The sequence below is a fragment of the Candidatus Scalindua japonica genome (assembly GCF_002443295.1).
Lineage (GTDB): Bacteria > Planctomycetota > Brocadiia > Brocadiales > Scalinduaceae > Scalindua > Scalindua japonica.
The window spans coordinates 1-57,671 of sequence record NZ_BAOS01000022.1 but is presented as its reverse complement, the minus strand read 5'-3'; the positions used below and the strand labels follow the sequence as shown (position 1 = coordinate 57,671).

The window sequence follows — 57,671 nt, the reverse complement described above, 5'->3', positions numbered from 1 at the left end:
AGATACTGGAGGACATCACTAATGGGAATCTGCCTTTTGAGCGTACTTTATCAATTAATATTGAATTTGATAATCAGAAGGAAAAACTTATTAAGCAATTCCCGGTACGTGCAAAAACACTGAGAACTCTCTTAAAGAAAAACAGGGAGGATTACGGACAATTAAAACTCAAAAGAACATCTGCAAAAGACAGGTACAGGCTTCTTAAAAACGTTAGAAACCGTCAGAGAAAGGGTTCTGCAATTATTGAAGAACTTTGCATACGTACTAAAAAACTACAGCCAATAATGGAGCAGTTACAGGAAATTTCTTCCGGAATGAATAGCACAATGAAACAAATTTTATTGTGTGAAAAACGTGACAAGATGAATGATAAATTACGAAACTTGAAATCCAGGCTAAGTGAATATGAAGACTTGGTGCTTGAAACACCTGAGAGGCTAAGCCAACGAGTAGAATCCTTTGGAAATGTTTTTAAAGAGCATGAAGTTGCAAAGAGAGAACTTTCCAGTGCAAATCTGAGATTGGTAGTAAGCATTGCGAAAAAATACCGGAATCGTGGTCTAAGTTTTCTGGATCTCATACAGGAAGGAAATACTGGATTAATGAGAGCAGTTGATAAGTATGAATATAGAAGAGGTTTTAAATTCAGTACTTACGCTACTTGGTGGATAAGGCAGGCCATAACTCGCTCGATTGCTGATCAAGCAAGAACTATCCGAATACCGGTACATATGATTGATGCAATGAGTAGAATGAGAAATGGTTCAAAAAAATTACTTCAAGAGAACGGTAGAGAACCTAGTATTGAAGAGATGGCAAAGGAAATAAAAATTTCTGTGCCTGAGGCAAGAAGAGTGTTAAAAATTTCAAGACATCAAATTTCTCTTGATAGAACAGTGGGAGAAAGCGCTGATAGTGCTTTTGGCGATTTTATAGAAGATGATAAAGCAGAATCTCCTGTTCTTGCTGCCGCTCAAGAAATGCTTAAAGAGAAGATAGAAAGTGTACTGGAATCACTTACCTATCGTGAAAGGGAAATAATTAAGCTTCGCTATGGCATTGGAGATGGTTATACATATACGCTTGAAGAAGTTGGTAAAAGATTTCTGATAACACGAGAAAGAGTAAGGCAAATTGAAGCAAAGGCGGTGATGAAATTGCAACATCCTACCAGAAGTAGAAGGCTGGAAGGATTTTTAGATAATGTAGAAGACGGTAGGTAAATAGAAATATTTCTGTAATCAAAAAAACAAACAGAGCAATGTTCAGGTTATCAGAGGTTCTTATCCCTGGCGCAAATAGAGTTTGTGTCGTTGGTGATTTTAATAAATGGGATACTGATGCGAACCCTATGTAAAAGTTGAAGAATAGTGATTCCGCCATAGCATTTAACTTGGAATCTGGAAGGAAATTTCAGTTTCGTTGCCTTATTGATGAGCCATTATAAAGATTACTCTTATGTATTTAGTTTTTCTAAAGGAACGTTGGGCAGGAACGAGTGATGAGGCTGAACTTAAGGATTATGCATGGTATGAAGATAACTCAGAGAGAATGGCACACCCGGTCGGACAGAAAAACCCTAACGGGCTCGGCATACACGATATGTGTGGGAATGTATGGGAGTGGGTATTTGATAATTATGATGAGCAATATTATGAAAGTGGCCATAAGGATAATCCAAATGGACCTTTAACGGGGTTTTATCGTGTTCTCCGTGGTGGTTCCTGGATCAACACGCCGATGGATGTGCGTACTGCAGTCCGGGGTAGACGCATACCAATGGATTGGCTTCAGCATGAAGGTTTTCGTTTAGTCCTTTCACACAAGACAAAACATAATAAGGAGTAACATGTCAATAGAAGAAAGATTAAAAGAGATGGTTATTAAACAATTAAGTAAAGACGGGAAACCGGTTACACTTGAAACATCTTTTGTAAATGACTTAGAAGCAGACTCACTTGATATAGTAGAGCTTGTTATGGAATTAGAGGACGCATTTGGGGTAAATATTCCGGACGAAGATGCAGAGAGAATAAAAACCGTTGGTGATGCCGTAAAGTATATTAATGAATATACAAATAAAAATGGCAAGTAGAGAATAAAGAGGATCAAAAGGTAATGATACAGAATAATAGATATCCAGGTAATCCGAGAACTTTTAAAACATAACATGCTGTAACGAGAAGGGATGTATAATTATGATAAGTTTAAAGCAAGAAAATTTGACAGTGCTTCATGTGGCAACACTTAACCAGCCGATCAGACCGAACCTTGGTTATGGTCCCATAGAAACGGTGATTTATAACATAGACAAAGGGCTCGATGCTTCAGGTCACAGGTCGATCGTTGCCTGTTCAGGAGACTCAAGGGTTTTTGGGGAACATCACGTGACTGTTGATAGGAGCGCTGGTGATTATTGGAGCGACAACACCACTGAAAAGCATAAGGCCATGAATATACACCTTTCAAAGGCACTGTACAGGGCAAGGAGGGGTGACATTGACATTATACACGCCCATGATCCAAAGGCGGTTGAGTTCATGTATGATAGTGTATTCAAAATGAATGTACCGATTGTAATGACCCTTCACGTATCCGCAGAAGACAGCTCTCTTGGAGGCGCTTACCAGCGTTGGGCAAATCATCTTCTTGCATCCCCATTGGTGTATTGTGCTGCGATAAGCGAATATCAAAAAAAGCAGTATAGTGAACTGGTGAACGTGGACAATGTTGTTTACCACGGGATTGACGTTGAAGAATACCCGGTAAAGGATGAGTCGGATAAAGGAAGTTATTTATTTACTATTGGAAGGATAACCCATGACAAGGGACAGGACAAGGCCATCGAAATTGCGAAAAAAACAGGTTCCAAGCTTATCATTGCCGGCTGTGTTCAGAATAAACCCGCCGACAGGGAGTTTTTTGCAGGCCTGAATAATTCTATCGACCTTTCCACTGAAGTAGGAAAACATCCGGTTGATAATGACTATTATGCCAGGGTAATAAAGCCGTTATTGGATTGTGATAAACAGATTATCTATATTGGAGAGATCAGCAGCGAGCATAAAAAACATTGGTACCGGCATGCAAGGGCTACTTTATTCCCTATACAATGGGGAGAACCATTCGGGCTCGTTCTTGTCGAGTCGATGGCATGCGGCACACCAGTTATAGCCTTAAAGAGAGGAGCTGTTCCTGAAATAGTAGTAGACGGAAAAACCGGTATTGTGGTAGACTCAATTGATGCAATGATTGAAGCAATCAGTCGAGTAAATACTATTGATCCAGGTGACTGCAGGAATCATGTACATGATAATTTCTCCATAACAAGTATGGCCTATAAATATTCAGAATTATATCATCAGTTAATCGACAGCCACAAAATATCAGAAAACTGCAGCAGTTTGACAGACGACTATTTTACTGAACCTCTACTCCATGGTGCGATAGCCACCTTATAAACTTATGCCCAAAAACATTCCGGTAGGCAACGGCAATCTTCTTCTTAATTTTGACTCAGATTATCAGATCAGGGACGTGTATTTCCCCTATATAGGACAGGAGCATCACTCAAAAGGTGATCCTTTCCGGTTCGGAGTGTGGGTGGATGGACGTTGCTCCTGGACAGGGCCGGAATGGGATAAAAGCCTAAAATATTACAATAACACCCTTGTTACTGATGTGTTTCTGAGAAACGAGTCCCTGGGCCTGGAGCTGCGCTGCCATGACGTGGTAGATATGGAGTTGAATGTATATATTAAAGAAATCGAGGTGATAATCTACAAGGGTATAACGCCAGGTAAGGCTGTTTTTCAGTCAGGATTTTTATCATATGGCTACGAACTCGACGAAGTAATCGATGTCAGTTTATCTGCACTCGCTTTCCTGGGAGTATTGCCTCCCAGAGACTCACGGATGATCCAAACAATGGAGGCAATACATCAGCAATTATGGCTGAAGACCTCTGTTGAAGGTTGTGCCAGATATCAGGATGATGTCTACCATCGGCCGAATGACAGCCCGGAGGATATTCCCGGCAATCCCTGGTTTATCTCAACACTCTGGTTAGCAGAGTATTATATAGTGCGCGCCGAAAACCTTCATGAACTTCGAGAGGCCATTCCTTACCTTGAATGGTGTACAAAAAACGCTCTTCCTTCCGGTGTGCTTGCAGAGCAAATGCACCCGGTAAACGGTGCTCCACTCTCTGTTTCAACGCTTACGTGGAGTCATTCCTCTTTTGTGTGGACAGTTCAGCTATACACCGATAAATTCAACTCATTTGTGGCAGAGGTGAGCACGGTGTCAGCAAGGGCGAATACAGTGGCAGCAGGGGAGGACAGGGAAGGGGTAACAGATCATGATAAATAGCTGTATCACTTATCATTGCCACTCGTACAGACTCAAGAGCGTTAATCTTATTGACAATTCTATTTTTTTGCATTATATTTTTTACAAAGTACTTTAATATTAACATAAGGAAATATTAAGGACGGTACCTGAATATTGAGAATTCGTATCAACTTTATAAAAATTATTCAACTGTTAGTCTATTTGCCCTTTATGCTTTTTTATAGAATTCTCTTTGATTTCAAGGTAAGCGGTACTGACAAACTGAAAAAAGCAGGCGATTCATTTATTCTTGCAGTAAACCATATTTCATATCTTGACCCAATGGCTGTGTCCTTGAGCATGCCATTTCGCCTTAAATATTTACCACTGTTTTACATGGCTTATGATTATTTGTATGACATATTATTCTTTTATCGTTTTGTCGGAGCAGTTCGTTCCAACGAGGGGAAGGATTTGGACTTTTCCTGCAGACAGTTAATAGATATATTAGCCAATGGAGGAAGAGTTGTCATATACCCGGAAGGTTCCATAAACAGAGGCGTAAAGATGAGGCCGCGCAGGGGAATTTCATACGTAGCAGCTAAAAGTAATAAATTGATTGTACCTCTTAAAATAGGATCCAACCTTGACGGGTCTATAAATAATATAGGAGGAAAGGTAATTGACTTGCTGACACGAAAACACTGGATAAAGGTGGTTATTGGAGAACCTTTTAAAATTGAAGATACAATCGGTAAGATACCGGAAAATCTTAAAGAATTTCGATTAGCGTCTGAAGATATTCTCAGAAGAATAGAAACAGCATCATAAATAAAGATAGATCTGTGATATACAGCTACAGATCAATTAAACACTATTGGCCATAGAGTTTAATATCAAATCTGACAGTCACATTTTTTTTTCTCCAACACTACAAATATATTACTAGATCTGTCCCTCGCAAATATTCATCTCAACATCAGAAATCTTCACTTTTCGTTAAAGCGGGACAGACACTAATTTACTTGACATTTTACCTAACCATTATTAATATTCTATAATGCCACGCACAGCAAGGATTGTTGTCCCAAACTTACCATATCATATCACACAAAGGGGAAACTATCGACAAGACGTCTTTGAAGACGACGAAGATCGATTAAGTTATCTTTCCTGGATAGATTATTACAGTAAGAAATATAAGTTATCGATTTTCGCCTATTGTTTGATGGATAACCATGTTCATTTCATTGGCATCCCACGAGAAGAAGATTCACTGGCAAGGGTTTTCAGCATTTCCCATATGCGGTATTCGCAATATTTTAATAAAAAGAAGAATGCATCCGGCCACTTATGGCAAGGACGTTTTTATTCGTGCGTCATGGATGAAGACTATTTGGCGGCGGCGTTACGATATGTAGAGAGGAACCCGGTGCGTGCAGGTATAGTAAGAAAACCCTGGCGATGGAAATGGTCAAGTGCGGGAGTACATGTAGGACAGGAAGATGGAGTAATTAATTTAGAAAATATAACATCCTTAATAGATACAACTGCGGAAGAGTGGAAAGAGTACATTAATTCAGATGAAAACGATGAGAAAGTTGAAAAGATAAGAAAACATACGTTGTTGGGACGGCCATTGGGAACAAAAGATTTTGTTGCGAAGTTAGGCAGGAGAATAGGACGGGTATTAAATGTATTACCAAGAGGAAGACCGAAGAAACAAAGAGGCAATAAATAGTGTCTGTCCCTTGTTTTCCTTGTTTTCCTTGTTTTCCCTTGTTTTCTGGTAGGTGAAGCGGCAGAATTTCTTAATGCGTTTGGTGAGGGAATTTCCTGCGCATTGGCGTCCGGTCTGTTTGCTGCTGAAGCGATAAGCAAGGGTATAAAATCAGGCAGTAACGCACTTGACCTGTATACCGATTTAATAAAGCGGGAGAGAAAACAGACAACAACTTCATGGCGATTAGGCGCGAGACTGGCGGACAGAGATTTGATGCCGATATAGATAGTAATGGACGTATACCAGATAATGATATTAATTGTTTCTTTGCTGATCATGCTCAGTGGTCTTGCGGGAATAGTGTTTCCTATTCTTCCAAGTACACCTCTGATATGGGTGGGTGTTTTCATATATGCAGCTTGTGATAGATTTGAGAGCATAGGATGGTCTCTTCTCCTGATCTTTGCGCTCCTGACAATCATTTCTCTTGTCCTTGATTACCTTGGAGGTGTTATCGGGGCAAAAAAATATGGGGCGACAAGATGGGGATTGATTGGGTCCGTAATCGGTGGTATAGTCGGATTTTTTATGGGCGGAATAATTGGATTAATTTTCGGTCCTGTTTTTGGTGCAGTATTATTTGAATTAATCTTTGGTAAGGATCTAAAAGGGGCATTTAAATCCGGTGTGGGTACATTGGTCGGTTTTCTTGGTGGCGTAATAGTAAAGCTGGTTATAAGTGTTGTTATCATTGGCATATTCCTCATAAAGGTGTTTTAGATGGAAGAAAAGAAACTTGTTGAAAGAAATATTGAGATTTTAGACGATTTGATGGCTCAAGTATTAAAGAATAAGACGCCACAAGAAAGGATTATGATTACATTTAATATGTGGAGTTCTGCGAAGAAGCAGTTAACAAACTTTTTACATTCTCTACATTCGGAATGGAGTGAAAAAGAAATCCAACAAGAAGTAGCGAGAAGGTTATCTCATGGAATTGTATGATTTACTTAAATATTTAATAAATGCTTTTGAAAAACTCGGTATCCAATATTTTATAACAGGTTCTATGGGATCAATATATTATGGTGAACCAAGATTTACTAATGATATTGATGTAGTGGTAGATATTGATGAGAGCGATGTTCCAGGATTGGTAGGTTCTTTTCCTGAAGATGAATTTTATATAAGTGAAGATGCCATTGACGACGCAATCATACATAAGCGTCAGTTTAATATCATACACCCATCATCCGGATTAAAGATCGATGTAATTGTTTCCAAAAAAGATGAGTTTGATAATAGTCGATTTGCTCGGAAACACAGGATTTCGCCTATTGAAAATACAGAGGCAAATCTCTCTTCACCTGAGGACGTGATAATCATGAAGATGAAGTTTTACCAGGAAGGGGAATCAGAGAAACATATACGGGATATAACAGGCATGCTCAAAGTGTCTGGAGATATAATTGATAGGAAATATATTAACGATTGGGCAAATAGACTGGGACTACAGGAAATTTGGAAAGCGATCATCAATAAGTTATAAGAAACAAAAAGAATAAATTATGATTCTACATAGAGAACTGGATATAGGAGAGCTTTCTCTCTGTCCTTATATGCCGGACAGAAAAAAGCAGATCAAATATTTTCTTGCAAGTGAGCTTGATGAATCTGAGATTTCATTTTTGCTTGAAAAAGGATGGAGGAAATTTGGTGTATATTCTTTTCAACCGTCCTGTCCTGACTGCCAGGAGTGTATTCCCATTCGAGTTATATCTGATGAGTTTAAGCCGTCTAAAAGTCAGAGGCGCAATCTGAAAAAGAACAGTAACATCGATGTCACTTTCGGCCCACTTAAATTCAGTGAAAGGGCCTTTGGAATTTATCAAGACCATTCAAATCAACGTTTCTCACAGGAATGTACGATAGAAGAGTTCATTGAAGGCTTCTTCTCACCCTCCACCCCAAGCCTTCAATCAGAATACTATCTTAATGACGAACTGATCGCGGTAGGATTTCTGGACAAAGGAGATGATTGCCTAAGCAGTGTTTATTTAATCTATGACACAAAATTTTCACATCTTGGATTGGGAACTTTCAGCATTTCCCATATGCAGTATTCGCAATATTTTAATAAAAAGAAGAATACATCCGGCCACTTATGGCAAGGACGTTTTTATTCGTGCGTCATGGATGAAGACTATTTGGTGGCGGCGTTACGATATGTAGAGAGGAACCCGGTGCGTGCAGGTATAGTAAGAAAACCCTGGCGATGGAAATGGTCAAGTGCGGGAGTACATGTGGGACAGGAAGATGGAGTAATTAATTTAGAAAATATAACATCCTTAATAGATACAACTGCGGAAGAGTGGAAAGAGTACATTAATTCAGATGAAAACGATGAGAAAGTTGAAAAGATAAGAAAACATACGTTGTTGGGACGGCCATTGGGAACAAAAGATTTTGTTGCGAAGTTAGGCAGGAGAATAGGACGGGTATTAAATGTATTACCAAGAGGAAGACCGAAGAAACAAAGAGGCAATAAATAGTGTCTGTCCCTTGTTTCCCTTGTTTCCCCCTTGTTTTCAGAGACGCTAAAAGACCATTTTTAACAATTTACATAACTGCCTGATTTAGTGTCTGTTATGTCGCTATCGCCATATTTAACAACAGTTTATAATTTTGCTTTCTTCCTTCTGATTCCTGTGGTATCTGGCTGAATACTACCGGCTTCACTACGTTTTTAACTACAATTTGACTACAGTGACTACAGTAAAATTGGCTCACTTTTTTGATGCGGTTAGAACATATCTGCCAAAGGATACATAAGTTTTCCCTTCGTTTCTTTACGAAAATCAGATAGGATTTAAGGTGTATTTATTTTAGTGATTGACAAGACTGACTAGGAAGATAATACTAGTAACTCGGAATGAAGAGACTGAATATAACTATATAAGGAGGTTATTGAAATGAAGCTTAAGATTTATCTTCAACCAAGTGAAGAAGGGGGGTATACTGTAATCGTGCCTTCATTGCCTGGGTGTATTTCCGAGGGAGAGACAAAGGATGAGGCTATTAAAAACATAAGAGAAGCAATTGAACTTTATCTGGAACCTGTTGAGGACGATGTCTTGACTGTTTCTAATGCAGAAGAATTTGAATTAGCAATATGAGCAAAGTTCCCATCCTGAATTATAATAAGGTAATTAAGGCACTACAACGTGACGGATGGGTAATTGTTCGTCAACGAGGTTCTCACATAAGATTAAAAAAAGCGTTCAACGGATGAAGTGCTGAAAATAATAGTCCCAGCACACAAACCAATTAAGCGATCGACACTTTCTCATATACTTAAACAAGCCCGGATATCCTTAGATGAGTTTCTTAAAAAGTTGTAATTTTATTAACAAACTTACACCAGACTATTTATAAGGAAATTGTCATAAGTCTTTGGGGAATAAAGTGCGCCCTGAAGGAATCGAACCTTCGACCCACTGATTAAGAGTCAGTTGCTCTGCCTGGTTAAACTAACGGTGTTGCAAAGAACATCTAAACCAGGTCAACCAACGCCTGAATATACTTCCTCAAACCATCAACTCCTGCATAACGTATACCCAGTTTTTTCGATTCACTATTATCCATAGTATTGACAGGCTGCTTGGGTGTTCCTCTGATTTTGGACTTGGAGCCACATATCTTTTTTGCCGTTTCTGCTATGGTCATGTTGTCGACATAATAGTCTACTATGTTGTATATCTTTCCAAAAGCATGGTTGTTATCAATTGCCAAATCTATGGCATGGGCAACGTCTTCAGCGTGTACTATTTTACCTCCTCCCACAGCTTCTACATCAACTCCGTTTTTAATATTTTTGATTAAATCGTACCACTCAGAGTGGGTAAGCTTAGGGTCGATACCGTAGATGCCTACCGGTCTTAATATGGTTGTATTAATGCTCTTTGATAAAAAGTATGAATGACAGAATGTTTCCACCGCAGCCTTATAGGCTCCATAGTTAGAGTCAGGCATAAGGGGGTGCTGTTCGTCGAGTTTGATATCGGGAAATATATATCCATATACAGCACAGGAGCTGGTGAATATGAATTGTCTGGTTCCATGCCGTTTAGCAGCATCTAACAATTCCAGACTACCTGACAGGTTAACGTCCAGTAATCTCTTCATGTCCTTATTGGCGGAGGTTCGAAAACCTGCTCCGTTTCTCTCGTAAGCCATGTGGATTATTATGTCGGAGCCTTGTGCAAACTTCTTTAGGGTTTCTTTGTTGTTCAGATCTCCCTGCACAAAGGTAATCTTCTTTTCAAATTCGTTAAGATGTGAAGTGTTACTTGTGTTTCGCACCAGCGCCTGTATCTGAACGTCTCTCTCAAAGAGTCTCTTTGCTACATAGTGTCCCAGGAAGCCTGACAAACCGGTAATGGCAATTTTCATGGTTTAATTTATGAAATTTAAGTATTAAGGGATTTCAGGTATTTCTCATGCGTAATTCCAGTTTTTCATTCATTTCTGAAATTTAAATGTTGATGGCACTTCGACTCCGCTCAGTGTGACGCTGTTCTGTGTACTCAGTGTGACGTCATCCTCCACCCGACAGACTGGCGGCAGACGAGCGGAGGCGAAGGATAGTTTTGGTCGCGATAACAATTTGACATATTTAAAAAATCTCATCCAGTTTTTTAGAAATTACTGAAAGCTTTTTGTCCTTTGTCAGATATTCTACCTCACCCGGGTGTATTTGCAAATCGGTCAGCATTTTGTTGATCTTTTTCCATCCGGTCTCTATTTTCTTTTCACTGGTTTCCAGATATAAATTAGAGACTAATTCTCCCAATTTCTGTACCAGACGAAGGTCTTTGTTATCGTAAAAATTTTTAATGGCCTTTTGCTGATATTTTGTGTAGCCTTTTTCGTTCATTCTCGTCCCTTTATTTTTTCTCTTTTTTCCCAAAAGGTAAAAATTTCTTAACGGCGTCTGCTGCCTTTTCTTCTAAATTTTTTCCTGCCTTGTCAACGGCACCTTGTACTTCTCTGGCCTTTTTGTCTAATTCCTTTCCAACCTTTTCGGATGCTTCCTGTACTCCTCTATCCAGTTTTTTTCCTGCTTCGTTCAGTTTTTCTTCAAGCTCTGCCTGCTTTACTTTAATACTTTGCTGTAATTTTTTTATATCAAAATTGGTAAGGTTCGCAATAGAAGTATTTTTTAGGGCGCTAATTATAATGAGACGTACAAAAGATTGAGGGTCAGTTATATTCTCAAACTGTTCATCAATCTTTACGTTAAACTCTTTTACCTTAGGTGAAGTCCCTTTTGAGTAATCCTTGTAGGTGACTTTGTCTATCTTTAGCCCCAGCAAATCTATTTGAATGTCTGGCATTTTTGCCTTCTGTTTTTTGTCATTGCCTTTTTCCGCTTTCTCTTCTGTTTCGCCTTCAGCTGTCTTGACAACTTTTAATGCATTAAGATTAAGCACACCAGCTTCATTCTTCACAACGGTAAATTCTTTTAAATGCAACCGGGTTTCTTCAAGATGGGTCTTTCCTTTCATAAAGTCACCCAGGTTGTAATCCACATAAATTTCAGGTAAATCCATCATTAGTTTATCTTCGAATCCTTGTGGATTGTGCAGTTGTAATCCGTTTATACCGATTAATGATTTAAAGACACCGACATCCATGCTCCTTATGTTCATCTTAAGACCTGTCATTGCCTTTACCCCGGTTGTTACGGAAGTCTTAATAATCATATTCTTGCCAAAAAAAAGTCCGATTATTATCGCAAATATGATAAACGGAATCATAATAACTTTTCTCATGCTTCAAATCTCCTTTCTAATATATTGAAAGAGTTTCCAATTCTTTCAAAATGGTCTATTGCCCATGTAAGGTCTTTCTCGCTATGTGTGGCAGAAAGCATTACGCGCACACGTGCTTTACCTGCAGGTACTGTGGGATAGCCTATTGATTGGGCAAATATGCCCTCTTCGAATAGTTTCTGGCTGAACTCCTTTGCCATTTTGGCATCACCTATCATAACCGGCGTTATAGGTGTCTTTGTAATTCCGAGATTATATCCGAGTTGTTTCATTCTTTCCTGGAAAAATCCGGTGTTTGACCAGAGCTTCCTGACAAGACAATCTGACTTGTTCAGGGTATCTACAACTGCAATACATGCTGACACGTCGGCAGCTGTTACCGCACTTGAAAAGAGAAAGGGACGTCCTTTCTGTACCAGATAATCTGTCAATTGTTTAGTTCCCGCAATGTAACCACCCACTACTCCAAACGCCTTTGACATTGTTCCCACTTCAATATCAACCTTGCCATGTAGATTAAAATGATCAACAATTCCCCTGCCTCCTCTGCCAAGAACGCCCTCTCCATGTGCATCATCTACCATTGTAATTGCGTTGTATTTTTCTGCTATCTCTACTATTTCCGGTAATGGTGCAATATCTCCTTCCATACTGAAAACGCCATCGGTAATAATAAGCTTCCGCTCGATATCTTTTTCTACTTGGATTTTCTCCTGAAGGTCTTCAGGGTTACAGTGCTTATATCGTATAACTCTGGTTTTTGCGAGACGGCAGCCATCAATAATACTTGCATGATTGAGTTCGTCTGAAAACACAACATCTTCTTTACCAACGATTGCCGGAATAACGGCGAGATTTGCGCAGAACCCGGACTGGAAAGAGATGGTACTCTCTGCTCCTTTAAATTGCGCAAGCTTCTGTTCCAGGATTTTATGCAGTGTCGTTGTTCCGGCAATTGTCCTGACTGCTGCAGGACCAACACCGAATGTATCAATTGCATTATGAGAAGCGGTTTTTGATTGTAAATCGTTGGCAAGCCCAAGATAATTGTTCGAACTGAGGTTGAGTGCTTTCTTTCCGTCTACGGTAATCCATGCTCCCTGAGGTCCTTCGACAGTACGAATGTTAATGAGTAGACCGGCTTCCTTGAGCCTGTCTAGTTCTTTATTAATGAAATCCAGTTTATCCATGATTATTTAATTCCTTTAATCGTAACTTTTATACATCCAAAATGACCTTCCCACACTTCCCCTCCCTCATTAGTTTCATGCCTCTTTCATAATTCTTTAATGGGAACCGGTGAGTAAGTATTGGGTCAGGATTGACAATGCCTGATGATAAGAAGCTTGATGTTTTATACCAGGATGAAAAGACCTTTCTTCCTGTTATTCCGTAAATACGTATCTTCTTAAAAATGACCTCTTTGTTGAGGTCGATTGAAACACGTTTTTCGTAAATACCCAGGATGGAGATCCTGCCTCCGGGTGTAATGGTTTGCAGTCCCTGGTTTAGGGCTTGATTATTTCCTGAGAATTCAAGTACTACGTCTACACCATTATTATTGGTGGCTTCAAGGATAAGGGGGGTTATATCTTTTTTTTGGGGGTTCAGTGCCATGTGTGCCCCCATCTTTTTACTGATGGCCAACCGGTAGTTATTTGGGTCTGATACGATGATTAACGATGCACCGCTTGCTCTGGCAATGCCGGTGGCAAATAGACCGATAGGCCCCGCACCAAGGATCAGGACTGTCTTTGCGGAGACGTCTTCTGCCATGACCGTATCAATGGCATTCCCAAAAGGCTCCTGCATTGTGGCCCATTTGTCGGGAATGTTCGGATCGTTTTTCCACAGGACATGTTCCGGCAGGACAAGGTATTCTGAGAGTGCGCCATCATAGTCTACTCCCAGTAATTTGAGATTTCTGCACACTTCAGAATATCCGTTGCGGCATTGGTAGCAGTGTCCGCAGGAGATGTGACTCTCGGCTGAAACACGGTCTCCGATCTTTACGTGAGTCACCTCATTGCCAATGTCTTCCACTATTCCAACAAACTCATGGCCAATTATGCGGGGTGGTGTGAGGCGGTTCCGAGCCCAGTGCGTCCAGTCGTATATATGTACGTCTGTGCCACAGATGGAAGCGAGTGTAACCTTGATTAGTACGTCTCTTAAGCCTAACTGCGCAATGGGCACATTTATAAGTTCCATGCCTTTAGTGCGTTTTGTTTTAACAATTGCTTTCATTCAATTAATACCAACGAAAAATGGTGTGCATCACATTAAATAATTAAAATATAGTAGTATATAAATCCTGATTATTCAATATTTATCAGCAATATTTAAGAAAATAAAAAGTATACATATTTTCATTTCGTGATAAGATTTGCATATAATTTGTGTTGTTTTTCCAATGCTCCTTTAAATACTACATTAATATGGAGGTGACTATGTTAAATATAAACACAAAAAAGAGTTCGATTATCACACTTTTGTTATTCATTTTTTTTGTTCCGTATATTTCAACCTCTTCTTCTTTTGCGCAAAAAAGAGAAGAGATTAACCTTGAAACACTTCTGGATGAGACAGCATCTGCAGCAGGGGAGATGCCTGGTGACATGAAGTTTCAATACGAGATGGCTGAACTTCTGGGAGAAAGGGTCGGTCCGGATGATTCCGGAAGCGTTCATCATGCGGGTGGGCTTTCAAGTTTTTATACCGGGCCGGAGAAACTCTTTCCGGGAAAAGGAACGTACGGACATCTTTTTAATTTTCTGCCTGTGATACGATGGTACGACCCCGCGCATTACTATAATAATGACATCTTTCATCCTGGCAGCACGGTAGAAGGGGAGTTTGTAAATACTGAGTGTGTTACCTGCCATATGGTTGAAAGTCCCGGAATTGTAAAACAGTGGAAACAGAGCAAACATTCAAAGCCGTCAGGAGGAGAAGGTGTCGTCGGATGTGACAGATGTCATGGGAAGAATCATAAAAAACTTATTATGCCTTCTTATGATATTTGTGGTGAATGTCATGAAAAGCAATTACAGGGACATCGTCAAGGAGGACAAGGTTCACATGCTAATGCTTATCATCTTGAGTTGATCGAGTTAGGTTGCCAGACGGAGAAGCCTGCAGAAGAGACGACTGCCTGCTTAGGTTGTCATGTGGTCGAGAACCGATGTGACGGGTGCCATACCCGGCACCGTTTTTCTTTGACTGAAGCCAGAAAACCAAACAGCTGTGCGGTCTGCCATTCCGGCCCTGAACAATACGAGTATGAGATGTACATGCAATCATACCACGGTATGATTTTTCAGGGAGAAGGGCAAACATGGGATTGGACAAAACCTCTTAACGCGGAAAATTATACTGTGCCAACATGCGCATACTGCCATATGCCTGAAGGAGACCATAATGTTATCAGTACATCTACCGTTTATACTTACATGGGTACTTCTCTTGTAGACAGGGGGGCCGACAGGTATAAGGCGACAAGGGACGCGTGGATTGCGGTTTGCAAGGATTGTCATTCACCCCGTTTTGCAAGGGACCATTTAGAAGCAATGGATGAAGCGGTTAAACTCAGTTTTGTTAAATACCGTGAGGCTATGCGTATTGTGATGGATTTGTATAATCACAATCTGATAGACCCTATGCCCGCTGGCCTTGCTCCCGATTCTACCGGCCACAATGTTTTCAGCCTTTTGCCTGGTAAGGGTGAAATGAGAAAATATAATGTGTCTAACATCGAAAGACTGGCATACGAAATGTTGGTAGATATTATTGATGCTATCTTTAAAGCCAAGTCGCACAATGCGTATTACAGTCCTGTTTATGGGTATTGGGAATGGGCTCAGGACCGATGGCTTATTATGATCAAGGATGAAGCAAGTAAGCTTAAACGGATTGCTGAGATAGAAAAAAAGATAGGGATCAAGCACAGTGCATACTCTTTCTGGAAGCAAGGAGAGTATACTGATTTGTTGCTGGGTTGGAAGAGGAAAGAGTGATGTTGTAAGATTGCTGCATTGACAGGTTTGGTGACCACTTCTCATCTGATAATTGTTTTTATGCCAAAAACGGAATTTATAAGTGGGAAATTCTGATGTTTCACTGAAGATTTAATGCTTGAACAAGGAATAAACAAGCGGTATTATGGCGCTCTGTTTCTATGCGGATACATATTTGTTTGTGAATAGATGGTGATTTTGCTTGTAGTCAAATCAGATAGTAGCAGCAAGCATAGTTTGTTTTCAAATTAAAGTTAATAGTTTAACAAAAATCAAAAAAAGGAGACAAGGGTATATCATGATTACTGTAAAAGAGATATTGAAAGATAAATCTAGTAATATTCTGACAATTTCACCTCAGGATACTGTATACATGGCATTGGAAATAATGGCGGAAAAGGACCTTGGCGCGTTAGTGGTTGTTAAGGATGAAAAAGTCGTAGGGCTTTTCTCAGAACGTGATTATGCAAGGAATATTGTGCTGCAAGGTAAATCATCAAAGAGTACATTGGTCAAAGACCTGATGAATCCAAAACCATGTTTTGTTCGACCTGAAAATACATTAAACGACTGTATGGCTCTGATAACAGAAAAACGTACACGTCATTTACCAGTGCTTGAAGGGGAGAAGTTGATTGGTATTGTAAGTATCGGTGATGTTGTGAAGCAGTATATTGTTGATAAAGAATTTACCATTCAACAGCTTGAAAATTACATTGCAGGCGGTTTATGAGCTAATGTTTTAAGTTCAGCCAGGTTTGTTTCAAATGTATTGTAGTTTGTTCCTGGCACGAGTGGATTGTCGCCTGCAATAGAAACATAGCTTTATAAAAAACAGTTTCCTCCATTTATATTCCTGACAGCGGTCTTATGAACTGGCTCAGCTGTAAAGTAATTAGTATGTGTTCCGGGGGGGCTGTGTTTCATCTGTTTCATGATAAAAAAACACTACTATTATCGGGCCGCTATTTATTTCTTTTGAAAATGCTAAGTTCCAAAATTGTTTTATAAGTTCGACTTTAATTTACATGCTGTTTGTACACCTGCCACATTACTCTTTTTCTTTTCAAATCTTATTAAATTTGTAGATACCGCTTCTTGTGTAGTGGGAAGACATTATGTCTTTAAATAATTTATGTTCCAATTGTGATTTGACATTTTGTCAAATCACGTTTTTTGTGGTTCTAAAATTACATTTTGCCGAAAGGTTCTATCTTTTTTGTTCATAGATGTTTATAGAGATATAGATATTAGCCTTTTTACTTATAAATAATTTTGGTATCACAATTGCTCTCCACTCTTAAGCACTATATCGCTTCGTATAATCTTTATTTTTGTCAGGGCTTTTGGTTAATTGTTTTCATAAGTTCTTATTATAAAGTTTTTATAGCATTTTTATTAGGTGTGATGTGGTAAGGGCAGTATGGAAGGCTGCCTGGTCATATTGCGAAATTTTATTTTTTTACTTTCCTAATTGAAAGGGGGGGATGGATTAATGAAAGCAACAGTAGATACGTTTGCGGGTGTGGCAGTTGCAAAGGAAGATATGATAAGGAACAAGTTTGGTCAGTATTGGGTTCTCTCAATGTTGGCAGGTATGTACATCGGGTTTGGAATTCTTCTCATATTTACGGTCGGGGCGCAGTTCGCTGCTGTTAAGTCTCCGGCTGTTAAGATGGTTATGGGAACGTCGTTTGCTCTTGCCCTGTTGCTCGTTGTCTTTGCGGGTTCCGAACTGTTCACCGGTAACAATATGGTGATGTTGATTGGATGTCTCAGGGGAAAGACAGGTTGGGGCTGGATGATTTGGCTCTGGTTTGTTTGCTGGTTTGGTAACCTCGCCGGTGCGTTGTTGTTGGCCCTTATTTATGCTAATACGGGATTGGGAGACGGGAACATTACGGGCAAGTTTATCTGTAAGGTTGCCGGTGCCAAAATGAATGCTCCGTTTTTCTATCTGTTTTGTCGTGGTATTCTCTGTAATATGCTCGTATGTCTGGCTGTCTGGATGTCGGCAAAGGCTAAAAATGAGGCTGCCAGAGTGTTTCTGATATTCTGGTGTCTATTTGCATTTATCGCATGCGGTTTTGAGCATTGCATAGCTAATATGACTATTTTTGGCGCCGCTCTGTTCACTACTCATCCTGCAAATGTTACATGCGGAGGTTTTGCCTGGAACATGGCTGCTGCAAGTGCCGGCAATATCGTAGGTGGTTGTTTGATTGGACTGGCATACTGGTTTGCTACGTATGCGCCTATAGAGGATTTGGTTCCTGGTGGTCCTCTTTCTCGGAAGGCTGTTGGTGCTAGTGGGGATGGCGGAAGATCAATAAGTCTTGTAGACCCGACTCAAGGTGCAATACCGGGAGGTCAGATAGTTGGTGTAGATGAAAATGACAACAATATCGTTGAGGTGCTTCCAAGTTCATCTCGACAAGGATAGTTATTTCCGTCTGAGTGAGATAGTTTTGTTATCACATTCAGCGTAAAGTAAATTTGTTAAGCAGTTGCATTGGCACGGTTAGGCATATGCTTAATCGTGCCAATGTTCTGCGACTTTCCTTCAAGTTTAAGTGTAATAATAATTACCTTAAGCTCGGCAGACAGTCGCCGATATATTTATAAATAAATAATAAGGATTTTCTGCTTTGGCGTATGTGTATAGTATGTCAAGCGGCACTAGTGCAAAATGCGGCAAAAGTGTTGTTGTTTCAAGTATGCTGAAGCGTTATTAGCCTGTAGTGTATAAAAGGGAGAGAATAGAATTATGTCGTTATTCGTTAAGATTAGTGAATTACCCGGGGGGCCGCAACCGCCGATTACATGGAAAGTGTCGTGGGTTGCTTTTGTTGGTTCCATGGTTGGTGTAGGGATTACGGCTATTCTTGCTTTTACCTGGAAATGGCCCTTTGAAAGGATGGGGATGAATTAATGAAAGCAACGGTAGATACGTTTACGGGTGTGGCAGTTGCAAAGGAAGATATGATAAGGAACAAGTTTTGTCAGTATTGGGTTCTCTCAATGTTGGCAGGTATGTACATCGGGTTTGGAATTCTTCTCATATTTACGGTCGGGGCGCAGTTCGCTGCTGTTAAGTCTCCGGCTGTTAAGATGGTTATGGGAACGTCGTTTGCTCTTGCCCTGTTGCTCGTTGTCTTTGCGGGTTCCGAACTGTTCACCGGTAACAATATGGTGATGTTGATTGGATGTCTCAGGGGAAAGACAGGTTGGGGCTGGATGATTTGGCTCTGGTTTGTTTGCTGGTTTGGTAACCTCGCCGGTGCGTTGTTGTTGGCCCTTATTTATGCTAATACGGGATTGGGAGACGGGAACATTACGGGCAAGTTTATCTGTAAGGTTGCCGGTGCCAAAATGAATGCTCCGTTTTTCTATCTGTTTTGTCGTGGTATTCTCTGTAATATGCTCGTATGTCTGGCTGTCTGGATGTCGGCAAAGGCTAAAAATGAGGCTGCCAGAGTGTTCCTGATATTCTGGTGTCTATTTGCATTTATCGCATGCGGTTTTGAACATTGCATAGCTAATATGACTATTTTTGGCGCCGCTCTGTTCACTACTCATCCTGCAAATGTTACATGCGGAGGTTTTGCCTGGAACATGGCTGCTGCAAGTACCGGCAATATCGTAGGTGGTTGTTTGATTGGACTGGCATACTGGTTTGCTACGCATGCGCCTGTAGAGGACTTGGTTCCTAATGGTGATGGAGGAAGAACAAGAAGTCTCGTAGGTCCCACTCGAGGTGCAGTGCCAGGTGGTCAGATAGTTGGTGTAGATGAAAATGACAACAATATCGTAGAGGTGCTTCCTGGTTAATCTCGACAAGGATAGTTATTTGGATGTAATGAGGCGTTTTTTTTGATCACATTCGGCGTAAGTAAGTTTGTTAAGCAGTTGCATTGACACGGTTGGGCAGATGCGAGAACGTGTCAATGTTCTGCGGCTTTCCTTCAAGTTTAAGTGTAAAAATAATTACCTTAAACTCGGCAGACAGTCGCCGCGATATATTTAAATAAAATAAATAACAAGGATTTTCTACTTTGGCGTATGTGTATAGTATAATACGTCAAACGGCATCTAGTACAAAAATGTGGCAAAAGTGCTGTTGTTCAAGTATGGTGAGGCATTATTAACCTGTAATTTATAAAATATATTTCATGGGGAGAATAGAACTATGTCGTTATTCGATAAGATTAGTGAATTGCCCAAGGCGCCGCAACCACCGATTGCATGGAAAGTGTTGTGGGTTACTTTTGTTGGTTCCATGGTTGGTGTAGGGATTACGGCTATTCTTGCTTTTACCTGGAAATGTCCCCTGCTCTTAGGGCCCTTTGGTGCATCGGCAGTTCTGGTTTACGGAGCATACAAGGCTCCACTTGCACAACCGAGAAATGTTTTGTTAGGGCATTTTCTTGGTGCGTTAATGGGTGTTGCCATATACGACTTCTTTGGTCTCTCGTGGTGGTCGTTGACACTTGGCGTTACTTTAGCGATTATTTTCATGATGGTTACGTATTCCGTACATCCTCCGGCAGGTGCTACAGCATATGTGGCCATTCAGACTGGAGGCTTGGGTCAGGATTATTGGTATATTCTAAATCCTGTTCTTTTTGGCGCCTTTATTTTAGTATTAACAGCAATTATCATCAATAGATGGGGCAAAAGGGATTATCCTGTTGCCTGGTGGTAATACGCTGGAAATAATATCTGTGAGTTTCTATTCCGGCAGCAGTATATGATTGTGATTGGGGAATAGCAGCTTTTTTTTTGTTTCGTTTGTAACTGTTGGTTGAGCCAAATGTATTTCCCGTTATGATTTTTTAGTGCACTATATAGATTTAAGATAAAAATTAAAGAGTAAACCAGACAGAGTTCCAATTTTTATTCTGAAGAATGGTAAAGTGCTTTTGGGTATCAAAATTATAAATATGCATTTTATGGAGAAAAATAAATGAAGGTATCGATTAAACATTACATCATATTAATTCTGATTTTCTTTACTCTGTTACCGTTTGTGTTGCTGAGGATTATTGCGTACCCAAAGATTCAGTCTGATCTCAGAACTGTAATCATGGATAATCTCGAAACGGTAGGTAACAAGCAGGCTGACTTAGTGTCATCATGGATGAAGGATAGGAAGACGGATGTTATAGTTGCAGCGAACAATCCATATATTGCTAATAGCTTGAAGAGCGCGGGGGGGGACGATAGAGAGGCTACAGAATATCTAGAGTTGGTTGTTTCGGAATATGGTTACAAGGGTGCGTTTGTATGCAACGCAGATGGAATAGTTACACTTGCTACATCAGAAGAAGAGGTGGGAGGTGATCTTTCTGGAAGAGATTTTATTAAGCAGGCTATGCAAGGAAAACCATATGCTACTAGTATCATACCGTCTGTAATTGCCCTTACGAATGAGTTTGATGGGAAGGAAGTAGGTTTGCCTACATTGTTTGTGTCTGCTCCCTTAAAAGATGGTGATACTGTGATTGGGGTCGTTGCGTTCAGAATCCATGTTGCTACTTTGAGCAATTTGCTGCAAAGTCAAAAGTTTGGGAAAACAGGTGAAACGTTCATTGTCGGTAAAGATGGATATATGCTTACTGAATCAAGGTTTAGTAAGAATTTAAAGAAAACCGGAATGATTAAGACAAGAAGTGCTTTAGAGTTGAAGGTGGTTAATCCCGATAACGGGAAGTTGACTTATTCTGTTAGCCAGTGTCTTAAGGGCAAGAACGGTTCCAGTTCAAAGGGTTATCAAGATTACGCGGGTATATCAGTATTGGGTGTATGGCGTTGGCTGCCTGAGCTTGATTGGGCTGTTATTACCGAGATAGATAAGGCAGAAGTCTACGGAGTGGCCTACAATCTCAATACCCTTGGCTGGGTATTGTTGTTTGGAATCGCATTCCCGATTGTGTTTTTTGCGTACGTTGTTGGTAAAAAAATATCTACCCCGATAATTGAGTTAACTGAGGCAACTGAAAAGATGTCTGCGGGAGATCTGGCTCAGCGGGTAAATGTAAATAGAGGAGATGAGCTTGGCGTTCTGGCAACGTCTTTTAATTCAATGGCAGAAGCATTGGATAAGAAAACTAAAGAGATCGTGGAATCTGAAAATGCTTATAGGGAATTATTTAATGCTCTTCAGGCGGGAATCTATCAATGTGAACCGGGAGTTGAAGGTCGCTTTACATGGGTAAATAAATCTTGTGCGGAAATGTTTGGCTATGCATCTCCTGAAGAGATGGAAGGTACTAAGGTAAAGGATATCTATGTGGATCAGGCTGATAGGAAAAAACTGTTAGATAAACTTGAAAAAGATGGTGCCTCGAAAGATTTTACGTCATATTGCATGAATAAGAATGGAGGCAAATTTTATACAGAACGTACCTCACATCTGGTGAAGGATGAAAAAGGGAAGCCTGTTCGTATTGAGGGTGTGATCAGGGACATTAGCGACAGAAAAAAAAAGGAAGATGATCTGCAAAATGAAAGCCAGAAAAAGTCAGGGCGATGAGAACTGAATGGTGTGTGCTGTAAGGATATAGGTAAATTATATAAGAGGCTTGTTTTAACAACGAATTTAAATAAATAACACTGCACTAACAAGGAGTAGGAAATTATGGGTAATGGAAACTCTAAGGGTCTTTCAGTAAACGCGAAGACCATTATTCTGCTGATATTGTTTTTGGATGTTGGTTTTACGGTTAAGATGATACACAAATACAATGATATGAAGGATGCGGGTTTTGTCAGGGAAAAAACATTTGCTGAAAATATGGAAAAAAGAATCATGAAAGCTTTTGGTTCGCCAGAAGAGGGATTTAAACTGGTTGAAGAAGCAGTGGGACAAAAGCTGGAAGCGGAAAAGGTTGCAGACTCGTTAAGAGGACAAGATATAAAAATCAGACACATAAACCAGGAGCTTGAACGTGCAAAAGAACAACTGGAAATGGAAAAGGTTCAATTGCAAAAGTCTGAAAGAGATAAAAGGCTACTCTTGGAATCGCTAAAGGAGGGTGTTTACCAATCTGAACCCGGAGTGGATGGGAAGTTTACGTGGGTAAATCAGGCATGTGCAGAAATGTTTGGTTACACATCCCCTGAAGAAATGATTGGGACAAAGGTAAGGGATATCTATGTCGATCAAAAAGACAGAGAAAGGCTCGTTAAGAAGCTTCGAGAAGATGGGGTCTGGATGGGTTTTGCGTCATTTTGTAAGAAGAAAAATGGCGAGCATTTTTACACTGAACGAACATCTACTATGGTTAAAAATGAAGCAGGCATACCCATTCGTATTGAAGGGATAATCAGGGATATTACTGAGCGAAAGAGGCAGGAGGATGAATGGCAAAAAGAAATAAAAGAGCTTAAGAAAAAACAGTGAGCTTGCAGACAGAGAACGTATTTTTCACAAGCACATAGTGTTCGTTCTCTATTATTTAGCTTAATTGTATTGCTGTTGTCACTATTCCCGTTCTTTTAAGTATTCTTTTGAATCGTCTTAAATTAAACGCAATTCATAAGCCGTGAATTAGCTAAGCATAACGAGTTACATCCATCGTGAATTCTTAAATCTATGACGTGTCTCATCATGCAGGAGAATGATAGGTATTGCTCCTGTCAATGTAAGATGCGGGAGACAAAGTACGATAGTAATCTCAGTGCTGATATGGCTATAGACGGAAATTTCCATTCAAGTCAATAGTATCAGGTGATTATGATTTTTGTCATACTCGAATGCCTTTGTCGGGCATCTATAGTTTCGATTTTCGTGGATTCCCGCTGAAAGACTCCTTTGTGAAGGTTAATGGTACACCAGCAATAATCTGACCGGATAACGCTGAGTTCAAGTTGATAATTGGTTTTTTTATTCACTATTAGCAGTGAAGATTTAGTTGCGTGTTTATAGTTTAGGATTTAGTTTGAAAAAGTTATAAAAGTTTTATATATTGTTGTGTGAAGAAATATAAAAAGGTTATTAGTACTTACCTTATTTATTCGTTTATTCTGCTTTGTCATTTAAAAATCAGTAATCGGATAAATTGAATGTACAGTTGTGTTGCATAGATGTATTTGTCGATTTATTAAAGACATATTTTTTTATTAAGTTTTGGGAGGAATAATCAGTGGCATATTTGAATGGTAAGAAAGGAATTAGTGGACGAAACAATTTGTGCTGGGGGAATATTATATTCAGCGCAATGATTATTGTTTTTGTGTCCATGCTATGCCTTGGTAACACGGTAATGGCTGGAGAAAAACTTAAGGGCAAGGATCTTTACAATAAATATTGTGCTCCGTGTCATGGCGAAGATGGTGATGGCTATGGTCCGTTATATGGCGCACTTTACCCAAAACCCAGGGATTTTACAAAGGGTCAATATAAGATACGCACAAATCCATCAGGTTCTTTACCTACCGATGCGGATCTCATTCATGTAATTTCGGTCGGGATCCATGGGACATCTATGATGCCATGGGATATTCTTGACAAAGACCAGATTACGTCGTTACTTCCCGTTTTGAAAAGCTTTTCAGAAGCCTGGCAGTATAGAGAACCTGAGCCATCAGTAGTTTTAGGGCCAGAGTTGAGGTCTACCCAGAAGACTATTGCGAGGGGTAGGGAACTTTATTTTCAGAAAGAGTGCTGGAAATGCCATGGTGAGACAGGAGAAGGAGATGGTCCAAGCAGTTATGATCTTGAAGACGAGTGGGGAATCCCAATTCAGGCCTATAATTTTACCAGGCAGGATAAGTTTAAGGGAGGCGCAACAAATAAAGATATCTACTTGAGGTTTACAACAGGTGTGAATGGTACGCCGATGCCATCTTTTGCTAATGAACTTTCAGACGAAGACCGTTGGTGTATGGTGCATTTTGTAAAATCACTTGCTACCAAAACAAACAAAGAAGACCATGCGGAGTAAGTCGGTTAAGATTTTTGATATAAAATAAATTAAAGGAGAATGAGTATTATGAATTATGCAAAAAAGCTGATGCTTTTCGTTACTATGGCATTGCTGGTTATAGCCATACAGTTCTCAGGGTCAGTTCTGGCACATGATGAGAAGGCGGAGAAGGAGCCTTACGTGCCGAAGTTTGTCGATATATATGAAGGGTTTCCTGACTGGTACAGTCCAGTGTTTAAGGATAATGTTGGCCTGAGTGAGGGTGCAGGTCTATTTAAAGACTATTACAAACCTTTGAAGATGCAGATGTACATGTCTCCGATGAGGCATTATGAACCAATGGATATTCTGGATCACTCCCTGTTTATTGAGAAAGAGCGTAGGGATTTGTGTATAAGGTGTCATGATGGTATTAATACCGGTGCAGTCCATGACTGGAAAGGTTCTGCTCATTTCAATCCGAGAAAGACACCTTTAATAGCTCGTAAGACAAAAATCATAGAAGAATCAATTGGAAGAGAAATTATCAACGTTGACTGTTTTGACTGTCATGCTGACACGGAGAAAAACGAGATAAGGATGCCTCATGCTGAGATCTGCAGCGAGTGTCACGAAAGACAGGTACGCCAGTTTAACAGTGAGAAAAATCATGGTCGACCTAATCACATACAGGCGATGGAGGCTAACGTTCTTGTTCCCTGGTATCCTGAGGCTGATAGAAGAGGGTGGCTGGCAGGTAATGCCGGTTGTGATATGTGTCACGGTATCTCTACCAAATGTGATCCTTGTCACACCAGGCACTCATTCTCTGCTGCAGAAGCAAGAAATCCAAAAGCCTGTATGACGTGTCACATGGGTCCTGACCATCCGGATGCTGAATCCTATGGTGAATCAAAGCACGGTATGATTTTAGAGATGGAGGAGGAGAGCTACAACTTTGACAAACCTCTTGCTCATGTGCAGGTTGGTGAAGAATATCGTACACCAACATGTCAGTTCTGCCATATGTATCAGGGTGGTGGAACATTTACACATAATTTCGTTTCAAAGGGTATCTGGCGTATGGGAACAGTTCCTCCGTCAAATATTGAGTATAAATCATCGCTTAAGGATTACCCTTATGGGATTAACATAATTGCTCCAAAGATAGACGTATATTCAGATGAAAATCTGGATAAGAGAGATAAATGGGTAGAAGTTTGTTCTAACTGTCATAGTCCTCGCTTTGCTTATACATATTTAGAGCAACTTGACGATTATATGTTCCAGGCATTTGGCCTTACTGATCAGGCACAGAAGATAATTGACGATCTTATCGCTGAAGATATTCTGTACCCGTCTGTGGCAGAGCGTGATATCTATCCGTTTGGCGATAAAGTTGCCGAGTTGCTCCCTCCAGAGTTAATCGGAGAAGGTGTTTATAATGCGTTTAAGTCGTTAGGTGGAAAGGTACCGGTTGTCGGGCCAATCCTTGGTGTATATGCAATGTTCTACCAGGGTGAGAATAATCCATCCGTAATTGAGACGGAATATGCCAAAATGTGGTTCTGGTATAAACTTCAGGGCTACAAAGGTTATGCCCACGCACAGCAGGATATCATGTGGTGGTGGGGACAGGCACCAATGTTCCAGCAGCTTGGAAAAATCCAGTCAGAGGGCTTGAGAATGCGTAGAGAGCATGCTTTAGAACAGCGTGGAGGTGCGCAGCCCGTTTCACATAGCAGCAGTGGTAGTAGTGAAGGCCATGCGGCACCAAAAAAGAAGAGTAGTGGTGTTCCGACAGGCAATGTGTGGGAAGTAGATGAGTTGAATTATTAAATAAGTACATTAATGCGGATGTCGATTGTCCGTAGTGATTAGATAGTAAAAAAGGCGCTCAGAGATGAGCGCCTTTTTTTTTATCATGAAATTTTTAATACAATGTAGGAGTGGTTTTACAAAAAAGCCATGATGAAAAAATCTGTTTGTTCACTTGAATGACATAGTCGAATGGGGAAAACTGACTTTACATAACCACTTTGTATGAAAATATGCCCGTCCTCTCGATAGAGAGGACAGATTCCTGCTATTTTGTAAGAAATAAATGAAAAAAATAGGTTTATTTATCCTGATATTAATATTATTTACCGGTTCATCTCTTTATGCACAGGAAGAGCGGACTATTGATACAAACCGGTATAAAGCACAAAAACTGGAAAATTCAGGCGAGTATCTCATGGCTGCAGAGGTATATGAAAAATCTGTGCAAATAGAAAAAAGCTCTTCGGCTCCAATTAAATTACATTTAGTAACGGATCTGAATCAGGCAGCTTACTATTATTCTCTGGCCGGTCAATATAAAATGGCTACTGAGAAAATTGAAGAAGCTTTAAAGATTGCAGAAAATCTTGAAAGGGAAGATGTCGTTGCCGAATGCTATAACCGCTTTGGGTATTTTTACAACTATTTGACGAAATATGATGTGGCCCTCAAGTATTATCAGAAAGCTTTAGATATATACACAAGATTGGGACTGGAGGGTAAGGCTGCTGATAATCTTAACTACATCGGTGATACTTATAACTTCCTGGGGCAACATGATACAGCACTTGAAAATATTAAGAGAGCTATAGAAATAGACAAAAAACTTGGCAGGGAAGAAAAGGTAGCTACTGGTCTCGATAATATTGGCAGAGTCTATGAGGCTATTGGAAAATTTGATAATGCCATAAAATACTACGAAGAAGCATTATCGATAGATAGAAAACTGGGTCTGGAAGAAGGGATTGCAAATGCGCTCAGCAATATGGGTAACGCTTACAATTCGTGGGGGCAACATGATACCTCTATCAAGTGTTTTGAGGACTCTCTGGATATATCTAGAAAATTGTTTAAGCAAGATAGTATTGCCTTTAGGTGCACGCTTAATAAGCTTAGTGAAGTTTGCAAATCAGAGGGTCAATATGAAAAGGCTGTTAAGTATTATAAAGAGGCCATGGATCTATACAGGAATCTGAGGCAGGGTGACAACGTTGCTGCCTGTCTCAACAATATTGGCACTGTTTACCAATCTCAAGGGCAACATGAAAGGGCCGTTAAATATTTTGAAGATGCGCTTGGTATAGCAAGGGAGCCGGAAGAGGATAATCAGACTTCCATAAGTCTAAAAAATATTGGTAGTGTTTATAATACACAGGGGAACTATGACAAGGCCGTTGAATACTATGAAAAGGCTTTAGCGGTGGACAGAAAATTGAGCAAAGAGGTGGGAGAGATTCTTATTGATAATAACATTACTCTGTTTTATCGCTTTTACTGGAATAAACATGACAAGATCATCTATCCTTATGAAAGGGAGTTGGCTAATGATATAAAAATCGGGAAGGATTTTGATATCATCAGTGATCTCATCGGAATTGGTAAAACTTCCATCTCACAAGAAAAATATAAAATAGCAATTGAGCGCCTTAAAGAATCTGTTTCCATAATAGAAGAGTTACGTGAAACAGAAACAGGAAAACTACGCAAGCGCTTATTGTACGATCTCTACAACGCTTATCAACTGCTTACCTCTGCCTATATCAAAGATAATGATGCACCGTCCGCCTTTCAGGCTATTGAGCTTGTCAGGGCAAAGTTACAGATTGAAATGTTTTTTGAGAGTGAAAAAGACAAAAAGAAACGGGAAAGAGGATTATGGCCTCAGGATATAGATGAAATTAAGGAAACTCTGGATGATGATACTGTGATCATTGTCTACGCGAATGCTAACCAGGAAAAAATAGTACAGATTGCTATTACGAGAGAGGAGATTATGGGTATAGAGCTTTCGCGAGAATCCTTTGTTCAATCATCTATTGATAAATACAATACTAAAATAAAGACGTTATTATTAAATCAACGTAGTCTAAGCGAAAACAAAAGTGATTTTAGTAATGTTATCAACTACTACGGCTCTTTATTAAGTGAACTTCCTGTGCAGGACAGTAAAAGTACGGTGGCGGATGCCAGTACAAGTAATAGCCAGCGTAAAACTGATACTAGAGAGATAGGAAGATCTCTATACGGACTGCTCATTAAGCCATTGGAGGAAAAGATCAGGGACAAGAAAAAACTCATTATTGTTCCGGATGGGATTCTGACCTATATACCTTTCGGCACGCTTATTGATGAAAATGGACAATATATGGTAGAAAAGTGTAGTATAAGTTACATACAATCTCTGGATATACGGAAACTTATAAAAAAGCGAAAATATGATGAAAACCGTAAACCTTTGCTGGCGTTTGGCGGGGCAGTTTACAAAGGTCCCGATTTTAAGGCAGAAATGATAGAGAACAGAGTCCAACTGTCAGTTTTAACAAAAAATATTTACTCCAGTCTGGAAAATATGCGGATGGATCTTTTAATGCAGAATCTCTATCCCGATTATGAAAATCTTAGGTCTATTGGAAATGCATACAGGGGTCTGGGTCTCTCTTCATGGCCTGACCTGCCGAACACTATGAGTGAAGTCCAGAAAATTAAAAAAACAGTCAAAAGATCAGATATTTTTACCGGTAAGAATGTATCGGAAAGAGACATAAAAGAGCTATGTAATGACTGGAAATTTTTTGATTACAAAGCACTCCATTTCGCTACCCATGGTCTTGTCGTTCCGGAGGCCCCTGAACTATCAGCCCTGGTCTTATCACAATTTAAAGATATGGGAAAAGAGGATGGCTATTTACGTGCCGAAGAGATTGCAAAGATGGAAATCAGGGCTGATCTGGTAAACCTTTCAGCTTTTGACGCAGGTTTGGGAGGGATTTACGAGCATGAAGGATTTTCCAGGCTAATCCACTCTTTTTTCTTGTCCGGAGCAAAGTCTGTTTCCATTTCACTCTGGAGAGTGGCAGGTGAGTCTAACTCTCCGTTCATGGCAACGATGTATGGCCTTGTTCAAGACAATGGTATGCGCTATGCGGATGCCATTACAGAGGTGAAACGCCGATTTATTAGTGGTGACTTTGGAGAGAAATATAGAGCGCCATACTATTGGGCACCTTTTGTCTATTATTATGGGAATTAGATGACTAATACCTAAAAGTACCATAAAATGTCTATGTCTCGTAAACTGTTTCTTGAAACCTTAACGGAAGCGTGTGCAATGACCGGTTGAGTTATTCATACTTATGTGCTGATGGATAACCATTATCACCTTTTGTTGGAAACATCGGAAGCCAATTTGGTAGTTGGAATGAGATAGTTTCAGGGTATGTACATCACCGATTTTCACCGCAATGTCTCTGGGCGCAGGGGAAAAGAAAGAGCTTACTTACACAAAGACACGAAGAGTGGTGGTTGAAACGGAGAAAGGACAGGTAGATATGAGATTGAGGGACTCAGGGGAAGAGCTTGAGGATTGTAACTGCAACACCAACAGTACCAACGATGATGCCAAATATCTTAATCAGCAAGTCCCTTTGGGCATATGCCATGCGTACTTCTAAATCTTTTATATCTTGTTTGAACTCATTGCGCACGCTATTTATATCCTGTTTAAGCTCATTGCGTAAGTTGTTTATTTCATTACGAATTTCATTACGAAGACTACTGTTCTCACTGCGAATAAAGTCCTTCAGGTCTTCCCGGCCGCTGACTTGGGCTTTTTCAATAATGCCGGTTAATGCTTCAGCTTGTTTGTGATCAAAGCCGGCGTTCTCTAATGTTTTTATATTATTAAGTTCTTCTGTGATTGACATGGTATTGAAAGTATCAGAAAAGTTGAAAAATGTCAAGATGTACTGATGAAATCAGGGTTAGTAGGTCGGGTTTCTTGCCAGAGGTAATCATTGATTGGTGTGTAAAACTGTCCGACTTGTCATTCATGGGGTATGGCAACCAGCCTTAAAAAAATAATATGTTTTGCTTTGATCCGTTTTGTTTTTTAGAGGTATTTAGATTTCAGTTTTTTACATAGTGTTCAGACCTCGCGCATGCACCGCAATCCGGACAATCATCTGTAAAGCAATCAGGTGTAAATTCCTGTTCAAAAGACCTCTTTCTCTCTTTTAAAAGAAATTCTTTTATTAATCCACAGCTTAGATGTTCCCATGGAAGGATTTCGTCTTCTTTTCTTTTTCTACTTAGGTAGAAGTTTTCGTCCAGGCCGGTTTTCTGAAATGTATTTATCCATTTATCATATTCAAAATGATCGTCCCAGGCGTCAAACCTGCAGCCGTCCTGCCAGGCTTGAAGGACTGCTTTTCCCAGCTTCCTGTCGCCACGCGCGAATATCCCCTCCAGTATACTCCTCTCAGGCTTATTGAATTTAACACGAATCCTTCTGTGCCTGATTTTATCCATAATAATGTGCTTGATCTCTTTTATCCTTTCCAGAGAAACCATGGATTCCCATTGAAAAGGGGTATGGGCTTTGGGGACGAAAGTTGATATCGTTATATTCACGTTTCCATACGAGCCTTTTACCTCTTTTCCAAGATTAGAAATTTTGTAAGCCAGATTTGCTATCTCTTCAACGTCTTCATCCGTCTCAGTAGGGAGACCAACCATAAAGTATAGTTTTACCAGGTTCCATCCTTCTCGATATGCCTCTTTAACTCCCGCAAAGAGATCTTCGTTTGAAATGTTTTTATTGATTACCTTCCTTAGCCGTTTAGTAGCGGCTTCAGGAGCCAGTGTTAAGCCGGATTTGCGCACCGTATTGAGAAGCGATGGTAGCCCGGTCAGTTGATCAGATACTCTCAGAGAAGGAAACGCTATGTTTACTTTCTTCTGGTCAAAAGTCTCACCCATACGGGCCATCAGGTCTTTAAGATGAGGATAATCGCTTATTGATAACGCACCGAGAGATATTTCGTCGTGTCCCGTGTTACTATAACAATCTGTGGACATATTCAAAATCTTATCTACTGAACGTATTCTGTTTGGTCGTTTTGTCATTCCTGCCTGGCAGAATCTGCACCCCTGTGTGCAGCCACGCATAACTTCGATGGAAATGCGGTCAAAGACAGTTTGTACGTAAGGAATGATCGGGTTTATAGGAAAATATGCTTTACCCAGGTTACTGACTGACGCGCCATGCACCACAGGAGGAACATCCGGCAGATTTGGCCTTATGTTATTTATGGTTCCGTCAGGGTCATAGGTGATATCATAAAGAGAGGGGGCATAAAGGTTTTTCATCTTTTTTACCAGAGAGATAATCTTCTCTTTTCTTGGCAGGCTTTCCGTGTTTTTCAGTGCCTTAAAGTGTTCGATAAATTGAGGCAGTTTCTCCTCACCATCACCTGCAAAGAATATATCTATAAAATCTGAGATCGGTTCCGGAGTAAGCGCGAGGGGTCCACCCGCAATAATCAGGGGATCATTTTCTGTTCTGTTCTCCCTTTTTAATGGTATCTTTGCAAGATCAAGCATATTAATAACGTTGGTAAACGACATTTCATATTGGAGCGAGAAACCGACAATATCAAATTCTTTCAGTGGCCTGAACGTCTCCAGAGAGTATAATGGAATATTGTGTTCTCGCAAAGCGGCTTCCATGTCATACCATGGAGCGAATACTCTTTCACAGGCCGTGTCATTCCGTTCGTTTAAAAGACCGTATATAATCTGCATTCCCATATGTGACATTCCTATTGCGTAAGTATCCGGAAAGGCCAGGGCAAATGAAATGTCTATATCGTCACCTTCCTTCTTGATGGAATTCCACTCCTCTCCAATATACTGTCCGGGTGTTTCCACAAAAGGCAGGATATTGTCTTCTACATAACGTCGTAAATTATTCATAAAACCCGTCCTTCGCTAAAGCGACTCTATTCCTCATTCTTACATTAAATATAAATGATAATGCTATAAAGGATGATATCAAGGAAGATCCTCCATAGCTGATAAATGGTAACGGCAATCCGGTAATTGGTGCAAGACCAATTGTCATTGCAACATTTATGAGTATCTGGGCGGCAAACATCGTGGTAAAGCCTGTTACGATCAATCTGCCATAAGGATCCCTGGTATTTATCGCAATGCCTATGCTGCATGCAATAAATACGACATAAAAGCACAGGATTGCACAGCTCCTGTAAAACCCCCACTCTTCAGCTATGACGGAAAAGATAAAATCCGTATGTCCCTGTGGTAAGAAGTTAAGCTGACTCTGAACACCTTTGCCCCATCCACTTCCAAAACTACCGCCTGAACCAATTGTTATTAACGATTGTATTCTGTGATAGCCTGACCCCCAGTTGCTTACAGTATCGGGCCAGATAAAACTAACTATTCTCGCCTTCTGATAATTCTTAAGTATAAAGTACCAGAAAAGAGGAAATGTGGACAAGGTAAAAGCGATTATAGAAAGCAAATACCTGGTCTTTACGCCGGCAATATACATAATTGAGAAAAATACAGGGACCAGGATCAAACTTGTGCCAAGATCCGGCTGTTTCATTATTAATGTCATAGGCACGAGCGTCAATCCTAACGGAAAGAAGATGCCGCTAAATCCTGCAACACTCTTTTCGTCCACGAAGTATCTTGAAAGAACCAAAACAAGGGCGATCTTCGTCATCTCAGATGGTTGTATGGAGATAGGGCCTACCATCAGCCATCGTTGTGCTCCATATACCGTTTTACCAAATATCAGGACTAATAACAAACAAAAGAGGACAATAAAATATAAAATATATGAAATCCTGCCAATTGAATAATAGTCAACTATTAACAATGCGGAAAAGACAATCACTCCAACACCGATCCAGATTATCTGTTTGAACGCGAAACTCTCTGAAGAGGCGCTCCATACAAAGAAAAAACCGGTAGCCAGAAGCAGGCATATTACCAGAAATATCAGCCAGTCAAAATTTCTTAAACCAACGAGACGATACATAAAAATCAGATTCCTATCTGTGTTAAAAGTTTCCGGACTATAGGGCCGGCTACTTCCGCACCGTGCCCTTTCGTATGCTCTACTACAACGACAAAACAGTATTTTGGGTTTTCAAAAGGTGTGTAGCCGACAAACCAGGCATGGTTTTCATCTTCTCGTGCCGTTTGTGTTGTTCCTGTTTTACCCGCGACAAGCAGCTCTTTCAGATTGGTATCTTTAGCGGTGCCACTTGTCACGACTTTACGTAATGAGTGTTTTACAAGATCCATATTTTTTTCTGAGATCCATATTTTTTCTGTGAGTTTATATTTTTTGTTTACTAATATATTTCCTCTATAATCTGAAATTTTTTGGAGGATATGTGGTTTCGTACGCCAGCCGCCATTTGCAATCGTGGCTATCATTCCCGCAACTTGTATCGGTGTAACCAGCATTGCTCCCTGGCCAATTGATAGATTTATCGTCTGGTAAATAGATTTTGATTTTGGAAAATTTCCACTCTTTTCATAAGCCAGACCAGAATCTGTTCTGTTTCCCAAACCAAAACGATCAGCCCACTTTTTTAATAATGTTCCTCCCAGGACTTTTGCCGTTTCATAGAAGAAAATATTGCATGAATATTGTATGGCCTCTTCAACATTCAATAATCCGTGACCATATCTTTTATTACATCGAAAACGGATATTTCCAACTTTCAATGATCCGTAACATTGAAAGTGCGTATTCGTGTCTATTTTATTTTCTTCCAGCGCCGCAATTGCAGTGATTATTTTAAAGGTTGATCCTGGAGGTAAAATACTTTGAACAGGCCTGTTGAGGAATGGTTTAAGGGGGTTTTTGCTAAGAGTTGCATAGTCATCATTAAGCGTATTTAAATTATATCTGGGGTAGGAAACAATCGCTATGATTTCACCATTCCACGGGTCCATTACAATAACGGATCCTTTTCTGTTCCCAAGTGCTTTTTCTGCAATACTCTGTATTCTACTGTCAATAGTCAGAAAAATGTCATTACCGGGAATTGAAGGTCTTTCCAGAATAAGTTTATCGACACGCATTGTATCAAGAGTAACTTCTTCAAATCTCTCGCCCGGAATACCCATTAACCTTGAATTATATGTTTTTTCAATACCACTTTTTCCAATTGAGGCATCCATTGATATTGCTTTTTGAATAAAAAATTCTGACTTTGACTCACCTCTCTCTTTCAGATCGTCAAACCATTTTTTCTTAAAGTCATAGTTTTCTATCTCTTCTTCTCCCAGTTTCCCAACATAACCTATAACATGTGAAGACATATTGCCTTGAGGGTACCATCTTACCGGGGTTGACTCTATCTGTATACCTGGCAGGTTCAACATCTCAGCCTCGAACTGGGCAACTTTTTCCCAGGGTACGTGTGAAAAAATTGAGTGTGGTACCGTCTCTTCTCTGACGCGTATCTTTCTTTTATTTCTCTTTTCAACGACATTCTTGACTCTCTTTACTTTTTTCACAATTTTTACCGCTTTATTGAAGACATCGGTATATGAAATATCAAGTAGTCCAGCGACTTTCTCAACCCACATTACCTTATCGACATGACATTCTCTGCATAGATTATGATGGTTTGTTTCCAGTTTTTTGACCTCTGACGCGTTAGGTAATATGTTTTGTTCAAAGCATAAGGATGCATTAAACAGCTTTTTATATATAACGGTGAGTTCAAACGAGTGTTTATCTTCAGCTAAGACAGATCCGTTCCTGTCATAAATCGATCCTCTTAATGTATCGATATCTACTGTTCTGATTCTTTTTTTGTTGGATATACCACTGTATTTTCCACCTTGAATCATCTGTATGTAAAACAGTTTGCAGAGGATAACAAAAAACAGTACTGAAATTATTCCAAAAAGTATTTTAAAACGTTTCTTTTGCATTATCTTGTTTTTCTTCTTAAAGACGGGAATCCGAACGAAGAGTAGAATCTATTAAGTAACCAGAATACCGGAGGAACAATTATAGAATTATAAACTGCGATAATGGGGCTTTTCCATACCACGGATAAAAAGCCGGTTGAGGTAAATGATATTGAAAACATAAACAGGTAGAGAAAATTATATAATAGGGAAATTATAAACGTAACTGAAATTTGTGTAGCCAGATGTTTGCCATAAATATTATCTTTGATAATTGATATCGCATATCCCGCAATAACAAATAGAACGGTATTTAAACCGAATAGACCTTCGGTAAAACAGTCTTTTGCAAGGCCTATTACCCAGTTTGTATGAAATGATCGTTCGAGTTTAGAGTTTAATGAATGAAAAACAAGAAAGATGATAAACAGATCAGGTTGTATGCCCAGAATGCGAATATGATGCAATAATGTTGTCTGGATTAATGATATGCATAAAATAACGCTTATTATGGGAATCCACGGCATGAGGATATCTTTGTATTTCTAAAAAATTATTAAATCACATATTATTATTAATAAGTTGAGAAACATTATAAATATATTTAACCACCCCTGTTTCCCTGCTTTGCAAGAGGAGGATTAAAAGCCCTCGGTATTTATACCCATCACGAATTGGTTTTCGGTTTTCATTACCAGATTTCACCAGAACTTATAGATTTTTCTCAATCACAAAATCCTCGACTTAGCATTGCTATGCCTCTGGTTTTGTTCAATCGAAAAATCAAAATTACAGGCAAACTCCTGCCCTGAAATTCCTAAAACAACTTCGAAATGGGTATATTGTCCGGGCAGGGAGAGATATTTCTCTGCCTATTCATAAATTATTTTTAAATTGGAAATATTTTCCACTACCTGTTTCTTAATTACTAATACATGTTCTATCTTTGAAATAGCAACTTTCGGTTTAATTTTAATGTCTTTGAACAGTTTTGCACTTTTCTGTTTAACCTCAATAACATCTCCTACATATAGAGACCTTGGAAACGCACCCCCAATACCTGATGTTATAACTTTGTCGGACTCATTTACTTTTATATGCCTGGGCACATATTTCATTATACATGTGCCATCGGCAGCTCCCTGTACCATGCCCTGTGTCCTTGATTGCAAAAGCCGTGATGGAACGTTGGATGCGGGGTCTGTAACCAGAATAACCCGCCCGGATGAACGCCCTACAGCCGAGATACGACCAACGAGCGCGTTTCCAAAAACTACAGTATCACCAACTGAAGCGCCATGTTTTGTGCCAACATCAATAATAATACTTTTTCTAAAGTTTGAGACATCATAACCTATGATATCAGCGATTATCGGTTTTTCATCACTATGATTGTTTTTTTTATATTCTGATACAAGATTCAGTTTCTGTTCATATACATTTATAGCATTTTGCTGTTTGACTATTTTGTTTTTAAGGAAGAAGAGCTCTCTCTCCATCTCTTCATTTTTTTCAGCATTACTTGCTACTAATGCCAATTTCTTAAGCTTATTTTTAAAGAAACCTGATGTTTGCGATATTATCTTCTGGACTGGCGCAAGAGGTGATGCGACCGTCACTTTGATGTTGTTTGTTATGTTTTCCGGTATGGTTAAAAGCGATATGGATATTATGACTAGAAAATAAATTATACTACTTTTAACGGATTTGCCAAAATCAGGATTCAAGTTCCTTATCCCATAAAACGTCCTTATATAGATCAAGATCTTCGAGAAGTATTCCCGTTCCTCTTGCAACTGCCGTAATAGGTTCAGCTACCATCTCTACCGGAAGTCCCGTCTCTTCGGCAGCTAATTTATCTAAACCTCTGATCATTACACCACCACCGACCATAACCATGCCTGTCGTTAACAAGTCAGAAGATAGCTCTGGCGATGCTTTTTCCAGTGTCTTTCTTATAGCGTCTAAAATAGCGTCTGTTGCAGGTTGAAGCGCTTCCCTTATCTCTTCCGATGTAATGGTGACTGACCTTGGTAATCCGGCAATCGCATCACGACCTCTGACTTCTGCTGTAAGCTCTTCCTCTAATTTGAAGGCTGAGCCAATTTCAATCTTAATACTTTCTGCTGTTCTGTAGCCAATATCCAGGCTATAAGTGCGTCTGACATACTGGACTATTGCGTCGTCCATCGCGTCACCGGCGACCCTCAAGCTCTCATGCGCAAAAATGTCTCCTAATGAAATAACGGCTACTTCCGTTGTACCGCCTCCGATGTCTACTATCATGCTGGCAACCGGCTCTCCAACTGGAAGTCCGGCTCCAATAGCGGCTGCTTTGGGTTCAGATATTAAATAAACCTCTCTGGCCCCTGCTCTCTCCGCTGAATTTACAACAGCTCGTTTTTCCACGGCAGTAATACCGGATGGAATTGCTACCACAACCCTTGGCCGTATCCCCCATTTTCGCTTATGTACCTTTAAGATAAAATACTTAAGCATCGCCTCTGTAATATCAAAATCAGCAATAACACCATTTTTCATCGGTCTGATCACCGAAATGCTGTTTGGTGCTTTTTCCAACATTGCCTTGGCAGATTGACCTACAGCATTGCCATTTAACAAGACCTTATTTGTTCCGGGTTTTACCGCAACTACTGATGGCTCAAACAACACAACTCCCTGGCCGGGAATACATACAAGAGTATTGGCCGTCCCCAGATCGATACCCATATCTGTAGAAGCTAACCCCAACATATAATCTAAAGGATGCATATTTTTATTATTCTTTCTGTATTAGATATAAGCTAAAACACTACAAAGGCTTACGACAACGATTATACGTTCACCCCTCTAAATGTCAAGCGAAAATTCTCTTTGTCAATGCTGCCAAAAACAGTACAGCAGTTACTGATACACACGAAATTGCAAACACATCACCATGATTTGTATACCATGAGTTTGCAGAATTTTCAAATCTGATTTTGTTACACAATATACCCTCTATCTCTTTGTATTTCTTTTTGCTGTGTAAGTAATCATATATTTCACCGTTTGGCGCTATAAAGGAAGAGATACCGCTATTGGCAGCCCGGGTAATACTTGTACGATTTTCAACGGCTCTGAATACCATCACTGCCAGATGCTGGTCAAGTTCAGAGCTGTTGTGAAACCACGCATCATTTGTGATATTTATCATAAAGTCAGCGCCATCTTTTCTGAATTTCCTTACTAAAGACGCAACCGTATCTTCATAACAAATAATTACTCCAAATTTACAATTTCTGCTGCCTTTCCCGGTATCAAGTTCAAATATCGTTCTCTGCTCGCCTCCGCTTAAACTTACACTATACGGTACCAGGTAAGAAAAAAATGAGAGCCACTTTTCAAAAGGGATGAATTCTCCAAATGGGACGAGATATATTTTGTCATAACGGTTTATATAGCTACCATTTCTGTCAAAATAGAATGCTGTATTAAAATACAGGGCAGAAGCATCTCGAACATCTATTGCCGTACCTCCAAGTAGTAAATTAGCATAGGTAGCGTCTGTTATAATCCGGACTGATTCTTTAGACAAATTGTCAATCTCCCTGTTAAGGATTTTAGGATCAATATTAAGGATACCCGGAACCATAGTTTCAGGCCAGACAATAATGTCGGTTTTTTTCCCGGCCGCTTGTAGAGAAAGATCTGTATATTTCGATAATATCTTTTTCCTCTGCTCTTTATTCGCCTTGATCTTGACACCTTGCGGTATATTTCCCTGGACAACACAGATGTCCGGACCATTGGGTGATGCGGGTTTACCTTTGAGATCAAAATAACCATAGGTAAGAATTAAAGATATCAGGGAACAAGGTACAATTATTGTGATCCGTAATGCCATTCCCCTCTTTTCTGAAAGAATAGAAGGCACTATCTCTGATCCAGGAAAATATTTGAACAGAAAATACTCTATCAAATCCGCAATTGCGGCATTGACGGTAACGATGAGAAACGATATACCGTACATGCCTGTAATGTCGGCAATCTGTATCAAAGGTAGATGTAAATATTGAGTGTGTCCAACAAAAAACCATGGGAAACCAAAATATGGAAAGGATCTCAAATATTCAAATGTCACCCAGACAAATGGGGCGATAAAGAGATGAGGCAGCCGCAGCCACCTGCGCACATAATGTATGACAAGGCCAAAAAAATAGAAAAAAAGCGCTAAAAAAAGAGCCAACAATATCCAGCCAAAACCTGTAACAAACCAGAGCCATGTTAAGTTGAAGGCAAAAAACAGAAGACCTGTTAAATAAGAAAACAGTCCTGTCCTGTAACCGGTTGATATTATTATGAACCATGGTACCAGAGCAATCCAGGCCAGATAACTTACACATGGTGATGGAAATGAGAAGGAAAGAAGGAGGACCGTGAGAAAAGAGAGGAAGAGATTTACGTAAAAATGTTTTTTGTACAATATGTTTTTTCCTAATCAATATGGAGTGCATCATCCCTGTCCAAACGGCCTTTCCGGGTTGGCATGATGATGCGGATTAAAGCAGTTACACCCGCGCAACAAACTGTCGGACAGGCGGTCTCTGCAATCAAGAATTAATAACTGATTTTCTAAAGTAAACCGTCCGTCAACATTACCTCAACCATGTCTCCCGCATTTAACTTTTCAACTGACTCATTTATAATCAGTAGCCCATTAGCTCCGGTTAATGAGAACAGATCTCCGGAACCGTGCCAGTCCACGAGAGAGACCTTCCAACCTGTTCCCTCCTGCTTTAATAATGCCGGACGATATTCACGCCGCTTTTTCTTCATATTAATTGCTTTCTCCAGCTCAGCATGGATTATCGGATGTTCATATGATGTATAGCCCATCATTTTTTTAACGCATGGTTTTACAAATAATTCAAAGGTAACAAAAGTTGACACAGGGTTCCCCGGAAGCGCAAAAATCAGTTTATCGCCCTTCATACCAAATACTGTGGGTTTACCGGGCCTAAGGGCCACTTTCTCAAAAAATATCTTGACACCAAGGTCCAGTAACACCTCTCCGACTAGATCGTATTCTCCCATTGATACTCCACCGGACAGTATCAATATATCTTTCTTTAAACCTTTCTGAATTAATTTTCTTATTTCACTTTTTTTATCATTAACCCTTCCAAGGATTTCAACATCTTTGACGATCTGTCTGGCTTGAGCAGCGAGGGAGTAACTGTTACTGTTACGTATCTGCCATGGTTTAGGTTTACGAGCAATATCCACCAATTCATCACCTGTTGAGATAATACCGATACTCGGTGTTGAGTAAACGGTAACATTGCTTTTACCCACTGCCGCAAGGATACCGGTCTCCTGAGCTCTGATCTTTGTCCCTTTTGGCAGGACGGTTTTGCCCACACGAACGTCCTCTCCTTTCCTGGCAATGTTTGCACCCTTTTCAGTTTTCTTCAGGATACGTACTTTTTTGTCACCATCTAAAGCCTTTGTCTCTTCTACTTTTATAACAGCGTCTGCGCCATCTGGTACTACTGCGCCTGTCATAATCTTAGATGCCTGCCCTCTACCGATTTTTTTCTTCGGATTGTATCCGGCACGTATACTTTCTATGACTTCAAGCTCCACCGGTGGTTTTATATCTTTTGCTATTACCGCGTATCCATCCATTGCGGATCTGTTAAATGGCGGCATATTCAAATCTGACTTTATGCCCTCTGCCAGGCAGAGTCCTGCAGAGTCCTCCAGTTTTACTTTCTTTGGTGGTAACTTTTTCCCCTTTCTCAAAACAATCTTTAATGCTTCATCAACACTTATCATGATTTCTCCTTTTTTTTAATCCATGTTCCGTAGGGGAAATTTAAGAATTGCCCCTACAGATATATAAATTGTTGTTTCTATAATTAGTAGCTTTTATATGAATCCGGCTTCTTTAATGATGTGCCGGGATTTTTTGAAAAAAATTGTGTATTCATGCTAATACTAATTCTTTAAGGAAATGTTGTCAATGTAGATTTTATGTTTAGAAGAAGCGAATGTGATAATCTTCCTGACAAATGTTCGATTGTCAGGAAGAACAGGGAGGGGGGGTGGATTAAATTAGATGTCTCTTTTTTTTATCTCTATAGTGTTTATTTTCTACTCTGTTATGCAGAATATATTGTCCCTATTCCCGGCAAATCACTTTAACAGTTCACGAGTAATTGCTGCTGCTGTGGAGCCTGCAGAGCTTGCCGCGCTTGATCCAACACCTTTATGAGCACCTTGTAGTACATTTCCACCCATTATTGCAGTTGATGTTGCTCCTTGAACTGTTCCTGCTACAGTGTTGGGAGCACTATTTATAGCAGCATTAACTGTCGCTTTTCCCACTCTTGAAGGTTTATTTGATGCACAACCGCACATTAGTGCGACAAGACCGGTGCATATCAATAAGGCCATGTAACATAAAAAGTATTGTAAATTGTAGTTTCTTCTTCTCTTCAACATGTTTTATCCAATAAAAATCTATTAATAAGCAGTAGAATCTAACCTATTAAACGAAATTAAGTCAAGGGATAATTAGGTTATTGGTAAATTGGTTATGTTCCATCAAGGTTTCTTCGCGATAATAACAATTTCCAGAGATTCCGGGCTGATGGGAGTACCGATAAGATCAGAATAGAAACCTTCAACAGTAAAACCACTCTCTTCAAATTCCTTTTTGAGGGAGTCTTTGCTATAGTATTGTAACCAGTTGTATACAATACGTGTTCGCTTCTCTTCAATTATTGTGTATTTGTCCAGTACTACTTTTTCTTCGTCATATTTCAATATATTTTGAAAACAGTAATAATTCTCAGGTGACCAGAAGCCATCGAGACGGCAGTGTTCGTATTTTTCTGTCTCTTCTCTCTGGTCAAAGGCATTCATTGAATAGACATCAAGGAGAACAGAACCACCGGGATTGAGAAATGTATAAAACTTTTTCAGCATGGTCTTTCTCTGTGACGGGTTCAATGCGCAGAAATCACACAAGAGCAATGTTATCAGGTCAAACCGTTCCTCTGTCTCGAACTCAAGATAGTTTTGCTGAACATATTTAATAGCTAACCCTTTCTGTTTTGCCACTCCCTTTGCATGTTGAATAAACCTCTCGGAAAAATCTATTCCGGTAACATCGGCTCCTTTCTCTGCAAGCCGGGTTGCATACGAACCCATACCACAACCAAAATCTGCAACCAGGCTGTTCTTGACTATCCCGAAACGAGTGACTATCCAACCTATTGAGCGATTTATGAACTCTCTGTTTTGAATCGAAACTTCAATATCTTCATTCAGGTCGGACTCAAGTATCTTACTGGAGGTATGATTATCCGTCCATAGCGCATCTGCTGTGTAAAATTGAAAAGGCGTAGGGCGTGAATTTATTTTCTCGAACTCTTTGAACATTTATTTCTTATCTTTCTTCAGTTGATTTACTATCTTAGATGGTGTTTCACCTGCTTCTTTTACTTTAAAAGCCCATATTCCATGTTGAAGAAGATGTGCTGCTCCTAGTTTTCCACACGTAGTTTCACCATTTTTAAAGGCATCTTGCCATTTTGATTTGATGGTTGGGTCAGCGACAATACTTCTCTGGAGGTGCGAAAAGGCATGTTCAGAAAGGCGTCGGGCAAGCTCAGATATATCGGTGATCTTATAGGTAAAATCGGCGCGGAATACGGATAATAATGTAAGTGTTACCCGAGCCATTAAATATGGAGATTTCACATTACTATTCTCAAAAAACTCTGGTGCATCACTAATGAACTTATCTAGGTATGAAGTTGCTGAAACTGGTAACAATTGTGTGTATTTATTATTAAAGTCTTCAGTAGAAGTACGAATTTCTTTTGCAGTGGGAATCAATCCTTTGTGTGCAGCGCTTCCGCCATCAGAGGAATTTCCAAACTGCGCATAAAAGCTACCAGCTTCCAAGATACTGTCAATACGGTCCGATATAGCCTTCCATTCAGTTCGCCAACTCATTTTCTACTCCTCTCCATCTTAAAAATAAATCTTCAATTTGAATTTTATTTAAACAGGTCGCTATGGCTACCAGTACGTTCCAGACGAAGAGTAATTGAATCGGTGTAATAAACGAGAATCCAATCCGGGTCAATGTGGCAATCCCGACAGTTTTTCCATTCTCCCAACAACGGGTGGTCTCTATGCTTGGGATGGAGAGTCTCATTATTGGCAAGTTTCGTTATCACGGATTGCAACTTCTCGATATCCTTACCCCGTTTTCTCATCCTTTTAATATCTTTTAAGAACTGGTTGGACTGGGACAGTCTTTTCATTTTTCCCAACTATCAAACATTTCTTCTAGGGAATCAAAGGATTGGACATCTTCGTCCTGACTGCTCTTTTTCAAGGTTTTTTTTGTCGTCTCATTAGGGATGAGAAGAGGGAAGGGAATGCCGCCACAAAGGCATATTTGATTATAAAAGAGCCGGATGGCCTCAGTAGGGCTCATTCCTAGTTTTTTCAAAACCCCTTCAGCTTTCTTTTTAGTTTTTGGTTCAATTCTGGCATGAACAGTTGCTGATTTTTCCATGTGATAATTGTCTCACAAATGCAACACATTTGCAAATAGTTTTTATTGAAGTAAAGAAAAAAGAGAGGACATGAAACTTGCGATTTGAGATTTCGGAACAAGATATTTATTTAATCGATGCAATATGTTTTGTGTGCAAATGGTGATAAAAGACAATCCCTACTCGATCGATATGTTCTATCAGCTTTGGTTCGTCTATTTTTTCGTAATGAACAATATCGAAGTAGTAAGGTAAAGGTTTTTCTTCATTTAAAAGATACGAGAGGCGGGTTACTGTATAATGAGTTACATTTTCTCCCATAATGGCCATGTCCACATCTGATCCATTTTTGAAGATCCTTTTGCGCGAGAACCAAACAAAATGACTTCCGTTATTTCACTGAATGTTTTAATTGATTCAATAATGTATTTGATATCTCTATCTAGCAGCCCATATTTCATTCTTTGTCCACTCTATTTTTAAAATCTACATATAGTTTTTCCAGGATAAGGAAATATTTATTGCGTATTTTTTCTTCCATTTCAACAGCAGTTTTCTCGTGATAAGTATGCGTAGTGAAGTTTCTATCTGATAAAGCGTCTAACCAGGTATGTCCGGAAGTGATGGTGTTTGCCTGAAATGCCTGCTTAATCGCATCTCTCGGGCTATTGACAGTGAAACCCTCTTCTTCTTCGTAATCTTTTAATAGCTTCCATGCCAACTCAAATGTCATTTCAAAAAACTGCATCATGCCTGCCCGTTCTACTACAGATGGACTTTCAATTTGTAGAGTTTCTTGTAGCAGTAAAAATGCTTTTTCGAAATTCTGAAATCTTTGGACCCATCTGATATCTTGATTTTCCATAGCATTTCTCCTCAATGTTCATCGGAAATTAAGTTGGATGATAAAGCAATAAAGCAAGCGAGTCAAGCAAAAATGGGGGGGGGCTGAATGCGGTCGGAGTAGTCCTGAGTTCGAATTTAAATCTCATTTACTGATAAGTTTAATACCATCATTTTCGATAGTAATAAGTTTTTTCTTATAAATAGCACCTATCGCTTTTTTGTACGTCTTTTTGCTTACTCCGAATAGCTTGTAAATTGTTTCCGGGGAGCTTTTATCTGTTACCGGGATGTACCCACCTTGCTCTTTCAACACAGTAAGGATTGTTTCCGTTACGTCATCTACTTTTTCATAGCCGGGTTTATGCAGACTAAGGTCTATTTTATTATCATCCCTCACTTTTTTGATATATCCTTTTATCTTCTGGCCACTCTTTAATGTTTGAAACACTTCGTTTGAATAGAGCACTCCCCAATGTGTACCGTTAATAATTGCTTTGTAGCCAATATCTGTTTGGTTGCATATGAGCAGTTCTACTTCCTGTCCCGCGTTAAAGTTACCCGGGATGTTGTCAAGGTATCTGTCCAGTCTCGTGGTGGCCGCAATGCGGTTGCTTTTTTTATCAACATAGATTTTGACTATATACGATTTGCCTTTTTCCATTATTGGAAATTGTTCGCTGAAAGGTACCAGCAGGTCCTTCGGTAAACCCCAGTCGAGGAATGCCCCAACAGACTCAACCGCAACAACCTTCAGCAAGGCAAAGTCTCCAACCATTGCATAGGGTCTTTCGGTAGTAGCTATAAAACGGTCTTCTGAATCAAGGTAGATAAAGACCCTGATATTATCACCCACTTTACAATTATCGGGGACGTACCTGTTCGGAAGCAGTATTTCTTCATGCTCTCCCCCGTCAAGGTAAACTCCGAAAGCAACTTCCTTGACTACTCTTAAATTGTTAAATACACCTATTTTTGCCATAAATAAATTATCCTACATATTTCGTTACATAAACATTACTGTCCTTGCTTCCCCGGACAAAAGGTGCCGAGATCTTTTCTAGAGGACTTCAGATATTATACTGATAAGGGTAGTAAACAGGTATGAAGAGCGTCCTGTTTTATTTATCTGTTTTACCGTTTTCGGCAATTAATTTTTTAGTCAAATTGACCTGTTCTTCTGCTTTAAGATTAGAAAACAACTCCAGGCTTTTTTCCCAATAGTTGCAGGCTTTGTTCAATTTTCCACGGATTTTATAAACATTGCCAAGATTGCCATAATCTGTAGCCATACCTCTTTTTTGTGCGAGAGATTTATTAATTTCAAGTGATTTTAGATGAAATTCTTCTGCCTTGTCAAGCTCACCACGGATTTTATAGATGTTGCCAAGATTGCCGTAACCTGAAGCTATGCCTCTTTTTTGTCCAATGGACTTATTAATCTCAAGTGATTTCTGGTAAAATTGTTTTGCCTTGTCAACGTCTCCTCGTTTTTTATAAATAATACCTAGATTGCAGTATTGAGTAGCCATGCCTTCCTGTTGGTTGAGGGTTTTGTTGATTTCAAGTGATTTCTGATAGAACTCTTCAGCCTTGTCATATTCTCCACGTGTGTAATAGATGATACCAAGATTACCGTTCGCAAAAGCCATCTCTTCCTGTAGATCAAGAGTTTCACTAATTTCGAGTGATTCCAAATAAGACTCTTCAGCCTTGTCCAGTTGGCCACTCTTTTTATAGATAGTCCCAAGGTTACTGTAGCTCATAGCCTTAAGTGGTTCGTCTTTTCCTTCCAATTCAAGGATTTGTTCATAGGCTTGTCTTGATTCCTTTAGATTTCCTGTCCAATACGAAACACGGCCTAATCGGTGCCATGCTTCAGTATTGAGATTATCCATTTTTACGGCTTTTCTAAATGCGGTTAATGATTTATGCGGGCCTTTTAATAACATGATGTTTCCTACGTCAATCCAGTCCAGGGCCGTTTTCTTAGATGGTTGCTTTGGTGGTTGCATTGATGAAGTCATTAGATGTTGAGTTGTTTTATTCAATATATCTGCTGCTTCAGTGATCTTACCTTTGCTTAATTCCCGCAAAACCTTATGTTTGTATTCATCAGAGTTGCTCTGTTGTAACCGTTTAATAGTGTTTTCAAGCTCTTGCATTTCAGCCTTTTTTTCATGGGATGATAGCTGCTCAGGAAGATGCCTGGAGAGTTTTTCTGCAAGTTCTTCCGTATTTATTAAGGTAAGGTCATAAGTCTCTATGTTTTTATCATTTTCGTTGTCCTTGTAACCATCCTCTGTTTGTAGTCCTTTAGAAGAACGCCTTGAGAATAAAGATAAAGGTGCGCTTATAATACCCTTTGCTGAAACAGGTATTTTTTGTATCCAATCTGGCAAGTGCATTGTTTTCTCCTGTTTAAAATAGTTATCCTTTAATATTCCCGATGGGTTTCAGCTTCACTACTTTTTTTGTTATACCCAAACCGTCCATAGTTTCAACTACCTCTGAAATGTTTTTATAAGCAATACCGGCTTCTTCTGCCAGGCCGGACATTGAGGCGGTCTTAACATGAATGCCGTCTTTAGCCATAGTCTTCAGGAGTTGATCACCTCTTACTCTCTTCTTGGCGGCGTGTCTTGACATAGTCCTGCCCGCGCCATGCATTGTTGAGCCAAATGTCTCTTGCATTGCTTTTTCAGTACCTGCCAGTAGATAAGAACCGGTTTGCATAGAACCGCCTACAATAACAGGTTGTCCTACGCTTCTGTATATTTCCGGAAGCTCCTTCCTGCCGGGCCCAAAGCACCTTGTTGAGCCTTTTCTATGGACCAAAACCTCTTTCTCTTTACCGTCAATTTTATATTTTTCTACCTTTGCGATATTGTGAGCAACATCATACACAATCTCTATTCCAAGGTTTTCCGCACTGGTATTAAAGACTTTTGAGAAGCTTTCTCTGATCCTGTGAGTAATGATCTGCCTGTTTGCAAAGGCGCTATTTGCGGCGCACAACATTGCCTTGTAATAGTCAGAACCTTCCGATGATTTAAAAGGCGCGCATGCAAGTTCTCTGTCTTTTACGGTCATACCATACTTCTTCATTGCTTTATCGAATACCTTCAGATAATCTGTTGCGACTTGATGCCCAAAACCTCTCGATCCGCAATGCACCATAATTACTATCTGATTTTTTTCGCTGATCCCAAATATGCCTGCCGTCTTCTCGTCGAAAATATTATCTATTTTTACCATCTGGACCTCCAGGTAATGGTTCCCGGAGCCAAGAGTTCCCAGTTGGTTTGCTCCTCTTGATATCGCCTTTTCACTTACCTTTGATGGATCTGCGCCTGGTATATGCCCACACTCTTCTATCTTTTCGCGGTCTTGAGGCCAGCCATAACCATTTTCTATACACCAGTCAACCCCTCTTTCCATAATTCCTTTAAGCTGTGTTACTGAAGCTTTCAGGGTCCCTTTGGCTCCCACTCCCGCAGGTACCGCTCGGAACAACTCATTAATAAGTTCCCTGATCCGGGGTTTTACTTCTTCTGCTTTTAAATTTGTAGTAATCAATCTCATTCCGCAATTTATGTCAAAGCCTATTCCCCCCGGAGAGATAATACCATCTTTGGTATCAAAAGCGGCTACACCACCAATGGGAAACCCATATCCCCAATGACCATCAGGCATACAGAGCGCGTATTTCTGAATACCGGGCAGACAGGCGACATTTGTAATTTGCTCAAAGACACCTTTATCCATGCTCTCGAAAAGTGTATCGTTTGCATATATTCTTGCCGGGACAAGCATGCCTTCTTTTTCTGTCTTCGGGATTTCCCATAGACAGTCTGAAATTTTATTGACTTTCATGCTGGTTTCCATTTTATCGCCTTTAATTTAATTTACAGATCCAAAATAAATCTGGATATCCATTTGCCGTTCTTTTTGTACACTTCGAATAGATGAAAGGTTATTGCCTTTACATCACATCTGAGGTCATGTCTGGTCTGATTAATCTCTTCGCCAAATATTTCAGCATCGAGTTGGTAATTTCTATTTTTTGTTACATTTATAACATATTTACCAAATAGCATACATTCTGAATCTTTCAAGTATATTATTTCAGCAAGCCAGTCAAACAGCAATCCATCTATTTCTGAATTCTCCAGGTGCAGAACTTTCTTGATTTCCAATTGTATTTCTCTGGTATCGGCCATTACTTCAAAAGTTGCCGTTGCAGACGCGGAGAACAACTCCTCAAGAGTGTCTCCACGAGATTCTATTGCTACGTCGGCTGTCGCTATATTGTCTAGAAAAAAATATTCTTCCATCTCTTTTGTTTATTTTTTCTTGTCTTCAGCTCTTCTGTTTCTCACTTAATCCAGGATCGGTAAGTCTATGATGAAGATGGTCTTTACCTGTGAATTCCAACTATTCTCTGAAATTTACGACTTTATAATAGACAATTCTGGCATTTGTTGTATATGTCATATCAAAGATAAATATACCTATTAATAAGTATGGCCAGTACGTTCATAATTTCTCCAAATACAGGCCATTATTATCTTTATGATTTCGGTAAAATTTACACAACTTGTTTTACATTATCTACAAAAAAATATATAATATTCGAGTATTTTCCCCGTACAATTGCGTGGAGAGTGGCCATTTGCATCTTATCAGTTCCGGTTTAGTTAAAATTATAGTCTGCAATCGATTACTTGTTTTAAATACCCACACAATTGATTGTAACATAGAAGGTCATTATTATTAATAAGTTATACAAACTGATTTAGTTTAGATTTGCATTTCGGAAGAAGGAGCGTTTATATTATGGAGTCTGATTTTACGTTGGATTGTTACGGATTACTTTGTCCAATGCCTGTTTTTAAAGCATCTCAAAAAATAAAAGAGTTGCAGACCGGACAAATCCTGGAAATTATTTCAACTGATGAGGGTATAAAGAGTGACATTAAGGTGTGGTGTGAAAAGACAGGGAATGAATTACTGCAAATAGATGAAGATGATGGAGAGATCCATACCTTTATTCGCAAGCTTGCGTCTGATGAATAAAAGAAAGGTGGATTCGCTTCGCTTCCTCGGACAAAATACGCCGAGGACTTTAATCCACACTACAACTTCATCAATTTTCAGTTGTGTAGATTAAGCGAGGCGAATCCACCAGTAATGGGTTAAATCCAGCTTACTTAGGTACCTTTTCCCAGTCTGCAAGAAAACTTTTCAGTCCTGCATCTGTCAATGGATGCTGTACTATTTTGTTAAATACTTCAAGTGGTATGGTCGCAATGTCAGCACCCATGAGGGCTGCATCTCTAACATGTAATGGCGTTCTGACACTGGCGACAATTATCTCCGTATCAAAATCATAATTATCATAAATAGTACGAATCTCATCAACCACTTCCATTCCCGTATGCCCTTTATCATCAAGTCTGCCAACAAATGGGCTTATATAGGTAGCACCCACCTTTGCGGCAAGCAGGGCCTGATTTGATGAAAAACAGAGGGTTACGTTCACCTTTATTCCTTCCGCGATTAGAACCTTCACCGCCTTAAGACCGTCTTTAATAAGGGGGACCTTTACGACAATATTATCAGCTATTTTTGCCAAATCCCGTCCTTCTTTAATAATGGCTTCAGTTTCAGTACTGACTACTTCGGCACTTACCGGCCCTTTTACGATTGTGCATATCTCTTCAATAGTTTCCCTAAAAGGCCGTCCGGTTTTTGATACCAATGTAGGGTTGGTTGTAACACCATCCAGGATGCCGAGACTCTCTGCTTCTCTTATCTCATTTACATCTGCTGTGTCAATAAAAAATTTCATTCTATCTCCTTCCAAAAAAATAATTATTTTATCTTGTTTTCAATTCCCGCAGTAACAAGATATACATTATCCGCTTCTCTTGCAATAATCTGGTTAGCGTAGCCTGCGATATCACGAAATTTTCTCGATATGGCATTATCCGGCACAACTCCGTAACCAACTTCATTGGTTACCATTATAACATGAAAAGGCACATTCTTACAAACACTACACAATTTGTTTATTGCGTTGGTTATGTACTCATCTCCCTCTTCTTTATGACTGCTAAGAAGCATATTTGTAACGTAAATTGTGATACAATCGATTAATGCAACATCGATGTTTCCATTAAGATTTGAAACGGCCTTATCTAGCTCTAATGGAGCTTCTACTGTCTTCCACTCTGATGGTCTGTTCTCCCGATGTTTTTGTATCCTCTCCAGCATCTCACGGTCATAGACTTGTGAAGATTGTCCGGAATCAGCAGTTGCAATATAACAAACATGCCTGTGCTTTTTTGCAAGCTCTGTTGCAAACGCTGACTTACCGCTCCTTGTACCACCGATTATAAGTGTTAGTTCAGACATAAGAAAAACAATTTACCACGAATTTTCACGGAATTGCACTGAATTAAAGAAGAAAAGAGAGCAGCACAGCCAACTCACTCACTTCATTTAAAGCGCCCAGGGTGTCTCCTGTCATCCCCCCTATTTTCTTTTTAATGTATGAAACGAATAAAATAACAAGAATGAATACGGTAAAGAATATAAAAATTCCCTTAATTCCACAAAACAAAAATATAAGTATTCCCGGTATGAATGAAGAACAGAGTGCATGTCTTATCTTAACGTTTTCAATAATTATTTTTCCTGTGCCACCTTCTTCTCTTGCATAACTCGATAGAGCTGCTCCGAATACTTGAGACCAACGGCCAAGGGCACACATTAACAGGAGAACTTTTCCTTTTTCACAGGTGTAGAGATACAAAGGATCCAAATCCTTTAATGTCTTATGGTCTGAGAAAAAGGATAATCCGGCTACCGCTTCCGGATCAATAGAAATGAGGCATATGTATTTCAGGCCGACAGTGCAGATAAGGCATAAAGTACCATAGCTTCCAATCTGACTGTCCCTCATGATGCCGAGCCTTCTTTCCCTGGTATTTCCTCCAAAGATACCATCGCAGGTATCCGCAAAACCATCAAGGTGAAAACCACCTGTCATAACAATATAGACTATCAGGATTATTGCATCGGCAACCAGATGCGGAAAGAACCGGGCTGCGGGAATATAAACAAATGTCAGTATAAACCCGATCAACAGACCAATTATGGGAAACCAGAACACTACAATCCCCGGTTTTGGTTCTCTTTCGTACCATCTTTTACCAGACGGGACCGTTGTTAAAAAATTCAGCGCCCAGAGGAAATCTTTCATCGTTTATTGAATAACCTTCCCCTCCATTTGCCACGGAATATCAATTCCCATTCGATCCAGTACAGTAGGTGTTACATCCATTATTTGCAAACCATCCCTCCTTTCAGCATGATATCCGTTATCACCACTCATCACAAATATTCCGTGTTGTGAGTGATTTGCGTCATCAGCGCCGGTATCATTCTCATTGGCCCATAGAGTCTTGTGTCCTACACTGCCAATAGACCTCCAGGCCAGATCTCCGTAATAGACGATCAAATCGGGTGGGATATTCCTGCATTCCGTGTAAATGTCTTCAGGTTTAAAGCCCCTGGTATTTATTTTCCGGCCTTTCTTATCTCTCTGGTCTTCAAGTGCCGTTATTAACTCATTTCTGAGAAACTCATAATTCTGTTTCGGGATTATCCCTCTCGGCTCACGGCCTTTTACATTGAAGAACAGACGTCCGTAGTAACCTCCCTCACCCCAAACCATGGTTTTGTTCCAGTCAATCAGATGTTTACTGATCTGTGTAACTTCGTCAGGATAGTGTACCAGTTTGAGATATCCATTATTTATCAGCCATTCGTTTATGCAGATCCCGCCTTCCATCAACATGGCGCCATGGTCAGAGACGATCAAGACAAGAGTGTCATCGTCCAGTAATGCAAGAGTTTGGCCAATTTCATCATCAACATATTTATAGTAGTCAAAGATGACATTCTCATATTTATTTCCCGGTAAGTATTCCGGATGTCTGTTATCAAAGAATCTCCAGAAGGCGTGTTGTATTCTGTCTGTTCCCATTTCCACCATCATTAAAAAATCCCAATCTTCATTTTGTATAAAGTGACGGGTGAGCTTAAATCTCTTTTTTGTCATTTCATAGATAGTATGCAAAACCTGCTCTTTTTCCACACCTCTGAAATCTTTCACATCCAGGATATATCCGTCTGAAACCCTTTCTACCTCATGCTTTAATCCGTCAGGCCAGGTATACTGATGATTTTTGTCCGGTGTGAGGAAGCAGCTTATCATTAATCCATTGTGAACAGGTTTGAGAGGGTATGTCAGCGGTACACCGATAATAATTGGTCTCTTGCCATGCCGCGCAAGTATATTCCAGATGGTCTCTTCCTTAACCGTATTAGAATCGGCAAAATGCAGACCCTCATAATCATAATTGATTCTATTCCTGAAACCGTAGATTCCCAGTTTGCCGGGGTTTATGCTGGTGACCATTGACGCCCATGCTGGACAGGTGATAGCGGGTATCGTACTCTCCAGTTTTCCGGAGATGCCGTTTGAGACAAGATGTTTTATATTAGGCAGATAATCAAGCCATTTATCGAAAACCAGTTCCGGTGGGGCCGCGTCCAGACCAAAAATTATTACTTTACGCTGAGATAAAATCATTAGGGTTTTGTGATATTTACCAGATCATAATCAAGATTACCTAAACCGATTTTATGGGCATGGTTAAGCTGCACAGTATAATCAATCTCAGGCCAGATATGGTTAAAGTAATCTTTTCCGGTGTGTTTATTTATTAAATCTATAGTCGCTTTTTCAACAGCTACCGGGTCTTTTGAAACAACGATTCCGATATCAGACATGTCTGGTTTATAGGCGATATCCATACAATCACAATGTTTTGTTATATGGGTAAGGAAGTTAAAGAATGCTGCTTTCCCCTTCTTCTCTTCCAATATGGCCAGGCAATATTCCGCAACCTTTTTTTGTAGATTTGCCGTGTCCTCGTCCCATGCGATCTTAACTGCACCGAATTGACAGACGGCCAGACACTCACCGCACCCAATACAGGTATTGGGGTTAATTACCGCTGTATCCTCTTCCATAGTAATCGCGTCCGTGGGACACCAGATCTGGCATACCTTGCATGTTATGCAGTTTTTGCTGATAATCTGAGGTATTACACCGGAGTGCTGGGCAAGCTTACCACCTCTTGATGACAACCCCATACCGATGTTTTTGAATGTTGCCCCCATTCCTGTAGCAAGATGCCCTGTGACATGTGCAATTGAGATAATAACATTCGATGCTTTTGCCACACCGGAAATATAAGCATTTTTGCACAATTCCTGGTTGATATTAACGATGTAATTGTGTTCTCCAAAAAGTCCATCTCCAATAACAACAGGAGCTCCAGTGTTTTCAATCGTGAATCCATGCTCATGAGCAAGCATTAAATGGTCTACTGTGTTAGTACGTTTTCCTACATATAACGTATTCGTTTCTGCCAGAAATGGTTTGCCGCCGTTTAATTTTACTTTATCCACGGCAGCCTTGATTATTGGAGGCTTAAGGTGGCCGATATTCCCCTTTTCCCCAAAACTGGTCTTTACCGCGACCATTTCACCTTGTTTGATAATACTTCCAAGTTCGGCAGCATCGTAAAGGTGTTTTACTTTATCAGCTAACGAAGCAAGTGATTCGCCGTTCTTCGTTTCAATAAAAAAAACTTTGCTCTTCATAGATATAAAATTATAACACTGCTCAAATTGTTTGTTAAGTATCAATTCAAAAATAAATTTTTTGGATTGGTGGCACAATTGCCGGAAGATTTTCAAGCCGAAACAATATCATTTTGTTATGGCTTCATAACAAAAACGTTATGGTTTCATAACAAATCGGTGTATCAAAACAGATCCAGGTGCTATATGCGGATGGTCCAAGAAAAGTTCATCCTCTTCTCATGCAAAACAGCCTTACAAACGCGCCGTCTGGTGAGGTGGCAATAGAGTTCGGACTAAAAGGCCCTAATCTCGCCTTTTCATGCGGGACGTGTTCTTCTGAATACAGCATAATCCAGGCATTTAATGTACTTCAACAACAAAATATCGATGCAATGGTTGCCGGTGGGGCGGAAGCACCATTATTGTCAGGGGTTTTTAAAGAGCTAAAACCTATAGGTATGTTTGACGGAAATGGTGATAGCGGTAATTCAACAAGCTGTCCTTTTGATAGGGAAAGAAATGGTTTTGTCTTAGGTGAAGGGGTCGGTATGGTTGTTTTAGAAACACTCAGTAGTGCGGAAAAAAGAGGTGCCAATATTTATGGAGAGATTGTTGGATTTGGAACATCTTGTAGCCGCAATGTTAATGCAAATCAGAAAAATTCAGGTTTTTACTCTAAGGTCTCATGTGCTAAACAGGCATTGGAGCATGCCTCAATTGGTCCATCAAAGGTTGATTACATTAATGCCTCTGGTATTTCAGGGATAAAAGAAGGCTTGGAAGAGTCAGAGGTAATAAAATCAGTATTTGGTAAAGATACCAGAAGGGTCCCGGTAAGTTCAACCAAAGGGAGTTTCGGGTTATCACTTGGTGCTTCAGGCGCAATAGACGCAATTTTTTCATTGTTATGTTTAACGAAAAATGTTTTGCCGCAGACGAATAAACTTGAGAATGTTGACCCTGCATGTAATTCACTTTTTCATCTAAAAGAACCTGAAGGAAAATCGGCAAACGTAATACTGTCAAATAACTTTGATTATGAAGGTAATAATGTGTCATTAGTTTATAAGCGTATGTGATGACTTACGGAAAATTATTTTCGAATTAATTTATGTGGTTTGATTTGCGATCTGAACGTTTAAAAGATATTGATAGATGATGAATACTACTCAAAAAAACAAAGTAGTTGTAACCGGAATTGGGATTATGTCTCCGATTGGGACTGGAATTGATGCCTTCTGGGAATCCCTCGTTAATGGGAAATCCGGGATATCAGAGATCACGAGGTTTAATACTGAACGCTATCCCACAAGGATTGCAGGAGAGATTAGTGATTTCATACCTGAAGAGCATATGCCTGAAGATCTGGCCAATAGTTTGTGCAGGTATTCTCAACTGGGTTTGTCAGCAGTGAGTATGGCGGTTCAAGATGCTGGATTGAATTTTGGTAACATTAATACCTAAATTGGAGAAAAAAGTTAATAACTATGCAATGTGTCTTCCTGGATGCCGAAAGCATCAAAAATAATTTTTTGTCTTTTGGATAATTCGCTGAGAATCGGATCGTTTTTCTCTATGTGAGTGATTTTTAATTTTTTGAGTTCAGCAAATAATTCTTTTACTGTGTATTTGTTAAATAACTTCTTTTCCTTCATAACTCTTGATGCTTCTGCATAGATAATCAACGCAACAAATTTTATAAATAAACGGCCATCGACATTATATTGACTATGTGCTCGCAACCTATCTCCATTCATTTCATTTTTGTATATATCAAACATTTTTTCAACCTGATCTTTTTGGCGATAAAGATTTAATACTTCCGCTTTGTCCATTTGTTGTTTGTTTGTTATTAACACAAAGCTTCCCATTTTATAAATAAACGATTTTATCTTTTTTGCATTTTTTTCTATCCGCAATGTCGTTTTATTCTATTTAAAATAATCTCTGTATTTTTCTGGAATATTTAACTTTCTATATTTCAGGTATTCCTTAAGCACTTTAAAACTTTTATCCTTAAACTTCTCCTCGTATTCGAATAATACTGAGAAAAAATTATGTTTTTGTTCTACTTCAGATTTTTCATTGAAAAAAATATGTGCGTCAAATTCGTTTCCATCAAATTCAAAAGGTCTTTGCTGGTAATGCAGTATCTCTTCATTGAATTTAAAGGCACTGGAAAGATCTGACAATAATCGTTTATTTTTTTTTATTAAAGTCTTTACTTTTTTTAAGCTAAAAGGCAGTGGCTGAACAAAGGACACTTTGCTTTTGCTGTTATTCATTTCCAATACATTTGCTTTACTAAAGAAACCTCTATCCAGCACAAACAAAATGTCTTTTAGCTTGAATACTTTCAAATACTCAACGCAGTTCTTTAAGGTAGTAACATCTACAATACTTCCAGGGTATAAATTGTAATAAATGGGTAAAGAGTGATTGTGGCAAAATGTTACTCCCATATTTAATTGAGGTAGATTCTCTTTATCACGATTGTAACCCCATTCTATAAAATCAACGTTTGTAGAGTAGCTGGAAATAGAAGTTATATCGTAAAATATCCCGTTGATTGGCTTTAAATGTTCTATCCATTTTTGAACAAACTCTACCCTTTGTGATTGCGATCTTCCCAAAATATCACACAGTTTTGATATGTCAGGAGAATACATCTTTTTAACTCTCGGCAAATTATGCTCATCAAGCCAATAAGGAAACAGGTACAAGGCCGAGGCTTCTATAATTTCATAAAATGCTAATGCTAATATCTCTTGATAGTTATCAGGAAAGAGAGATTTTAAAATCTCCGTCAATCCAAGCTTGTCTGATAAAAATCTTAGCAAAAAGACGTTGCCTTGTCCTTTTGAGACCAAACTGGAACGGATTTGCTTGGTTTTATCCTTATTTACGTTCCGTTTTGGACCGATATAGGTTCTTCG

59 protein-coding genes and 1 pseudogene (1 of these 60 running past the window's edge) are annotated in these 57,671 nt (G+C 39.6%); 29 read left to right on the top strand and 31 right to left on the bottom strand.

Translation table 11 applies throughout. The annotated features are described in order from the left end of the window. The 14 genes from SCALIN_RS12035 to SCALIN_RS24010 all read left to right on the top strand — a co-directional run. Positions 1-1,226 carry the 3' portion of a sigma-70 family RNA polymerase sigma factor gene (locus SCALIN_RS12035; protein WP_096894735.1) on the top strand. Its footprint begins 436 nt before the window's first position, so 1,226 of the gene's 1,662 nt are visible here — the last part of the coding sequence; its start codon lies off the left edge, out of view; its stop codon occupies positions 1,224-1,226. A 235-nt stretch (positions 1,227-1,461) separates the two neighbouring features. Beyond that, the gene (locus SCALIN_RS12030) at positions 1,462-1,851 is read left to right on the top strand and encodes a formylglycine-generating enzyme family protein (RefSeq protein ID WP_096894734.1); all 390 of its coding nucleotides are present in this window, start codon (positions 1,462-1,464) and stop codon (positions 1,849-1,851) included. 1 nt (position 1,852) lies between these two features. Next, positions 1,853-2,098 carry an acyl carrier protein gene (acpP, locus tag SCALIN_RS12025; protein ID WP_096894733.1) on the top strand — a complete coding sequence of 82 codons (246 nt, stop codon included), beginning with the start codon at positions 1,853-1,855 and terminating at the stop codon, positions 2,096-2,098. A 103-nt stretch (positions 2,099-2,201) separates the two neighbouring features. Next, on the top strand, positions 2,202-3,464 hold the full coding sequence (locus tag SCALIN_RS12020; protein ID WP_096894732.1) for a glycosyltransferase: 1,263 nt from the start codon (positions 2,202-2,204) through the stop codon (positions 3,462-3,464). A 4-nt stretch (positions 3,465-3,468) separates the two neighbouring features. Continuing rightward, positions 3,469-4,374, top strand: coding sequence for a glycoside hydrolase family 15 protein (locus SCALIN_RS12015; RefSeq protein WP_203415462.1), 906 nt, complete (start codon positions 3,469-3,471; stop codon positions 4,372-4,374). 192 nt (positions 4,375-4,566) lie between these two features. Continuing rightward, positions 4,567-5,166, top strand: coding sequence for a lysophospholipid acyltransferase family protein (locus SCALIN_RS12010; protein ID WP_096894731.1), 600 nt, complete (start codon positions 4,567-4,569; stop codon positions 5,164-5,166). Positions 5,167-5,395: 229 nt separating this feature from the next. Next, a complete protein-coding gene (locus SCALIN_RS12005) occupies positions 5,396-6,076 on the top strand; it encodes a transposase (protein WP_096894730.1) in 681 nt (226 codons plus the stop codon). Between the two features lie 102 nt (positions 6,077-6,178). Further along, positions 6,179-6,343: a hypothetical protein gene (locus tag SCALIN_RS22215; protein WP_162532293.1), complete on the top strand. Its 165-nt coding sequence runs from the start codon at positions 6,179-6,181 to the stop codon at positions 6,341-6,343. 24 nt (positions 6,344-6,367) lie between these two features. Continuing rightward, a complete protein-coding gene (locus SCALIN_RS12000) occupies positions 6,368-6,838 on the top strand; it encodes a DUF456 domain-containing protein (protein ID WP_162532292.1) in 471 nt (156 codons plus the stop codon). Next, positions 6,839-7,063: a hypothetical protein gene (locus SCALIN_RS11995; RefSeq protein ID WP_096894728.1), complete on the top strand. Its 225-nt coding sequence runs from the start codon at positions 6,839-6,841 to the stop codon at positions 7,061-7,063. It begins immediately after the preceding gene. Beyond that, complete coding sequence (locus SCALIN_RS11990; RefSeq protein ID WP_096894727.1) at positions 7,050-7,607, top strand: nucleotidyltransferase family protein; 558 nt, start codon at positions 7,050-7,052, stop codon at positions 7,605-7,607. The genes SCALIN_RS11995 and SCALIN_RS11990 overlap by 14 nt, the downstream gene beginning before the upstream one ends. A 19-nt stretch (positions 7,608-7,626) precedes the next feature. Further along, positions 7,627-8,610, top strand: a complete 984-nt coding sequence (locus SCALIN_RS11985; protein WP_096894726.1) for a hypothetical protein — start codon at positions 7,627-7,629, stop codon at positions 8,608-8,610. A gap of 420 nt (positions 8,611-9,030) precedes the next feature. After that, positions 9,031-9,234 (top strand): type II toxin-antitoxin system HicB family antitoxin, encoded by a 204-nt coding sequence (locus tag SCALIN_RS11980; RefSeq protein ID WP_096894725.1) that lies wholly within the window; start codon positions 9,031-9,033, stop codon positions 9,232-9,234. After that, positions 9,231-9,350 (top strand): type II toxin-antitoxin system HicA family toxin, encoded by a 120-nt coding sequence (locus tag SCALIN_RS24010; protein WP_203415461.1) that lies wholly within the window; start codon positions 9,231-9,233, stop codon positions 9,348-9,350. The genes SCALIN_RS11980 and SCALIN_RS24010 overlap by 4 nt, the downstream gene beginning before the upstream one ends. Before the next feature lie 260 nt (positions 9,351-9,610). Here the strand turns inward: SCALIN_RS24010 and SCALIN_RS11970 are convergent, their stop codons facing one another. The 5 genes from SCALIN_RS11970 to tdh form a co-directional block, all read right to left on the bottom strand. Further along, on the bottom strand, positions 9,611-10,510 hold the full coding sequence (locus SCALIN_RS11970) for an NAD-dependent epimerase/dehydratase family protein (protein ID WP_096894724.1): 900 nt from the start codon (positions 10,508-10,510) through the stop codon (positions 9,611-9,613). 223 nt (positions 10,511-10,733) lie between these two features. Next, a complete protein-coding gene (locus tag SCALIN_RS11965) occupies positions 10,734-10,994 on the bottom strand; it encodes a hypothetical protein (RefSeq protein ID WP_133111856.1) in 261 nt (86 codons plus the stop codon). Between the two features lie 10 nt (positions 10,995-11,004). After that, a complete protein-coding gene (locus SCALIN_RS11960) occupies positions 11,005-11,892 on the bottom strand; it encodes a DUF748 domain-containing protein (RefSeq protein ID WP_096894722.1) in 888 nt (295 codons plus the stop codon). Continuing rightward, positions 11,889-13,082: a glycine C-acetyltransferase gene (locus tag SCALIN_RS11955; protein ID WP_096894721.1), complete on the bottom strand. Its 1,194-nt coding sequence runs from the start codon at positions 13,080-13,082 to the stop codon at positions 11,889-11,891. The genes SCALIN_RS11960 and SCALIN_RS11955 overlap by 4 nt, the downstream gene beginning before the upstream one ends. Before the next feature lie 28 nt (positions 13,083-13,110). Then, complete coding sequence (tdh, locus tag SCALIN_RS11950; RefSeq protein WP_096894720.1) at positions 13,111-14,139, bottom strand: L-threonine 3-dehydrogenase; 1,029 nt, start codon at positions 14,137-14,139, stop codon at positions 13,111-13,113. A 203-nt stretch (positions 14,140-14,342) separates the two neighbouring features. Here tdh and SCALIN_RS11945 point away from each other — a divergent pair, with 203 nt between their 5' ends. The 11 genes from SCALIN_RS11945 (at position 14,343) to SCALIN_RS11900 (ending at position 29,888) form a co-directional block, all read left to right on the top strand. Then, the gene (locus SCALIN_RS11945) at positions 14,343-15,908 is read left to right on the top strand and encodes a multiheme c-type cytochrome (protein ID WP_096894719.1); all 1,566 of its coding nucleotides are present in this window, start codon (positions 14,343-14,345) and stop codon (positions 15,906-15,908) included. Positions 15,909-16,206: 298 nt separating this feature from the next. Continuing rightward, on the top strand, positions 16,207-16,641 hold the full coding sequence (locus SCALIN_RS11940) for a CBS domain-containing protein (RefSeq protein WP_096894718.1): 435 nt from the start codon (positions 16,207-16,209) through the stop codon (positions 16,639-16,641). 762 nt (positions 16,642-17,403) lie between these two features. Then, entirely contained in the window at positions 17,404-18,351 is a 948-nt protein-coding gene (locus SCALIN_RS11935) for a formate/nitrite transporter family protein (protein WP_096894717.1), read from the top strand. A gap of 324 nt (positions 18,352-18,675) precedes the next feature. Continuing rightward, complete coding sequence (locus SCALIN_RS22210; RefSeq protein ID WP_162532291.1) at positions 18,676-18,840, top strand: hypothetical protein; 165 nt, start codon at positions 18,676-18,678, stop codon at positions 18,838-18,840. Next, entirely contained in the window at positions 18,840-19,739 is a 900-nt protein-coding gene (locus tag SCALIN_RS11930) for a formate/nitrite transporter family protein (protein WP_096894716.1), read from the top strand. Before SCALIN_RS22210 ends, SCALIN_RS11930 begins: the two co-directional genes overlap by 1 nt. A gap of 358 nt (positions 19,740-20,097) precedes the next feature. Then, entirely contained in the window at positions 20,098-20,613 is a 516-nt protein-coding gene (locus SCALIN_RS11925) for an HPP family protein (protein ID WP_096894715.1), read from the top strand. 261 nt (positions 20,614-20,874) lie between these two features. Next, entirely contained in the window at positions 20,875-22,443 is a 1,569-nt protein-coding gene (locus SCALIN_RS11920) for a cache domain-containing protein (protein WP_096894714.1), read from the top strand. Between the two features lie 105 nt (positions 22,444-22,548). Next, positions 22,549-23,313, top strand: a complete 765-nt coding sequence (locus SCALIN_RS11915) for a PAS domain S-box protein (protein WP_096894713.1) — start codon at positions 22,549-22,551, stop codon at positions 23,311-23,313. A gap of 742 nt (positions 23,314-24,055) precedes the next feature. Beyond that, a complete protein-coding gene (locus SCALIN_RS11910; protein WP_096894712.1) occupies positions 24,056-24,856 on the top strand; it encodes a c-type cytochrome in 801 nt (266 codons plus the stop codon). Between the two features lie 48 nt (positions 24,857-24,904). Continuing rightward, positions 24,905-26,656 (top strand): multiheme c-type cytochrome, encoded by a 1,752-nt coding sequence (locus SCALIN_RS11905; protein ID WP_230406609.1) that lies wholly within the window; start codon positions 24,905-24,907, stop codon positions 26,654-26,656. Positions 26,657-26,921: 265 nt separating this feature from the next. Continuing rightward, positions 26,922-29,888 carry a CHAT domain-containing protein gene (locus SCALIN_RS11900; protein WP_096894711.1) on the top strand — a complete coding sequence of 989 codons (2,967 nt, stop codon included), beginning with the start codon at positions 26,922-26,924 and terminating at the stop codon, positions 29,886-29,888. 313 nt (positions 29,889-30,201) lie between these two features. Here the strand turns inward: SCALIN_RS11900 and SCALIN_RS11890 are convergent, their stop codons facing one another. The 9 genes from SCALIN_RS11890 to SCALIN_RS11850 all read right to left on the bottom strand — a co-directional run bounded on the left by SCALIN_RS11890 (position 30,202) and on the right by SCALIN_RS11850 (position 41,425). Then, positions 30,202-30,561, bottom strand: coding sequence for a CCDC90 family protein (locus tag SCALIN_RS11890; RefSeq protein ID WP_096894710.1), 360 nt, complete (start codon positions 30,559-30,561; stop codon positions 30,202-30,204). Between the two features lie 202 nt (positions 30,562-30,763). After that, a complete protein-coding gene (locus tag SCALIN_RS11885; RefSeq protein ID WP_096894709.1) occupies positions 30,764-32,611 on the bottom strand; it encodes a TIGR03960 family B12-binding radical SAM protein in 1,848 nt (615 codons plus the stop codon). Continuing rightward, positions 32,604-33,707, bottom strand: a complete 1,104-nt coding sequence (rodA, locus tag SCALIN_RS11880; protein WP_096894708.1) for a rod shape-determining protein RodA — start codon at positions 33,705-33,707, stop codon at positions 32,604-32,606. The genes SCALIN_RS11885 and rodA overlap by 8 nt, the downstream gene beginning before the upstream one ends. Positions 33,708-33,712: 5 nt before the next feature. Further along, positions 33,713-35,626: a peptidoglycan D,D-transpeptidase FtsI family protein gene (locus tag SCALIN_RS11875; protein ID WP_096894707.1), complete on the bottom strand. Its 1,914-nt coding sequence runs from the start codon at positions 35,624-35,626 to the stop codon at positions 33,713-33,715. Beyond that, positions 35,626-36,132 (bottom strand): rod shape-determining protein MreD, encoded by a 507-nt coding sequence (mreD, locus tag SCALIN_RS11870; protein WP_096894706.1) that lies wholly within the window; start codon positions 36,130-36,132, stop codon positions 35,626-35,628. The genes SCALIN_RS11875 and mreD overlap by 1 nt, the downstream gene beginning before the upstream one ends. Before the next feature lie 345 nt (positions 36,133-36,477). Next, a complete protein-coding gene (mreC, locus tag SCALIN_RS11865) occupies positions 36,478-37,332 on the bottom strand; it encodes a rod shape-determining protein MreC (RefSeq protein ID WP_162532290.1) in 855 nt (284 codons plus the stop codon). After that, the gene (gene mreB / locus SCALIN_RS11860; protein ID WP_304518448.1) at positions 37,322-38,377 is read right to left on the bottom strand and encodes a rod shape-determining protein; all 1,056 of its coding nucleotides are present in this window, start codon (positions 38,375-38,377) and stop codon (positions 37,322-37,324) included. Before mreB ends, mreC begins: the two co-directional genes overlap by 11 nt. 85 nt (positions 38,378-38,462) lie before the next feature. Continuing rightward, positions 38,463-40,070 (bottom strand): apolipoprotein N-acyltransferase, encoded by a 1,608-nt coding sequence (gene lnt / locus SCALIN_RS11855; RefSeq protein WP_162532289.1) that lies wholly within the window; start codon positions 40,068-40,070, stop codon positions 38,463-38,465. Between the two features lie 149 nt (positions 40,071-40,219). Next, positions 40,220-41,425 carry a molybdopterin molybdotransferase MoeA gene (locus tag SCALIN_RS11850; protein ID WP_096894703.1) on the bottom strand — a complete coding sequence of 402 codons (1,206 nt, stop codon included), beginning with the start codon at positions 41,423-41,425 and terminating at the stop codon, positions 40,220-40,222. Positions 41,426-41,623: 198 nt separating this feature from the next. Here SCALIN_RS11850 and SCALIN_RS22205 point away from each other — a divergent pair, with 198 nt between their 5' ends. Beyond that, positions 41,624-41,794, top strand: coding sequence for a hypothetical protein (locus tag SCALIN_RS22205; RefSeq protein ID WP_162532288.1), 171 nt, complete (start codon positions 41,624-41,626; stop codon positions 41,792-41,794). Here the strand turns inward: SCALIN_RS22205 and SCALIN_RS11845 are convergent. The 11 genes from SCALIN_RS11845 to SCALIN_RS11795 all read right to left on the bottom strand — a co-directional run bounded on the left by SCALIN_RS11845 (position 41,786) and on the right by SCALIN_RS11795 (position 49,346). After that, positions 41,786-41,977, bottom strand: coding sequence for a hypothetical protein (locus SCALIN_RS11845; protein ID WP_162532287.1), 192 nt, complete (start codon positions 41,975-41,977; stop codon positions 41,786-41,788). The genes SCALIN_RS22205 and SCALIN_RS11845 overlap by 9 nt on opposite strands. Positions 41,978-42,196: 219 nt before the next feature. Further along, entirely contained in the window at positions 42,197-43,036 is an 840-nt protein-coding gene (locus tag SCALIN_RS11840) for a class I SAM-dependent methyltransferase (protein WP_096894701.1), read from the bottom strand. Beyond that, a complete protein-coding gene (locus SCALIN_RS11835; RefSeq protein WP_096894700.1) occupies positions 43,037-43,615 on the bottom strand; it encodes a hypothetical protein in 579 nt (192 codons plus the stop codon). A 44-nt stretch (positions 43,616-43,659) separates the two neighbouring features. Continuing rightward, the gene (locus tag SCALIN_RS11830; RefSeq protein ID WP_096894699.1) at positions 43,660-43,929 is read right to left on the bottom strand and encodes a type II toxin-antitoxin system RelE/ParE family toxin; all 270 of its coding nucleotides are present in this window, start codon (positions 43,927-43,929) and stop codon (positions 43,660-43,662) included. Further along, the gene (locus SCALIN_RS11825) at positions 43,926-44,186 is read right to left on the bottom strand and encodes a type II toxin-antitoxin system RelB/DinJ family antitoxin (RefSeq protein ID WP_096894698.1); all 261 of its coding nucleotides are present in this window, start codon (positions 44,184-44,186) and stop codon (positions 43,926-43,928) included. Before SCALIN_RS11825 ends, SCALIN_RS11830 begins: the two co-directional genes overlap by 4 nt. A gap of 106 nt (positions 44,187-44,292) precedes the next feature. Beyond that, the gene (locus SCALIN_RS22765; protein ID WP_203415460.1) at positions 44,293-44,487 is read right to left on the bottom strand and encodes a hypothetical protein; all 195 of its coding nucleotides are present in this window, start codon (positions 44,485-44,487) and stop codon (positions 44,293-44,295) included. Positions 44,488-44,623: 136 nt separating this feature from the next. Beyond that, positions 44,624-45,031 (bottom strand): nucleotidyltransferase substrate binding protein, encoded by a 408-nt coding sequence (locus SCALIN_RS11815; protein WP_096894697.1) that lies wholly within the window; start codon positions 45,029-45,031, stop codon positions 44,624-44,626. Positions 45,032-45,154: 123 nt separating this feature from the next. Continuing rightward, positions 45,155-45,991, bottom strand: a complete 837-nt coding sequence (locus tag SCALIN_RS11810; protein WP_096894696.1) for a CvfB family protein — start codon at positions 45,989-45,991, stop codon at positions 45,155-45,157. Between the two features lie 139 nt (positions 45,992-46,130). Further along, on the bottom strand, positions 46,131-47,417 hold the full coding sequence (locus SCALIN_RS11805) for a tetratricopeptide repeat protein (protein ID WP_096894695.1): 1,287 nt from the start codon (positions 47,415-47,417) through the stop codon (positions 46,131-46,133). A gap of 22 nt (positions 47,418-47,439) precedes the next feature. Next, positions 47,440-48,897, bottom strand: a complete 1,458-nt coding sequence (locus tag SCALIN_RS11800; RefSeq protein WP_096894694.1) for an RtcB family protein — start codon at positions 48,895-48,897, stop codon at positions 47,440-47,442. Between the two features lie 20 nt (positions 48,898-48,917). Beyond that, entirely contained in the window at positions 48,918-49,346 is a 429-nt protein-coding gene (locus tag SCALIN_RS11795; protein WP_096894693.1) for an archease, read from the bottom strand. 502 nt (positions 49,347-49,848) lie between these two features. Between SCALIN_RS11795 and SCALIN_RS11790 the strand changes: the two genes are divergently transcribed. After that, complete coding sequence (locus SCALIN_RS11790) at positions 49,849-50,088, top strand: sulfurtransferase TusA family protein (RefSeq protein ID WP_096894692.1); 240 nt, start codon at positions 49,849-49,851, stop codon at positions 50,086-50,088. Positions 50,089-50,218: 130 nt separating this feature from the next. On the opposite strand, the gene fsa is transcribed toward SCALIN_RS11790, so the two are convergent. The 5 genes from fsa to SCALIN_RS11765 are packed head-to-tail and all read right to left on the bottom strand — an operon-like array spanning position 50,219 to position 54,753. Beyond that, positions 50,219-50,863 carry a fructose-6-phosphate aldolase gene (gene fsa, locus SCALIN_RS11785; protein WP_096894691.1) on the bottom strand — a complete coding sequence of 215 codons (645 nt, stop codon included), beginning with the start codon at positions 50,861-50,863 and terminating at the stop codon, positions 50,219-50,221. A gap of 23 nt (positions 50,864-50,886) precedes the next feature. Further along, the gene (gene cobU / locus SCALIN_RS11780) at positions 50,887-51,429 is read right to left on the bottom strand and encodes a bifunctional adenosylcobinamide kinase/adenosylcobinamide-phosphate guanylyltransferase (protein WP_096894690.1); all 543 of its coding nucleotides are present in this window, start codon (positions 51,427-51,429) and stop codon (positions 50,887-50,889) included. A gap of 43 nt (positions 51,430-51,472) precedes the next feature. After that, positions 51,473-52,279: an adenosylcobinamide-GDP ribazoletransferase gene (locus SCALIN_RS11775; protein WP_096894689.1), complete on the bottom strand. Its 807-nt coding sequence runs from the start codon at positions 52,277-52,279 to the stop codon at positions 51,473-51,475. Positions 52,280-52,282: 3 nt separating this feature from the next. Beyond that, positions 52,283-53,674, bottom strand: a complete 1,392-nt coding sequence (locus SCALIN_RS11770) for an alkaline phosphatase family protein (RefSeq protein WP_096894688.1) — start codon at positions 53,672-53,674, stop codon at positions 52,283-52,285. Next, entirely contained in the window at positions 53,674-54,753 is a 1,080-nt protein-coding gene (locus SCALIN_RS11765; protein ID WP_133111852.1) for a DUF362 domain-containing protein, read from the bottom strand. Before SCALIN_RS11765 ends, SCALIN_RS11770 begins: the two co-directional genes overlap by 1 nt. Positions 54,754-54,932: 179 nt before the next feature. Between SCALIN_RS11765 and SCALIN_RS11760 the strand changes: the two genes are divergently transcribed. Then, complete coding sequence (locus SCALIN_RS11760) at positions 54,933-55,814, top strand: beta-ketoacyl-[acyl-carrier-protein] synthase family protein (RefSeq protein WP_096894686.1); 882 nt, start codon at positions 54,933-54,935, stop codon at positions 55,812-55,814. 76 nt (positions 55,815-55,890) lie between these two features. Continuing rightward, positions 55,891-56,199, top strand: a complete 309-nt coding sequence (locus SCALIN_RS11755) for a beta-ketoacyl synthase N-terminal-like domain-containing protein (protein ID WP_096894685.1) — start codon at positions 55,891-55,893, stop codon at positions 56,197-56,199. 14 nt (positions 56,200-56,213) lie between these two features. Here the strand turns inward: SCALIN_RS11755 and SCALIN_RS24005 are convergent. Then, positions 56,214-57,605: pseudogene (locus SCALIN_RS24005) on the bottom strand (IS1634 family transposase). Between the last annotated feature and the right edge of the window lie 66 nt (positions 57,606-57,671).

Excerpts from the sequence above, each read along its gene's own strand:
- SCALIN_RS11825 (WP_096894698.1), bottom strand. The coding sequence starts at position 44,186 with ATGGAAAAATCAGCAACTGTTCATGCCAGAATTGAACCAAAAACTAAA.
- SCALIN_RS11940 (WP_096894718.1), top strand. The coding sequence starts at position 16,207 with ATGATTACTGTAAAAGAGATATTGAAAGATAAATCTAGTAATATTCTG.
- SCALIN_RS11935 (WP_096894717.1), top strand. The coding sequence starts at position 17,404 with ATGAAAGCAACAGTAGATACGTTTGCGGGTGTGGCAGTTGCAAAGGAA.
- cobU (WP_096894690.1), bottom strand. The coding sequence starts at position 51,429 with ATGTCTGAACTAACACTTATAATCGGTGGTACAAGGAGCGGTAAGTCA.
- SCALIN_RS11765 (WP_133111852.1), bottom strand. The coding sequence starts at position 54,753 with ATGAAGAGCAAAGTTTTTTTTATTGAAACGAAGAACGGCGAATCACTT.
- SCALIN_RS11805 (WP_096894695.1), bottom strand. The coding sequence starts at position 47,417 with ATGCACTTGCCAGATTGGATACAAAAAATACCTGTTTCAGCAAAGGGT.
- SCALIN_RS12030 (WP_096894734.1), top strand. The coding sequence starts at position 1,462 with ATGTATTTAGTTTTTCTAAAGGAACGTTGGGCAGGAACGAGTGATGAG.
- SCALIN_RS22765 (WP_203415460.1), bottom strand. The coding sequence starts at position 44,487 with ATGGGAGAAAATGTAACTCATTATACAGTAACCCGCCTCTCGTATCTT.
- SCALIN_RS11985 (WP_096894726.1), top strand. The coding sequence starts at position 7,627 with ATGATTCTACATAGAGAACTGGATATAGGAGAGCTTTCTCTCTGTCCT.
- mreB (WP_304518448.1), bottom strand. The coding sequence starts at position 38,377 with ATGCATCCTTTAGATTATATGTTGGGGTTAGCTTCTACAGATATGGGT.
- SCALIN_RS11835 (WP_096894700.1), bottom strand. The coding sequence starts at position 43,615 with ATGAGTTGGCGAACTGAATGGAAGGCTATATCGGACCGTATTGACAGT.
- SCALIN_RS11795 (WP_096894693.1), bottom strand. The coding sequence starts at position 49,346 with ATGGAAGAATATTTTTTTCTAGACAATATAGCGACAGCCGACGTAGCA.
- SCALIN_RS11965 (WP_133111856.1), bottom strand. The coding sequence starts at position 10,994 with ATGAACGAAAAAGGCTACACAAAATATCAGCAAAAGGCCATTAAAAAT.
- SCALIN_RS12005 (WP_096894730.1), top strand. The coding sequence starts at position 5,396 with ATGCCACGCACAGCAAGGATTGTTGTCCCAAACTTACCATATCATATC.
- SCALIN_RS11755 (WP_096894685.1), top strand. The coding sequence starts at position 55,891 with ATGATGAATACTACTCAAAAAAACAAAGTAGTTGTAACCGGAATTGGG.
- SCALIN_RS11815 (WP_096894697.1), bottom strand. The coding sequence starts at position 45,031 with ATGGAAAATCAAGATATCAGATGGGTCCAAAGATTTCAGAATTTCGAA.
- SCALIN_RS11960 (WP_096894722.1), bottom strand. The coding sequence starts at position 11,892 with ATGAGAAAAGTTATTATGATTCCGTTTATCATATTTGCGATAATAATC.
- acpP (WP_096894733.1), top strand. The coding sequence starts at position 1,853 with ATGTCAATAGAAGAAAGATTAAAAGAGATGGTTATTAAACAATTAAGT.
- SCALIN_RS12000 (WP_162532292.1), top strand. The coding sequence starts at position 6,368 with ATGATATTAATTGTTTCTTTGCTGATCATGCTCAGTGGTCTTGCGGGA.
- SCALIN_RS11995 (WP_096894728.1), top strand. The coding sequence starts at position 6,839 with ATGGAAGAAAAGAAACTTGTTGAAAGAAATATTGAGATTTTAGACGAT.
- fsa (WP_096894691.1), bottom strand. The coding sequence starts at position 50,863 with ATGAAATTTTTTATTGACACAGCAGATGTAAATGAGATAAGAGAAGCA.
- SCALIN_RS12010 (WP_096894731.1), top strand. The coding sequence starts at position 4,567 with ATGCTTTTTTATAGAATTCTCTTTGATTTCAAGGTAAGCGGTACTGAC.
- SCALIN_RS11930 (WP_096894716.1), top strand. The coding sequence starts at position 18,840 with ATGAAAGCAACGGTAGATACGTTTACGGGTGTGGCAGTTGCAAAGGAA.
- tdh (WP_096894720.1), bottom strand. The coding sequence starts at position 14,139 with ATGAAAGCAATTGTTAAAACAAAACGCACTAAAGGCATGGAACTTATA.
- SCALIN_RS12020 (WP_096894732.1), top strand. The coding sequence starts at position 2,202 with ATGATAAGTTTAAAGCAAGAAAATTTGACAGTGCTTCATGTGGCAACA.
- SCALIN_RS11990 (WP_096894727.1), top strand. The coding sequence starts at position 7,050 with ATGGAATTGTATGATTTACTTAAATATTTAATAAATGCTTTTGAAAAA.
- SCALIN_RS11900 (WP_096894711.1), top strand. The coding sequence starts at position 26,922 with ATGAAAAAAATAGGTTTATTTATCCTGATATTAATATTATTTACCGGT.
- SCALIN_RS11905 (WP_230406609.1), top strand. The coding sequence starts at position 24,905 with ATGAATTATGCAAAAAAGCTGATGCTTTTCGTTACTATGGCATTGCTG.
- SCALIN_RS11925 (WP_096894715.1), top strand. The coding sequence starts at position 20,098 with ATGTCGTTATTCGATAAGATTAGTGAATTGCCCAAGGCGCCGCAACCA.
- SCALIN_RS12015 (WP_203415462.1), top strand. The coding sequence starts at position 3,469 with ATGCCCAAAAACATTCCGGTAGGCAACGGCAATCTTCTTCTTAATTTT.
- SCALIN_RS24010 (WP_203415461.1), top strand. The coding sequence starts at position 9,231 with ATGAGCAAAGTTCCCATCCTGAATTATAATAAGGTAATTAAGGCACTA.
- SCALIN_RS11840 (WP_096894701.1), bottom strand. The coding sequence starts at position 43,036 with ATGTTCAAAGAGTTCGAGAAAATAAATTCACGCCCTACGCCTTTTCAA.
- SCALIN_RS11850 (WP_096894703.1), bottom strand. The coding sequence starts at position 41,425 with ATGATAAGTGTTGATGAAGCATTAAAGATTGTTTTGAGAAAGGGGAAA.
- SCALIN_RS11875 (WP_096894707.1), bottom strand. The coding sequence starts at position 35,626 with ATGCAAAAGAAACGTTTTAAAATACTTTTTGGAATAATTTCAGTACTG.
- mreD (WP_096894706.1), bottom strand. The coding sequence starts at position 36,132 with ATGCCGTGGATTCCCATAATAAGCGTTATTTTATGCATATCATTAATC.
- SCALIN_RS11775 (WP_096894689.1), bottom strand. The coding sequence starts at position 52,279 with ATGAAAGATTTCCTCTGGGCGCTGAATTTTTTAACAACGGTCCCGTCT.
- SCALIN_RS11790 (WP_096894692.1), top strand. The coding sequence starts at position 49,849 with ATGGAGTCTGATTTTACGTTGGATTGTTACGGATTACTTTGTCCAATG.
- SCALIN_RS11970 (WP_096894724.1), bottom strand. The coding sequence starts at position 10,510 with ATGAAAATTGCCATTACCGGTTTGTCAGGCTTCCTGGGACACTATGTA.
- SCALIN_RS11945 (WP_096894719.1), top strand. The coding sequence starts at position 14,343 with ATGTTAAATATAAACACAAAAAAGAGTTCGATTATCACACTTTTGTTA.
- SCALIN_RS11800 (WP_096894694.1), bottom strand. The coding sequence starts at position 48,897 with ATGGAAACCAGCATGAAAGTCAATAAAATTTCAGACTGTCTATGGGAA.
- SCALIN_RS22205 (WP_162532288.1), top strand. The coding sequence starts at position 41,624 with ATGTTTAGAAGAAGCGAATGTGATAATCTTCCTGACAAATGTTCGATT.
- SCALIN_RS11810 (WP_096894696.1), bottom strand. The coding sequence starts at position 45,991 with ATGGCAAAAATAGGTGTATTTAACAATTTAAGAGTAGTCAAGGAAGTT.
- rodA (WP_096894708.1), bottom strand. The coding sequence starts at position 33,707 with ATGTATCGTCTCGTTGGTTTAAGAAATTTTGACTGGCTGATATTTCTG.
- SCALIN_RS11890 (WP_096894710.1), bottom strand. The coding sequence starts at position 30,561 with ATGTCAATCACAGAAGAACTTAATAATATAAAAACATTAGAGAACGCC.
- SCALIN_RS11915 (WP_096894713.1), top strand. The coding sequence starts at position 22,549 with ATGGGTAATGGAAACTCTAAGGGTCTTTCAGTAAACGCGAAGACCATT.
- SCALIN_RS11770 (WP_096894688.1), bottom strand. The coding sequence starts at position 53,674 with ATGATTTTATCTCAGCGTAAAGTAATAATTTTTGGTCTGGACGCGGCC.
- SCALIN_RS11920 (WP_096894714.1), top strand. The coding sequence starts at position 20,875 with ATGAAGGTATCGATTAAACATTACATCATATTAATTCTGATTTTCTTT.
- SCALIN_RS11830 (WP_096894699.1), bottom strand. The coding sequence starts at position 43,929 with ATGAAAAGACTGTCCCAGTCCAACCAGTTCTTAAAAGATATTAAAAGG.
- SCALIN_RS11885 (WP_096894709.1), bottom strand. The coding sequence starts at position 32,611 with ATGAATAATTTACGACGTTATGTAGAAGACAATATCCTGCCTTTTGTG.
- SCALIN_RS11955 (WP_096894721.1), bottom strand. The coding sequence starts at position 13,082 with ATGGATAAACTGGATTTCATTAATAAAGAACTAGACAGGCTCAAGGAA.
- SCALIN_RS22210 (WP_162532291.1), top strand. The coding sequence starts at position 18,676 with ATGTCGTTATTCGTTAAGATTAGTGAATTACCCGGGGGGCCGCAACCG.
- SCALIN_RS11980 (WP_096894725.1), top strand. The coding sequence starts at position 9,031 with ATGAAGCTTAAGATTTATCTTCAACCAAGTGAAGAAGGGGGGTATACT.